The 56,350-nt window shown below is 73.3% G+C and carries 53 protein-coding genes; 28 read left to right on the plus strand and 25 right to left on the minus strand.

The features are described from left to right. Nucleotides 1–417: 417 nt before the first annotated feature. From AB0I60_RS34135 to AB0I60_RS34150, 4 genes are read right to left on the minus strand one after another with little or no spacing between them, the layout of a single operon-like run. Nucleotides 418–2,448 carry a S9 family peptidase gene (locus AB0I60_RS34135; protein ID WP_360737478.1) on the minus strand — a complete coding sequence of 677 codons (2,031 nt, stop codon included), beginning with the start codon at nt 2,446–2,448 and terminating at the stop codon, nt 418–420. After that, complete coding sequence (gene galE, locus AB0I60_RS34140; protein WP_360737481.1) at nt 2,445–3,413, minus strand: UDP-glucose 4-epimerase GalE; 969 nt, start codon at nt 3,411–3,413, stop codon at nt 2,445–2,447. The genes AB0I60_RS34135 and galE overlap by 4 nt, the downstream gene beginning before the upstream one ends. A gap of 26 nt (nt 3,414–3,439) precedes the next feature. Continuing rightward, nucleotides 3,440–4,597, minus strand: a complete 1,158-nt coding sequence (gene galK / locus AB0I60_RS34145; protein WP_360737483.1) for a galactokinase — start codon at nt 4,595–4,597, stop codon at nt 3,440–3,442. Further along, nucleotides 4,594–5,286, minus strand: coding sequence for a metal-dependent transcriptional regulator (locus AB0I60_RS34150; RefSeq protein ID WP_360737485.1), 693 nt, complete (start codon nt 5,284–5,286; stop codon nt 4,594–4,596). The genes galK and AB0I60_RS34150 overlap by 4 nt, the downstream gene beginning before the upstream one ends. Before the next feature lie 61 nt (nt 5,287–5,347). On the opposite strand from AB0I60_RS34150, the gene AB0I60_RS34155 reads away from it, so the two are divergent. Beyond that, nucleotides 5,348–6,196 (plus strand): sulfurtransferase, encoded by an 849-nt coding sequence (locus tag AB0I60_RS34155; protein WP_360737488.1) that lies wholly within the window; start codon nt 5,348–5,350, stop codon nt 6,194–6,196. A 95-nt stretch (nt 6,197–6,291) separates the two neighbouring features. Here AB0I60_RS34155 and AB0I60_RS34160 read toward each other — a convergent pair whose 3' ends face one another. Continuing rightward, a complete protein-coding gene (locus AB0I60_RS34160) occupies nt 6,292–6,912 on the minus strand; it encodes a hypothetical protein (RefSeq protein WP_360737491.1) in 621 nt (206 codons plus the stop codon). A gap of 454 nt (nt 6,913–7,366) precedes the next feature. Here AB0I60_RS34160 and AB0I60_RS34165 point away from each other — a divergent pair, with 454 nt between their 5' ends. From AB0I60_RS34165 to AB0I60_RS34215, 11 genes are all read left to right on the plus strand, one after another. Then, nucleotides 7,367–8,554: an acetoin utilization protein AcuC gene (locus AB0I60_RS34165; protein ID WP_360737493.1), complete on the plus strand. Its 1,188-nt coding sequence runs from the start codon at nt 7,367–7,369 to the stop codon at nt 8,552–8,554. A gap of 2 nt (nt 8,555–8,556) precedes the next feature. After that, complete coding sequence (locus AB0I60_RS34170; RefSeq protein ID WP_360737496.1) at nt 8,557–11,214, plus strand: GNAT family N-acetyltransferase; 2,658 nt, start codon at nt 8,557–8,559, stop codon at nt 11,212–11,214. Between the two features lie 148 nt (nt 11,215–11,362). Further along, entirely contained in the window at nt 11,363–12,184 is an 822-nt protein-coding gene (locus AB0I60_RS34175; protein WP_360737499.1) for a glutamate ABC transporter substrate-binding protein, read from the plus strand. Nucleotides 12,185–12,242: 58 nt separating this feature from the next. After that, nucleotides 12,243–13,019: a GntR family transcriptional regulator gene (locus AB0I60_RS34180; protein ID WP_360737502.1), complete on the plus strand. Its 777-nt coding sequence runs from the start codon at nt 12,243–12,245 to the stop codon at nt 13,017–13,019. A 143-nt stretch (nt 13,020–13,162) separates the two neighbouring features. Continuing rightward, nucleotides 13,163–14,281, plus strand: a complete 1,119-nt coding sequence (locus tag AB0I60_RS34185) for a TIGR03364 family FAD-dependent oxidoreductase (RefSeq protein ID WP_360737505.1) — start codon at nt 13,163–13,165, stop codon at nt 14,279–14,281. Then, nucleotides 14,278–14,925, plus strand: a complete 648-nt coding sequence (locus AB0I60_RS34190; RefSeq protein ID WP_360737507.1) for a phosphonatase-like hydrolase — start codon at nt 14,278–14,280, stop codon at nt 14,923–14,925. Before AB0I60_RS34185 ends, AB0I60_RS34190 begins: the two co-directional genes overlap by 4 nt. Nucleotides 14,926–14,930: 5 nt before the next feature. Beyond that, nucleotides 14,931–15,935 carry a 2-aminoethylphosphonate ABC transporter substrate-binding protein gene (locus AB0I60_RS34195; protein WP_360737509.1) on the plus strand — a complete coding sequence of 335 codons (1,005 nt, stop codon included), beginning with the start codon at nt 14,931–14,933 and terminating at the stop codon, nt 15,933–15,935. Next, on the plus strand, nt 15,932–17,023 hold the full coding sequence (locus AB0I60_RS34200) for an ABC transporter ATP-binding protein (RefSeq protein ID WP_360737512.1): 1,092 nt from the start codon (nt 15,932–15,934) through the stop codon (nt 17,021–17,023). The genes AB0I60_RS34195 and AB0I60_RS34200 overlap by 4 nt, the downstream gene beginning before the upstream one ends. After that, nucleotides 17,023–17,841, plus strand: coding sequence for a 2-aminoethylphosphonate ABC transporter permease subunit (locus AB0I60_RS34205; RefSeq protein WP_360737514.1), 819 nt, complete (start codon nt 17,023–17,025; stop codon nt 17,839–17,841). The genes AB0I60_RS34200 and AB0I60_RS34205 overlap by 1 nt, the downstream gene beginning before the upstream one ends. Next, entirely contained in the window at nt 17,819–18,616 is a 798-nt protein-coding gene (locus tag AB0I60_RS34210) for an ABC transporter permease subunit (protein ID WP_360737516.1), read from the plus strand. The genes AB0I60_RS34205 and AB0I60_RS34210 overlap by 23 nt, the downstream gene beginning before the upstream one ends. Before the next feature lie 122 nt (nt 18,617–18,738). Further along, nucleotides 18,739–19,065, plus strand: a complete 327-nt coding sequence (locus AB0I60_RS34215; RefSeq protein ID WP_360737518.1) for a hypothetical protein — start codon at nt 18,739–18,741, stop codon at nt 19,063–19,065. Between the two features lie 64 nt (nt 19,066–19,129). Here the strand turns inward: AB0I60_RS34215 and AB0I60_RS34220 are convergent, their stop codons facing one another. The 5 genes from AB0I60_RS34220 to AB0I60_RS34240 all read right to left on the minus strand — a co-directional run bounded on the left by AB0I60_RS34220 (nt 19,130) and on the right by AB0I60_RS34240 (nt 23,434). Continuing rightward, nucleotides 19,130–19,702, minus strand: a complete 573-nt coding sequence (locus tag AB0I60_RS34220; RefSeq protein ID WP_360737521.1) for a hypothetical protein — start codon at nt 19,700–19,702, stop codon at nt 19,130–19,132. Next, the gene (locus tag AB0I60_RS34225) at nt 19,702–20,301 is read right to left on the minus strand and encodes a hypothetical protein (RefSeq protein WP_360737523.1); all 600 of its coding nucleotides are present in this window, start codon (nt 20,299–20,301) and stop codon (nt 19,702–19,704) included. Before AB0I60_RS34225 ends, AB0I60_RS34220 begins: the two co-directional genes overlap by 1 nt. An 82-nt stretch (nt 20,302–20,383) precedes the next feature. Beyond that, nucleotides 20,384–21,538 (minus strand): RtcB family protein, encoded by a 1,155-nt coding sequence (locus AB0I60_RS34230; RefSeq protein ID WP_360737525.1) that lies wholly within the window; start codon nt 21,536–21,538, stop codon nt 20,384–20,386. A 130-nt stretch (nt 21,539–21,668) separates the two neighbouring features. Beyond that, nucleotides 21,669–22,472, minus strand: coding sequence for an ABC transporter permease (locus AB0I60_RS34235; protein WP_360737528.1), 804 nt, complete (start codon nt 22,470–22,472; stop codon nt 21,669–21,671). Next, the gene (locus AB0I60_RS34240) at nt 22,469–23,434 is read right to left on the minus strand and encodes an ATP-binding cassette domain-containing protein (RefSeq protein WP_360737530.1); all 966 of its coding nucleotides are present in this window, start codon (nt 23,432–23,434) and stop codon (nt 22,469–22,471) included. The genes AB0I60_RS34235 and AB0I60_RS34240 overlap by 4 nt, the downstream gene beginning before the upstream one ends. 180 nt (nt 23,435–23,614) lie before the next feature. On the opposite strand from AB0I60_RS34240, the gene AB0I60_RS34245 reads away from it, so the two are divergent. The 4 genes from AB0I60_RS34245 to AB0I60_RS34260 all read left to right on the plus strand — a co-directional run bounded on the left by AB0I60_RS34245 (nt 23,615) and on the right by AB0I60_RS34260 (nt 27,388). Next, a complete protein-coding gene (locus AB0I60_RS34245; RefSeq protein WP_360737649.1) occupies nt 23,615–24,031 on the plus strand; it encodes a GNAT family N-acetyltransferase in 417 nt (138 codons plus the stop codon). Nucleotides 24,032–24,694: 663 nt separating this feature from the next. Further along, nucleotides 24,695–25,549, plus strand: a complete 855-nt coding sequence (locus AB0I60_RS34250; protein ID WP_360737532.1) for a helix-turn-helix transcriptional regulator — start codon at nt 24,695–24,697, stop codon at nt 25,547–25,549. Then, entirely contained in the window at nt 25,546–25,728 is a 183-nt protein-coding gene (locus AB0I60_RS34255) for a DUF397 domain-containing protein (RefSeq protein WP_360737534.1), read from the plus strand. The genes AB0I60_RS34250 and AB0I60_RS34255 overlap by 4 nt, the downstream gene beginning before the upstream one ends. Before the next feature lie 682 nt (nt 25,729–26,410). Next, complete coding sequence (locus AB0I60_RS34260; protein WP_360737536.1) at nt 26,411–27,388, plus strand: TerC family protein; 978 nt, start codon at nt 26,411–26,413, stop codon at nt 27,386–27,388. 20 nt (nt 27,389–27,408) lie between these two features. On the opposite strand, the gene AB0I60_RS34265 is transcribed toward AB0I60_RS34260, so the two are convergent. Together AB0I60_RS34265 and AB0I60_RS34270 are read right to left on the minus strand one after the other, a co-directional pair. Continuing rightward, complete coding sequence (locus tag AB0I60_RS34265; RefSeq protein WP_360737539.1) at nt 27,409–28,137, minus strand: GntR family transcriptional regulator; 729 nt, start codon at nt 28,135–28,137, stop codon at nt 27,409–27,411. A gap of 215 nt (nt 28,138–28,352) precedes the next feature. Further along, nucleotides 28,353–29,150, minus strand: a complete 798-nt coding sequence (locus tag AB0I60_RS34270) for an IclR family transcriptional regulator (protein WP_360737541.1) — start codon at nt 29,148–29,150, stop codon at nt 28,353–28,355. A gap of 212 nt (nt 29,151–29,362) precedes the next feature. Between AB0I60_RS34270 and AB0I60_RS34275 the strand changes: the two genes are divergently transcribed. The 3 genes from AB0I60_RS34275 (at nt 29,363) to AB0I60_RS34285 (ending at nt 31,346) form a co-directional block, all read left to right on the plus strand. After that, on the plus strand, nt 29,363–29,851 hold the full coding sequence (locus tag AB0I60_RS34275; RefSeq protein ID WP_360737543.1) for a hypothetical protein: 489 nt from the start codon (nt 29,363–29,365) through the stop codon (nt 29,849–29,851). Nucleotides 29,852–29,977: 126 nt separating this feature from the next. After that, a complete protein-coding gene (locus AB0I60_RS34280; protein ID WP_360737546.1) occupies nt 29,978–30,487 on the plus strand; it encodes a hypothetical protein in 510 nt (169 codons plus the stop codon). A gap of 505 nt (nt 30,488–30,992) precedes the next feature. After that, on the plus strand, nt 30,993–31,346 hold the full coding sequence (locus AB0I60_RS34285) for a hypothetical protein (RefSeq protein ID WP_360737549.1): 354 nt from the start codon (nt 30,993–30,995) through the stop codon (nt 31,344–31,346). Between the two features lie 37 nt (nt 31,347–31,383). Here AB0I60_RS34285 and AB0I60_RS34290 read toward each other — a convergent pair whose 3' ends face one another. The 5 genes from AB0I60_RS34290 to AB0I60_RS34310 all read right to left on the minus strand — a co-directional run bounded on the left by AB0I60_RS34290 (nt 31,384) and on the right by AB0I60_RS34310 (nt 38,275). Further along, the gene (locus AB0I60_RS34290; RefSeq protein ID WP_360737552.1) at nt 31,384–33,051 is read right to left on the minus strand and encodes a fumarate hydratase; all 1,668 of its coding nucleotides are present in this window, start codon (nt 33,049–33,051) and stop codon (nt 31,384–31,386) included. A gap of 420 nt (nt 33,052–33,471) precedes the next feature. Next, the gene (locus AB0I60_RS34295; RefSeq protein ID WP_360737652.1) at nt 33,472–34,422 is read right to left on the minus strand and encodes a sigma-70 family RNA polymerase sigma factor; all 951 of its coding nucleotides are present in this window, start codon (nt 34,420–34,422) and stop codon (nt 33,472–33,474) included. A gap of 235 nt (nt 34,423–34,657) precedes the next feature. Then, nucleotides 34,658–35,083, minus strand: coding sequence for a D-aminoacyl-tRNA deacylase (dtd, locus tag AB0I60_RS34300; protein WP_360737555.1), 426 nt, complete (start codon nt 35,081–35,083; stop codon nt 34,658–34,660). Continuing rightward, nucleotides 35,080–36,564 carry a methyltransferase gene (locus tag AB0I60_RS34305; RefSeq protein WP_360737557.1) on the minus strand — a complete coding sequence of 495 codons (1,485 nt, stop codon included), beginning with the start codon at nt 36,562–36,564 and terminating at the stop codon, nt 35,080–35,082. The genes dtd and AB0I60_RS34305 overlap by 4 nt, the downstream gene beginning before the upstream one ends. A 202-nt stretch (nt 36,565–36,766) precedes the next feature. Beyond that, nucleotides 36,767–38,275, minus strand: coding sequence for a helix-turn-helix domain-containing protein (locus AB0I60_RS34310; protein WP_360737560.1), 1,509 nt, complete (start codon nt 38,273–38,275; stop codon nt 36,767–36,769). A gap of 151 nt (nt 38,276–38,426) precedes the next feature. Here AB0I60_RS34310 and AB0I60_RS34315 point away from each other — a divergent pair, with 151 nt between their 5' ends. Further along, the gene (locus AB0I60_RS34315) at nt 38,427–38,741 is read left to right on the plus strand and encodes a DUF3099 domain-containing protein (protein WP_360737562.1); all 315 of its coding nucleotides are present in this window, start codon (nt 38,427–38,429) and stop codon (nt 38,739–38,741) included. Nucleotides 38,742–38,864: 123 nt separating this feature from the next. On the opposite strand, the gene AB0I60_RS34320 is transcribed toward AB0I60_RS34315, so the two are convergent. After that, nucleotides 38,865–39,728, minus strand: coding sequence for a sugar kinase (locus tag AB0I60_RS34320; RefSeq protein ID WP_360737564.1), 864 nt, complete (start codon nt 39,726–39,728; stop codon nt 38,865–38,867). Then, on the minus strand, nt 39,725–40,630 hold the full coding sequence (locus AB0I60_RS34325) for a pseudouridine-5'-phosphate glycosidase (RefSeq protein ID WP_360737566.1): 906 nt from the start codon (nt 40,628–40,630) through the stop codon (nt 39,725–39,727). The genes AB0I60_RS34320 and AB0I60_RS34325 overlap by 4 nt, the downstream gene beginning before the upstream one ends. Before the next feature lie 31 nt (nt 40,631–40,661). Between AB0I60_RS34325 and AB0I60_RS34330 the strand changes: the two genes are divergently transcribed. Next, complete coding sequence (locus AB0I60_RS34330) at nt 40,662–40,913, plus strand: DUF3039 domain-containing protein (RefSeq protein WP_360737568.1); 252 nt, start codon at nt 40,662–40,664, stop codon at nt 40,911–40,913. 257 nt (nt 40,914–41,170) lie between these two features. On the opposite strand, the gene AB0I60_RS34335 is transcribed toward AB0I60_RS34330, so the two are convergent. Continuing rightward, nucleotides 41,171–42,373, minus strand: coding sequence for an erythromycin esterase family protein (locus AB0I60_RS34335; protein WP_360737570.1), 1,203 nt, complete (start codon nt 42,371–42,373; stop codon nt 41,171–41,173). A gap of 125 nt (nt 42,374–42,498) precedes the next feature. Between AB0I60_RS34335 and AB0I60_RS34340 the strand changes: the two genes are divergently transcribed. Continuing rightward, entirely contained in the window at nt 42,499–43,188 is a 690-nt protein-coding gene (locus AB0I60_RS34340; RefSeq protein ID WP_360737572.1) for a MerR family DNA-binding transcriptional regulator, read from the plus strand. A gap of 10 nt (nt 43,189–43,198) precedes the next feature. Here AB0I60_RS34340 and AB0I60_RS34345 read toward each other — a convergent pair whose 3' ends face one another. Next, entirely contained in the window at nt 43,199–44,275 is a 1,077-nt protein-coding gene (locus AB0I60_RS34345; RefSeq protein WP_360737575.1) for a YihY/virulence factor BrkB family protein, read from the minus strand. Nucleotides 44,276–44,609: 334 nt separating this feature from the next. Between AB0I60_RS34345 and AB0I60_RS34350 the strand changes: the two genes are divergently transcribed. The 5 genes from AB0I60_RS34350 (at nt 44,610) to AB0I60_RS34370 (ending at nt 51,172) form a co-directional block, all read left to right on the plus strand. Then, a complete protein-coding gene (locus AB0I60_RS34350; RefSeq protein WP_360737577.1) occupies nt 44,610–46,322 on the plus strand; it encodes a DEAD/DEAH box helicase in 1,713 nt (570 codons plus the stop codon). A 228-nt stretch (nt 46,323–46,550) separates the two neighbouring features. Continuing rightward, complete coding sequence (locus AB0I60_RS34355; protein WP_360737579.1) at nt 46,551–47,690, plus strand: substrate-binding domain-containing protein; 1,140 nt, start codon at nt 46,551–46,553, stop codon at nt 47,688–47,690. 104 nt (nt 47,691–47,794) lie between these two features. Further along, entirely contained in the window at nt 47,795–48,583 is a 789-nt protein-coding gene (locus AB0I60_RS34360) for an ATP-binding cassette domain-containing protein (RefSeq protein ID WP_360737581.1), read from the plus strand. Then, nucleotides 48,580–50,010, plus strand: a complete 1,431-nt coding sequence (locus AB0I60_RS34365; protein WP_360737584.1) for an ABC transporter permease — start codon at nt 48,580–48,582, stop codon at nt 50,008–50,010. The genes AB0I60_RS34360 and AB0I60_RS34365 overlap by 4 nt, the downstream gene beginning before the upstream one ends. A 1-nt stretch (nt 50,011) precedes the next feature. Beyond that, nucleotides 50,012–51,172 carry an ROK family protein gene (locus tag AB0I60_RS34370; RefSeq protein WP_360737586.1) on the plus strand — a complete coding sequence of 387 codons (1,161 nt, stop codon included), beginning with the start codon at nt 50,012–50,014 and terminating at the stop codon, nt 51,170–51,172. Between the two features lie 173 nt (nt 51,173–51,345). Here AB0I60_RS34370 and AB0I60_RS34375 read toward each other — a convergent pair whose 3' ends face one another. The 3 genes from AB0I60_RS34375 to ppgK all read right to left on the minus strand — a co-directional run bounded on the left by AB0I60_RS34375 (nt 51,346) and on the right by ppgK (nt 54,415). Then, nucleotides 51,346–51,525 carry a hypothetical protein gene (locus AB0I60_RS34375; protein ID WP_121011206.1) on the minus strand — a complete coding sequence of 60 codons (180 nt, stop codon included), beginning with the start codon at nt 51,523–51,525 and terminating at the stop codon, nt 51,346–51,348. Between the two features lie 554 nt (nt 51,526–52,079). Next, nucleotides 52,080–53,384, minus strand: a complete 1,305-nt coding sequence (locus AB0I60_RS34380) for an RNA polymerase sigma factor (RefSeq protein WP_360737589.1) — start codon at nt 53,382–53,384, stop codon at nt 52,080–52,082. Between the two features lie 263 nt (nt 53,385–53,647). Further along, complete coding sequence (gene ppgK / locus AB0I60_RS34385; RefSeq protein WP_360737591.1) at nt 53,648–54,415, minus strand: polyphosphate--glucose phosphotransferase; 768 nt, start codon at nt 54,413–54,415, stop codon at nt 53,648–53,650. Nucleotides 54,416–54,509: 94 nt separating this feature from the next. On the opposite strand from ppgK, the gene AB0I60_RS34390 reads away from it, so the two are divergent. Beyond that, nucleotides 54,510–55,307 carry an inositol monophosphatase family protein gene (locus tag AB0I60_RS34390; protein WP_360737593.1) on the plus strand — a complete coding sequence of 266 codons (798 nt, stop codon included), beginning with the start codon at nt 54,510–54,512 and terminating at the stop codon, nt 55,305–55,307. Nucleotides 55,308–55,466: 159 nt separating this feature from the next. Here the strand turns inward: AB0I60_RS34390 and cei are convergent, their stop codons facing one another. Then, the gene (gene cei / locus AB0I60_RS34395) at nt 55,467–56,183 is read right to left on the minus strand and encodes an envelope integrity protein Cei (RefSeq protein WP_360737596.1); all 717 of its coding nucleotides are present in this window, start codon (nt 56,181–56,183) and stop codon (nt 55,467–55,469) included. Between the last annotated feature and the right edge of the window lie 167 nt (nt 56,184–56,350).

A 56,350-nucleotide genomic window follows, 5' to 3' on the forward strand; every position in this document is an offset into this window, starting at 1 on the left:
CAGCCCCGCCAGGCATCGTGGGCGTTCACCCCGTACGGCGCCCAAGGCCGGTGCGCGTCGAGGAGCGGCGCGGGGTCCGGGACCCGCTGCGGACAGCGGTCGGCCGGTCGCGCGACGAAGATCCACCTGGCTGGCAGCGGCACGGGATCGCCGTGACCATCCCAGCGCCAGCGCCAGCGCCAGCGTCGGCGTCGGCGTCGGCGTCGGCGTCAGTGCCGCGACACCGCGCCCCTGATCTGCCGTGCCACGCCCGGCCCGGCCACGCGAGGCCCGGCCATGCCCGGCCCGGATCAGCCTGCCGGCCCACCAGCCCCGCCGGTCGTGCACCTCGTCGGTGTGTCGGCCGGGGCGTGGGGTCCGGTGGTCGGGTTCCCGTGTATGCGAACCCGACCACCGGGTCGCGGTGGTGCCCTGGAACTACAGCAGTTCCGGGCGCTGCCAGGGCTCGTCCAGGACGTGCTGCGCCAGGAAGGCGTAGATCGTCTCGTACCAGACCTTGGCGTTGCCGGGCGTCAGGATCCAGTGGTTCTCGGTCGGGAAGTACAGGAACTTCGCCTCCACGCCGTGGCGCACCAGGTCGAAGTACAGGCGCTGGCCCTCGCCGATCGGGACCCGGTAGTCCTTGTCGCCGTGGATCACGAGCATCGGCGTCTTGATGTCCGCTGCCCGCAGGTGCGGCGAGTTCGCCCGCACCTGCTCCTCGTCGCGCAGCGGGTCGCCCATCTCGCGGATCCAGTAGTACGAGTCATCCGTCGTCCCGGTGAACGCGTCCAGGTGCCACAGCGACGCGTGGGTCACGATCGCCCGGAAGCGGTCGGTCTGGGTGGCGATCCAGTTCGCCATGTACCCGCCGAACGAACCGCCCATGGCGGCCGTGCGGCCCTCGTCGATGTCGTCCCGGCGGACGGTGACGTCGGTGATCGCCATCAGGTCGGTGTACGGCTTCGCGCCCCAGCTGCCCCAGCCGGCGGCGATGAACTCGGGGCCGTAGCCGGTCGACAGGGCCGGGTCGGGCAGCAGCACCGCGTAGCCCTTGGCGGCCATCAGCCACGGGTTCCAGCGCCAGCTCCAGCCGCTCCAGCTCATCACCGGGCCGCCGTGCACCCACAGCAGCAGCGGCGCGGGCCGGTCGGCGGAGCACCCGGTGGGCAGGACCAGCCACGCGCGGACCGTGCGGCCGTCCTCGACCACGGTCTCGACCTCGGTCAGCGTGCCCGGCAGGGACTCGACCCGGCCGGGGGCGTCCAGGACGACCGCCTCCTGCTCCGGGGCGGCCAGGTCCAGGCGCACCGGCTGGGCGGGCTGGTCGACGGTGTTGCGCAGCGCGTAGACGTGCTCCGCCCCGACCTGCACGTCGGTGTACGAGCCGGACGCGGTGAGGCGGATCAGGTCGCCGGTGGCCAGGTCCAGCCGCCAGATCGGCTGGTGGCCGCGCAGCGAGCTGGTGAAGTACACCGCCGCGCCGTCCGGGCTGACCACCGGGTGCTCCGGCTCCTGCTGGAAGTCCGGCGCGAGTTCGGTGACCGTGCCGTCCAGGTCGATGCGGACCAGGGCGTTGCGCCACGGCCGCTCCGGCGTCGAGTCGAACCCGCGCACCGCGATCACCGCCGACGAGTCGGGCAGGAACGCGGGGCCGGCGAAGGAGTGGTGCTCCTGGTCGGCCAGCACGCGGCCGGGCGAGCCGTCCGCCGGGGTCAGGCGCAGCCGGACGCGGGCGCCGTAGGCGGCGCTCACGGCGACCCGCTCGGTGTGCACGACCCACCGGCCGTCCGGGCTGATCGCCGCCACGTCGTCCAGTCGCGCGTCGGCGTCCGGGGTGAGGTCGGTCAGGTCCTCGGCGGTGAACCCGTCGCCGGTCGGCGGCGGGGCGGTGAGCAGGCGCGGGTAGGTGGGGCCGAGGTCGACGTCCCAGTACCGCACCGGGTACGACTCGTAGAGGATGCCGGTCACGCCCGCGTCCTCGCGAGCCTTGCGGTGCTCCTCGTCGGACTCGCCGAAGTCCGCGGTCGGATGCGCGCCGGCTGTGAGCAGCAGCGTGCCCGACGTGGCCGCGACGTCGACGCGCTCCACGCCGCCGGCCGGGCGCAGCAGCTCGCGGGCCTCGCCGGCCTCGGGCAGCAGCCACAGCGCGGTCTTGTCCTTGGGCTTGCCGTCGACCGGCTTGGCCACCGGGTTCGGGCGCGACGACAGGAACAGCAGGTCGCCGTCCGGCGTGAACACCGGGTTCGACTCGCCCTTCGCGCCCCGGGTCAGCCGGCGGGCCGGGCGGTGACCCGCCGGGTCGACCTCCCACAGCGCGCCCTGCCACGCCTTGCCGTCCGGTGACAGCTCCGCCACGACCGTGACCAGGCGCTTGCCGTCCGGGGACAGCGCCAGCGACCCGAGCCGGGGCAGCGCCGAGAACGACGGGACGTCCGCGAAGTCGCCCGCCTGGATCGTGCCGCTCATCGGGCCTCCTGGGACCGGGACTGGGTGAACTCCCACGCGTCGCGCACGATGCCGGCCAGGTCGACCCGCTCCGGCTTCCAGCCGAGTTCGGTCCGGGCCCGCTCCGAGGACGCGACCAGCACCGCCGGGTCTCCCGGGCGGCGCGGCGACACCTCGGCCGGGACCGGGTGGCCGGTCACCTCGCGGCAGGCGTCGATCACCTGCTTGACCGAGAAGCCCAGGCCGTTGCCCAGGTTGTAGATCCGGTGCTCGCCGCCGGTCGCGTTCGCCAGCGCCTTGAGGTGCGCGTCGGCCAGGTCCACCACGTGGATGTAGTCGCGCACGCAGGTGCCGTCGTCGGTCGGGTAGTCGTCGCCGTACATGGCGATCTTCTCCCGCTTGCCCGACGCCACCTGGAGCACGAGGGGGATGAGGTGGGTCTCGACGGTGTGCCGCTCGCCGTACCGCCCGTACGCGCCGGCCACGTTGAAGTACCGCAGCGACACCGCCGCCAGGCCGTGGGCGGTCGCGTAGCCGGTGATGGCGTGGTCGATGGCGAGCTTCGTCGCGCCGTAGGTGTTCGTCGGCCGGGTCGGCGCGGTCTCCACGATCGGCACCTCGTCCGGCTCGCCGTAGGTCGCGGCGGTGGACGAGAAGACCAGGCGGGGCGTGCCGTGCTCGCGCATGGCGTCCAGCAGCCGCAGCGAGGTGACCACGTTGCCCTGCCAGTACTTCGCGGGTTCCTGCTGCGACTCGCCGACCAGCGACTTGGCCGCGAAGTGCAGCACGCCGTCGAACCCCTCGGCCAGCACCGAGCCGATCACGCCGTCGATGTCGTCCGCGATCAGCCGCGCGCCCTCGGGGACCGCGTCCGCGTGCCCGGTCGACAGGTCGTCGAGCACGACCACCTCGTGCCCCGACTCGACCAGTCGAGCCGCGCACACGCTGCCGACGTACCCCGCACCGCCCGTGACGAGCAGCTTCACCGTGTTCCCCGCTTCCTGTAGTGCCGTCAATGCTCCCGGCCCGCGCCCGCCGAGGGCACCGCCGGGAAGGTCCTCGGTGTCGGCCAATCGCGCCGCGCGTAGGCGGCGAGCACCTGCCGCACCACGGCGTCGTGCCGCTCGACGGGCACCAGCGCGATCGCCGAGCCGCCGAAACCGCCGCCGACCATCCGCGCGCCGAGCGCGCCGGCGGCCAGCGCCGACTCCACGGCGACGTCCAGTTCCGGCACCGACACGCGGTAGTCGTCGCGCAGGCTCGCGTGCGACGCCGTCAGCAGCGGGCCGAGGTCGGCCAGCGCGCCGGCGCGCAGCGCGTCGACCGCGCGCAGCACCCGCTCGTTCTCCGTCACCACGTGCCGCACCAGCGGTCGCAGGTCGTCGGGCAGGCGGGCGAGCGCGCCGTCCAGGTCTTCGGCGGCGACGTCGCGCAGCGCGGGCACGCCGAGCAGCGCCGAGGCGCGCTCGCAGCCTGCCCGGCGGGACGCGTAGCCGCCGTCGGTGTTCGAGTGGTGGGCCCTGGTGTCGACCACCAGCACTTCCAGGCCGTGCGCGGCGGCGTCGAACGGGACCTGCTCGGACTCGCCGGAGCGCACGTCCAGGAACAGCGCGTGGGCCTCGGTGCACAGCAGCGACGCGGTCTGGTCCAGCAGACCGGTCGGGGCACCGGCGAACTCGTTCTCCGCCCGCTGCACCCAGCGGGCGATCTCCGGCCGGTCCTCGGGGACGCCCGCGAGGCCCAGCAGCGCCAGGGCCACCGCGCACTCCAGGGCGTGCGACGACGACAGCCCGGCACCCGCCGGCACGTCGCCGGCGATCACCAGGTCCGCGCCGCCCGTCACGCCCCGGTCGCGCAGCACCCAGGCCACGCCGGCCGGGTAGGCCGCCCACCCGGTGACCCGGCCGGGTTCGAGGTCGGCGACGGCGACCGGAGCGGCGTGGCGCAGCACGCCGTCGTCGCCCATCGTCGACACGACCAGCTTGCCGTCGTCGCGCGGCGACGCGGCCACCGCCGTGCGGTGGGGGAGTGCGAAGGGCAGCACGAAACCGTCGTTGTAGTCGGTGTGCTCCCCGATCAAGTTCACCCGACCGGGTGCGGACCACACGCCCTGGGGCGCGGTTCCGCGCAACTCACCGAACGCGGCGGCGGCGCGCTGCCCCTGCGTCACCTGGCCTGCACCAGCACGGCGTGCGCCACCGACGGGTCGAGCGCCGCGCTGGTGCCGTTGCCGTGCACCTGCACGACCTTGGCCCCGCTCAGCGAGTCGACGTCGACGGTGCCGCCCGGTACCACGCCGGCGGCCTTCAGCTCGGCCATCAGCCCGGGGTCGAGCTGGACGTGCTCGGCGATCCGCCGCACCTCCACCCGCCCGCCACCGCGCCGGGCCACCTCGTCGACCCGGACCAGGTCGGCTTCGGCGGGCGGCGCGGGCTCCCCGTCGCCCAGCTTGTCCAAGCCGGGGATGGGGTTGCCGTAGGGGGAGGTGGTCGGGTTGCCGAGCAGCTTGACGAGCTTGCGCTCGACGGCCTCGCTCATGACGTGCTCCCAGCGGCACGCCTCGCTGTGCACCTGCTCCCACTCCAGGCCGATGATGTCGACCAGGAGCCGTTCGGCGAGCCGGTGCTTGCGCATGACCGCGATCGCCAGGCCGCGGCCCTCCTCGGTGAGCTCCAGGTGGCGGTCGTCGGCGACGACGACGAGGCCGTCGCGCTCCATCCGGCCCACGGTCTGGCTCACCGTGGGACCGCTCTGGCCCAACCGCTCGGCGATGCGGGCGCGCAACGGCACGACGCCCTCTTCTTCGAGCTCGTAGATGGTGCGGAGGTACATCTCCGTGGTGTCGATGAGGTCGTTCACACCCGCTCCCCTTCGTATGATGCCAATGCTAGTCGCCCGCTCACGGGTGCAGGATGGTGCGGTGCATCCCTTGATCAGCACCGAAGACCTGGCCGCCGCGCTCGCGGGCGCCTCTCCCCCGGTCGTGGTGGACGTCCGCTGGCGCCTGGGCGGACCCCCAGGACGTCAAGACTACGAGGTCGGTCACGTTCCAGGTGCTTTCTACCTCGACTTGGACCGAGACCTCTCCTCCGCACCGGGTGAAGGAGGGCGTCACCCGCTGCCGGAACCGGGTGACCTGGAGCGTGCGCTGCGCTCCGCAGGTGTCCGCGAACATCACCCGGTCGTGGCATACGACGGGGGTGACGGTTCGGTCGCCGCGCGGCTGTGGTGGCTGCTGCGCTGGGCCGGGCACGAGCAGGTCGCGGTGCTGGACGGCGGCTTCGCCGCGTGGGTCGCGGAGGGGCGTTTGGTGACCGCCGAGGAGCCGGAGACGGCCCCCGGCGACGTGCGGGTCGAGGCGGGTGGGATGCCGGTGCTTGACGCCGAGGGCGCCGCCGCGCTGGCCCGTGACGGGGTGTTGCTGGACGCGCGCGCCGCGCAGCGGTACCGGGGTGAGACCGAGCCGGTGGACCCGCGCGCCGGGCACGTCCCGGGCGCGCTCAACGCGCCGTCCGCCGAGCACGTGGACGGGTCGGGCCGGTGGCTGGGCCCGAACGCGCTGGCGGAGCGGTTCCGGGCCGTCGGGGTGCGCCCGGACGCGGCCGTGGGCGCGTACTGCGGGTCGGGGGTGACGGCGTCGTCCGTGGTGCTGGCGCTGGAGGTGGCCGGTGTCACGAGCGCGGAGCGGCCCGCCGCCCTGTACGCCGGTTCGTGGTCGCACTGGTGCGTCGACCCGTCCCGCGCGGTGGCCACCGGACCGAACCCGTGATGCGCGCGGCGTGACCGTTCGGACCGGACGGGTGATCACGAAAGGGGGACGCCGGTCTGTCGGACGTCCCCCTTTTCGGTGATTCGGAGGAGCGGTCAGGCGTTGGGGATCTTCTCGAACGCCTTGGTCGCCAGCTTGAGGGCCACGTCGCACGGGTCGAACGAGTCGATGGGCGTCACGCTGGCCAGGAACGCCGGCGTGATCTCCTTCGGGTCGTCGGTCAGCATGACGAGCACGGAGCAGTCGCCGCCGTTCTCCTTGACCTCGTACGCGGTGTTGCCGCCGACCTCGATCTCCTTGGCCTGGCCCTCGTACTCGGCGAAGGTGACCATGAACAGCACCACCGCGAAGGGCTCCTCGGTGCTCTGCACGCAGCCCTTCTCGCCGGCCTTCTTCGCGCCGATGGCACCGGCCACGTCCTCGGGGGTGAGGATGTCGCAGTCCTCGTAGCCCTCGGTCTTCTTCTTGGTGCCGATCTTGACCTTGCCGGCGGGCTTGGTGCCGGAGGTGGGCGAGCCGGTGCCGGTGGTCTCCTTCTTGCCGCTGGTCGGCGACTTGGTCGAGGACGGCTTGCCCGACGTGGTCTTCTCCGTGTTCGCGGCGGCCCCGGCGGCGGGCTTCGCGGAGCCGGTGACCGTGGTCGCGCACCCGGCGAGGCCGAGTGCCGTGGCCAAGGCCAGCACGGCCGTCAGGGAGGAGGCTCGTCGCAGGTGCATGTCTGTCTGACCCCGTTCCGACGAGCGGGGTTCCATCCTCGATGGCCGCAATCCTGGCCCGCCTCGTCCCGCCAGACTCTAAGTCCTGCCGGGAGGGACTCACCGGCGTGTCCACCAAGCTGTGATCACACCGCAGGTCAGAGCGCCGTGAAGTGACCACCGCCGCACGGCCCGACGGTGCCCAAACGCTTGCGCGCCGACCGGGGTGTGTCGGTGGACACCAGGCCCGCCCAGCGTCCGGACAGGACCGGAACCCGCCGCCCCGCCCCACCGCGCCCGGCGCCGCTCCTCCTGTCGCGCCGCTGCGCCGCGTCCCGCGCGCTCCTCCTGCCGAGTCGCGCCGCTGCCCGCCGCCGCACCCCTGCCCGCCGCACCCCTGTCGCGGCGTGATCTTGGTCGGGCCGGCGAGCGCGAGAACGCACCCGGCGGCGGGGTGTGGGTTAGGTTGCCGGGCATGGGTGCCGACGTGGGTGATCGAGCCGCTGTCGTCTGGGACGAGTCGTTCCTCTCCTACGACCTGGGCGGGGACCACCCGCTCAACCCGGTCCGGCTGGACCTCGCCGTCCGGTTGGCCACCGGGCTCGGCGTGCTGGACGGGGTCGACTTCGTCACGCCCGAGCCCGCCACCGACGCCGAGATCGAGCGCGTGCACGAGCCCTCGTACCTGTCCGCCGTGCAGGCCGCGCCGATGGCCGGCTGGGACGTCGGGCACGGGCTGGGCACGGCGGACAACCCCGTGTTCGCCCGGATGCACGAGGCGTCCGCGCTGGTCGTCGGCGGTTCGCTGGCCGCCGCGCGGAAGATCGCGTCCGGTGAGGCCAGGCGGGCGGTGAACATCGCGGGTGGGCTGCACCACGCGATGCGCGACCACGCCGCCGGGTTCTGCGTCTACAACGACTGCTCCGTCGCCATCTCCTGGCTGCTGGACAACGGGTTCGACCGGATCGCCTACATCGACTCCGACGTGCACCACGGCGACGGCGTGCAGGACTGCTTCTACGACGACCCGCGCGTGCTCACGGTCTCGCTGCACCAGAGCCCGCTGAGCCTGTGGCCGGGCACCGGTCGCGCGTCCGAGACGGGTGGTCGGGGCGCGGAGGGCACGGCGGTGAACGTCGCGCTGCCGCCGGGCACCTCCGACCCGGGGTGGCTGCGCGCCTTCCACGCGGTGGTCCCGGCGCTGCTGCGCTCGTTCCGGCCGCAGGTGCTGGTCACCCAGTGCGGCGCGGACACCCACCGCGAGGACCCGCTCGCGGACCTGGCGCTGACCGTGGACGGGCACCGCGAGATCTACCGGACGTTCCGCGCGCTCGCCGAGGAGGTGACCGGCGGGCGGTGGCTGGCGCTGGGCGGCGGCGGTTACGAACTGGTCCGGGTGGTACCCCGCTCGTGGACGCACCTGCTGGCGACCGTGCTGGACCGCGACCTCGACCCGGGCACGCGGCTGCCGGCGGACTGGGTGGCGCACGCGTCCGGTCTCGCGCCGGACCGGCCGCTGCCGGCGGGCATGTCCGACGACGCCGACGTCGCCTTCGAACCGTGGGGCGGTGACGCGCAGACCCCGCTGGACACCGCCGTGCGCGACACCCGGCGCGCGGTGTTCCCGCTGCACGGCCTGGACCCCGACGACCCGAGGGACTAGCGGTGGACCCCTACGACTACCCCCGGCACTGGGAGGCCGACGTCGTGCTCAGCGACGGCGGCACGGTCCACCTGCGGCCGATCACGCCCGACGACGCGGAGAAGCTGCTGGCGTTCCACGGCCGGCTGTCCGAGCGCACCCGCTACTTCCGCTACTTCGGCCCCTACCCCCGGATGCCGCAGCGGGACGTGGAGCGGTTCAGCACCGTCGACCACGCGGACCGGGTCGCGTTCACCGCGCTGCTGGGCGACGACATCGTCGCGGTGGGCCGCTACGACCGGCTGGGCGGCGGCGGCAGCGCCGAGGTGGCGTTCGTGGTGGAGGACGGGCACCAGGGCCGGGGTCTGGGCTCGATCCTGCTGGAGCACCTGGCGGCGGCGGCCCGCGAGCGCGGGCTGAGCCGGTTCACCGCCGAGGTGCTCGCGGAGAACGGCCAGATGGTGCGGGTGTTCCGGGACGCGGGCTACAGCGTGAGCCGCGCGTTCGAGGAGGGCGTGCTGCACCTGGAGTTCGACATCGACCCCACCGAGGAGTCGGTGGCGGTGGCGCGCGCCCGGGAGCAGGCGGCCGAGGCGCGCAGCGTGCACAACCTGCTCAACCCCCGGTCCGTGGCGGTGATCGGCGCGTCCACCGACCGGACGAAGATCGGCTACGCGGTGCTGACCAACCTGCTGGAGGGCGACTTCCACGGCCCGGTGTACCCGGTGAACGCCGAGCACCGGGCGGTGCGCGGGGTGCGCGCCTACCCGTCGGTCCTCGACATCCCCGACGACGTGGACCTGGCCGTGGTCGCGGTCCCGGCGGCGAGCGTGGACGAGGTGATGGACGCCTGCCTGGCCAAGGGCGTGAAGGCGCTCGTCGTGGTGACCTCCGGGTTCGGCGAGACCGGGCCGGACGGGTCGCTCGCGGAGCGCCGGCTGGCCGCCGAGGCGCGGGCGCACGGGATGCGGGTGGTGGGGCCGAACGCGCTGGGCGTGCTGAACACCGACCCGGCGGTGCGGTTGAACGCGACCCTCGCGCCGAAGCTGCCGGTGCGCGGGCGGACCGGGTTCTTCTGCCAGTCCGGCGCGCTGGGCACGGCGATCCTGGCGACGGCGGCGTCGCGCGGCCTGGGCCTGTCGACGTTCGTGTCGGCGGGCAACCGGGCTGACGTGTCGGGCAACGACCTGTTGCAGTACTGGGAGACCGACCCGGCGACCGACGTCGTCCTGCTGTACCTGGAGTCGTTCGGCAACCCGCGCAAGTTCGCCCGGCTGGCCCGGCGGCTGGGGCGCACCAAGCCGATCGTGGCGGTGAAGTCCGGGCGGCACGCGGTGACGCCCGCGCTGGCGGCGACCTCGGTGTCGGTGGACGAGTCGAGCGTGCAGGCGCTGTTCGAGCAGGCGGGCGTGATCCGGGTGGAGTCGCTGGCCCAGCTCTTCGACACCGCGCTGCTGCTGGCGCACCAGCCGCTGCCGGCCGGGCCCCGGGTCGCGGTCGTGGGCAACTCGACGGCGATCGGCCTGCTTGCCGCCGACACCGCGCTGGCGCAGGGCCTGGAGCTGGCGGGCGACCCGGTGGACGTCGGCGCGCAGGCCGACCCGGACGTGTTCGCCAAGGCCGTGCAGGACGCGTTGCGCAACCCCGACACCGACGCGCTCGTGGTGGTGTTCGTGCCGCCGCTGGCGGTGCCGGGCGCGGCGTTCGCGCGGGCGTTGCGGGACGTGGCGGGCACCAAGCCGATCGTGTCGACGTTCCTCGCCGTCGAGGGCGTCCCGGACGAACTGGCGGTGGCCGAACCGGACGGTGCGCCGGGGCGCGGTTCGGTGCCGTCCTACCCCAGCCCGGAGCGGGCCGTGCTCGCGCTGGCGCGGGCCACCCGCTACGCGCGCTGGAGGTCGGCCCCGCAGGGTCGTTTCACCAGGCCCGACGGCATCGACGTGGCCGCCGCGCACGAGCTGGTCGACTCGCTGCGGCTGGACGAGACCGGCGAGCGCCGGCTCGACGACGGAACGGCGGTGCGGCTGCTGGCCTGCTACGGCGTGGAGGTCGTGCCGTTCCGGGTGGTGTCGTCGGCGGACGACGCGGTGGCGGCGGCGACCGAACTGGGCCACCCGGTCGCGTTGAAGGCGACCGACGAGCGGCTGCGGCACCGCACCGACCTGGTGGGCGTGCGGCTGGACCTGGTCGGCGACGAAGCCGTGCGCGCGGCGTACGAGATGCTGGCCGAGGTGTCCGAGCAGCCCGACGTGTACGTGCAGCGCATGGCCCCCAAGGGCATTTCGTGCGTGGTGGGGCTCCAGGACGACCCGTCGTTCGGCACGCTGGTGTCGTTCGGCCTGTCCGGTGTGGTCAGCGACCTGTTGGGGGACCGCGCCTACCGGGCCGTCCCGCTCACCGAGACCGATGCGAAGGCGCTGGTGCGCGCGCCGAAGGCCGCGCCGCTGCTGGCGGGCTACCGGGGCGGCGAGTCCGCCGACCTGCCCGCGCTGGAGGACCTGGTGCTGCGGCTCGCCGCGCTCGCCGAGGACCTGCCGGAGGTGCGCGACCTCGCGCTGGAGCCGGTGCTGGCCAGCGCGGCGGGCGCGTACGTCAGCAACGCGAGGGTGACGCTGGGGCCGCCGCCGTCCAAGCACGACAGCGGTCCGCGCCGGTTGCGGTCACCGGGCGCACCGCGCTAGGCGCACTGCGTTAGCCGCCGCGTCCGGTCGTTGCGCAACCGTCATTCTTTATCGATTCCGTCGACCCTATTCTGCCGCCGGCTATGGACGTAAAACGTGGGTGCCGCTTACGTTTCCGGCATCTTTCGAGGACCCGAAAAGGGGAAGAATGGCATTGGCATCGCTGCGCGCCCTCGTGCCGGCTTTCGTCGCCGCGCTGGTCCTTGCCTCGTGCTCCTCCGCTGACGACCCGTCCGTCGAGGGGAGGGCGGGCGCGGAGAAGCTGGTGATCGCCGTCGGCTACGACCAGCCCGGCCTGGGCGTGCGCCGGCTGGACGGCGTGCACCGGGGCTTCGACGTCGACGTGGCCCGGTACGTGGCGCGGGAGCTGGGCGACGACGACCCCGACTTCATCGAGGCGACCCCGTCCCAGCGGGAGAAGCTGCTCACCGACGGCAAGGCCGACCTGGTGGTGTCCACCTACTCGATCACCGACAAGCGCAAGGAGGTGATCGACTTCGTCGGGCCGTACTTCGTGGCGGGCCAGGACCTGCTGGTCCGGCTGACCGACACCCGGATCGCCGGCCCCGAGTCGCTCACCGCCGGCATCAAGCTGTGCTCGGTGGAGAACACCACCTCGGCGCAGTACGTGAAGGACCAGTTCGCCCAAGCCGTGGAACTGGTGAATTACCCGAACTTCAGCGACTGCGTCACTGCTCTGCTCGCCGAGCAGGTCGACGCCATGACGACCGACGACGTGATCCTCGCCGGGTACGCCGCGCAGAACCCGGAGCTGCTGCGGGTCGTCGGGAAGCCGTTCAGCAAGGAGGAGTACGGGATCGGGATGCGGCGCGGCGACGCGTCCGGCAAGGCGAAGGTGACCGCCGCCGTCCAGAAGATGATCGACTCGGGCGAGTGGCGCAAGGCGCTGGAGCAGAACGTCGGCCAGTCGGGCTACCGGATCCCCGAACCGCCCAAGATCGTCCCGTGACGCACGACCCACCCCGATAGCGGTCTGACCGGCGGGTTCGAGGTCGTAGGCTCGCCCGGTGCCCGCTTCGCATTTCGTGCCCCAGTACCGCGCGGACGGACCGGTCCGCGCCGGTATCCCCGAGCACGGTCGGATCCCGCGCTACTACGCGGTCAAGACCGAGCTGCTCTGGCTCGTCGAGTCGCTGGGGGAGGGTACGGCGCTGCCCTCCGAGCGCGAGCTGGCCGAGCGCTTCTCGGTGTCGCGGGTGACCCTGCGCCAGGCGGTGGGCGAGCTGGTGCTGGAGGGCAAGCTCCAGCGCCGGCAGGGCAGCGGCACGTACGTCGCGCCGCCGAAGCTGGTGCAGCCGCTGTCCCTGGTGTCCTACACCGAGGGGATGCGGCGGCAGGGGGTGGACCCGGCGCGCAGCGTGATCACCGTCGAGCACCTGCCCGCCGACGACGTGCTGGCGCGCGACCTGCGGGTCGCGCGCGGCGACACGGTGATCCACCTGGAGCGGGTGCTGCTCGCCGACGACGAGCGGGTGGGGCTGGAGTCGACCTACCTGCCCTCGGCGCGGTTCCCGACCCTGCTGGAGGTGTTCGACCCGACCACCTCCCTCTACGCGTGCCTGACCGACCGGTTGGGCGTGGTCTTCGCCGAGGCGGAGGAGCGGGTGGAGACCGTGCTGGCCACGCCGCGCGAGGCGTTGCTGATCGGCACCAACCCGGCGCTGCCGATGCTGCTGCTGCACCGGGTGTCCTACGACGACGACGGCGTGCCGATCGAGCGGGTGCGCTCGCTGTACCGGGGCGACCGGTTCAGCTTCATGGCACGCCTCCGGGCGGACGTCTAGCCTCCCCCGTTCGGCTCAGCGGGACTTCGCGGTGAGCCCAGTCTCATAACGGGAAGGTAACCCATCTAGTCCACATCTTCAGTTCACCCGAGTGACGCCGAGGGGTCACGACCGGTTCGTCCCGGCCGCGCACCGTTCCCGCCGTGCGAGTGCTCATCGTTGGTGGAGGCGTGCTGGGGACCATGCACGCCTGGCAGGCCGTGGAACGCGGCCACGAAGTGGTCCACCTGGAACGGGAACCCGAGGCGCGGGGGGCCTCGGTGCGCAACTTCGGCCTGGTCTGGGTCGGCGGCCGGGCGGCGGGGGCGGAGCTGGACGCCGCGCTGCGCGCCCGGGAACTGTGGGAGCGGATCGGCGCGCGGGTGCCCGCGCTCGGGTTCCGGCCCAACGGCTCGCTGACCGTGCTGCGGACCCCGCTGGAACTGGCCGTGGCCGAGGAGACCCTCGCCCGGCCCGACGCGGGCGAGCGCGGCCTCCGGCTGCTCGACCCCGCCGAGGCGCGTGCGGTGAACCCGGCGCTGCGCGGCGACCTGCTCGGCGCGCTGTGGTGCGCGCGGGACGCCGCCGTCGAACCGCGCACCGCGCAGCCCGCGTTGCGCGCCGCCCTGGAGGCGACCGGCCGCTACACCTTCCTGCCCGGACACGAGGTGCGCTCCGCCGGGCAGGGCGTCGTGCGCGACGACCGGGGGGTGGAGCACCGGGGCGACGTGGTGGTGCTGTGCACCGGGGCGGCGCTCGGCGGGCTCGTCCGCGAGATCGCCGGCGACGTGCCGGTCCGGCGGGTCCGGTTGCAGATGATGCAGACCGAACCGCTGGACGAGCCGCTGACCACGTCCGTCGCGGACGGCGACAGCCTGCGCTACTACCCGGCCTACCGGGGCGCGGCGCTGGACGCGCTCAACGACGACCAGCCGCAGCCCGCGACCGCCCGTGACCACGCGATGCAACTGCTCGTGGTGCAGCGCCTCGACGGCGGCCTGACCATCGGCGACACCCACGAGTACGACGAGCCGTTCCCGTTCGACACCCAGGACGCGCCGTACGACCACCTGGCACAGGTTGCCGAGAGCGTGCTGGGCTGGCCGCTGCCGCGCATCGCCCGGCGCTGGGCCGGCGTGTACGCGCAGTGCGCCGACAAGTCCCGCGTCGTGCACCGCGACCAGGTCGAGCCCGGCGTGTGGCTCGTGACCGGCCCCGGGGGTCGGGGCATGACCTGCTCGCCCGCCATCGGCTTCGACACCGCAGAGGAGATCGGCCTGTGACCGCGTTGGTGGTACTCGACATGGCCGGCACGACCGTGCTGGACGACGGGCTCGTCGAGCGCGCCTTCCTGCGCGCGCTGCCGGACGCGACGCCCGCGATGGTGGAGCACGTCCGCGACACCATGGGCCAGTCCAAGATCGTGGTGTTCCGGGAGATGCTGCGCGACGAGACCGTCGCCCAGCGCGCCAACACCGCGTTCGAGGAGGCTTACGCCGCGCTCGTCGCCGAAGGGTGCTGCGCGCCCTTGCCCGGCGCGCACGAGGTGATCACGGGGCTGCGCGCGAAAGGCGTGAAGGTCGCGTTCAGCACCGGGTTCTCGCGCGCCACCCAGCACCTCATCCTGACCGCCCTCGGCTGGACCGACCTGGCCGACTTCACCACCACCCCGGCCGAGGCCGGGCGCGGCCGGCCCTACCCGGACATGGTGCTGGCCGCCGTGCTGGGCCTCGGCCTGGCCGACGTCCGCGACGTCGCGGTCGTCGGCGACACCCCGTCCGACGTCCTCGCCGGCCTGCGCTCCGGTGCCCGCGTGGTGGCGGGCGTGCTCACCGGTGCCGGTTCCCGCGCCGCGCTCGCCGACGCCGGCGCGACGCACGTCCTCGACTCGATCCGCGACCTCCCCGCCGTACTCGAAGGGCTGTAGAGACCATGCTGCGCAAGGTTCTGGCTGCCGGACTGCTGATGCTCACCGCCGCCTGCGGCGGCACGGCCGGCGGCAGCGCCCCGGACGACCGGACGGTGACCGTGTACACCGTCGACGGGCTGGCGAACTGGTACGGCAAGCGCGCCGAGGAGTTCAAGGCCAAGACCGGGATCACCGTCCAGCTCGTGGAGAGCGGCTCCGGCGAGGTGGTCACCCGCGCCGAGCGGGAGAAGGCCAACCCGCAGGCCGACGTCCTGGTGACGCTGCCGCCGTTCATCCAGCGCGCCGACCGGGCCGGGCTGCTCGCCGAGTACGCGCCCGCCGGCGCGGAGAAGGTCGAGGGCCGCACCGCCAAGCACACCCCGATCGTCAACAACTACCTCAACCTCATCTACAACCCGAAGCTCACCCAGCCCGCCCCGGCTTCGTGGCAGGACCTGCTCGACCCGCGCTTCAAGGGCAAGCTCCAGTACTCCACGCCCGGCCAGGCCGGTGACGGCACCGCCGTCCTGCTCCAGCTCAAGCACGTCTACGGCGACCAGGGCGCGCTGGACTACCTGGCCCGGCTGGAGGCCAACAACGTCGGGCCGTCGTCGTCCACCGGCAAGCTCCAGCCCAAGGTGTCCAAGGGCGAGATCCTGGTCGCCAACGGCGACCTGCAGATGAACCTCGCCTCGATCCGCGACGACAAGTCGGAGTTCGAGGTGTTCTTCCCCGCCGACGACCAGGGCGTGCGCTCCACGTTCGCCATCCCGTACCACGCCGGCCTCGCCGCCGGGGCCCCGCACGCCGACAACGGCCGCGAGTTCCTGGACTTCCTGCTGTCCACCGACGTGCAGAAGACCGTGGCGACCGACGCGCTGGGCCAGGCCACCCGCTCCGACGTGCCCGCCGAGGGCCGGATCTCCGAGCTGCTGCGCGACGTCCGGGTCTGGCAGCCGGACTGGACCGCCGTGGTCGCCACGCTCGACGCCGACGTCGCCGCGTACACCAAGGCGGTCGGGCGGTGACACCCGCCGTCGAGCTCCGCGACGTGTCCGTCCACTTCGGGCGGACCGTCGCGCTGCGCGGGCTGGACCTGGCGGTGGCGGCGGGGGAGACCCTGGCGCTGCTCGGGCCGTCCGGCTCGGGCAAGTCCACCGCGCTCAAGGCGGTGGCCGGGTTCCTGCGGCCCACCTCCGGCCGGGTGCTGCTGGGCGGCCGGGACGTCACCGACGAGCCGCCGAACAAGCGCGGGCTCGGTGTCGTCGTGCAGAGCTACGCGCTGTTCCCGCACATGAAGGTGGCCGACAACGTGGCCTTCGGGCTGCGCGCCCGGCGCACCCCGCGCCGCGCGGTCGCCGAGCGGGTGGAGGAGGTGCTCGCGCTGGTCGGCATGTCCGGCTTCCGCGACCGCTACCCGCGCCAGCTCTCCGGCGGCCAGCAGCAGCGGGTGGCCATCGCGCGGGCGCTGGCCATCCGGCCGCCGGTGCTGCTGCTGGACGAGCCGCTGTCGGCGCTGGACGCCGCGCTGCGGGAGGAGATGGTGGCCGAGCTGCTGCGGCTGCGCGCCGAGCTGCCCGACACGGCCGTCGTCTACGTGACCCACGACCAGGGCGAGGCGCTGGCGCTGGCCGACCGGATCGCGGTCATGCGGGACGCGCGGCTGGTCGAGGTCGGTGCGACGCCGCAGCTCTACCACCGCCCGGCGGAGTCGTTCACCGCCGCGTTCCTCGGCGCGTCGAACCTGCTGCCGGTCGAGGTCGTGGACCCGGGCACGGTGCGGTTGGGCGACGTCCGGCTGGCCGCGTCGTCGGAGGGGATGCCCGGGGGCGGGGCCGTGGCGCTGGGCGTGCTCCCGCACCGGGTCGCGGTGCGCTCGGTCGCCGAACCCGGAACGGCCGGTCCCGGAACGGCCGGCCCCGGGGGCGCGGGTGCCGGGACGCTGCCCGCCCGGCTGCTGGCCGTGCAGTGGCGCGGCACGGGGTACCGGCTGGACCTGGAACTGGACCTGGGGCACCGGCTGCGCGCCGAGGTGCCCGACGTGGCCGGGCTCTCCGTCGGGTCGCGGGTCGAGGTGTCCATCCCGGACGGTTGTCCGCTGGTGCGGGTGGCGTGATGCGGCGGATGCTCTGGGTGGTGCCGCCGGTCGCCGTGCTGGTGGTGTTCTTCGGCTACCCGCTGGCGCTGGTGCTGCACCAGTCGTTCGTCGCCGACGACGGGTCGGTCGGGTTGGCGAACTGGCACGACGTGCTGGTGTCGGCGGAGTTCCAGCGGGCGCTGGGCCGCACCGCGCTGCTCGCCGTCGCGGCGACCGCCGGGTGCCTGGTGCTGGGCGTGTTCCTGGCTCTGGTGCTCGCCTTCGCCCCGTTCCCCGGCGCGCGGGCGGTCTCCCGGCTGGTCGACGTCGTGCTTGCGTTCCCGTCGTTCCTGATCGCCCTGGCGTTCACGTTCCTCTACGGCAGCGCGGGCGTGCTCAACGCGGCGCTGGGCAGCGGGTCGGTGGACTTCCTGTACTCCCCGTGGGGAGTGCTGCTCGCCGAGATCACCTTCTACACGCCGTTCGTGATGCGGCCCGCGCTGGCCGCCTTCAGCCAGATCCCCGGCGCCCAGCTGGACGTCGCGGCGAGCCTGGGCGCGTCGCCGTGGCGCGTGCTGCGGCAGGTCGTGCTGCCCGACGCATTGCCCGCGCTCGCCTCCGGCGCGTGCCTGACCCTGCTGCTGTGCATGAACGAGTTCGGGATCGTGCTGTTCGTCGGGGCGAAGGACGTGATCACGTTGCCGATGCTGGTGTACACCAAGGCGATCGTGACCTTCGACTACCCGGCGGCGTGCGTGGTCGCCGTGGTGAACGTGGTGTTCTCCGGTGCGCTGTACGCGCTGCACCGCCGGGTCTTCGCGAAGGGAGCGGGCCGTGCTGCTGTGGACGCGGCGTAGCCGGGCGGTCGCCATCGCGTTGTTCGCGGTGCTGTTCACCGTCGTCGTGGTCGCGCCGCTGGCGATGATCGTGCTGGCGTCCACCGCCGGCTCGTGGAACGGGGTGCTGCCCTCCGAGCTGACCGGCGAGCACCTGGCCGAGGCGGTCACCGGGGACGCCGTGGCGAGCGCGGTGGTCAGCGCGCAGACGGCCGTCATCGCCGCGTTGACGGCCGTGGTGCTGGGGACGTGGCTCGCGCTGGGCGCGCACCGCGCTCCCCGCCCGGTGCGGCGCTTCCTGGACGCCGCCGCGCACCTGCCGCTGGCCGTGCCGTCGGTGGTGGTCGGGTTGGGGCTGCTGGTGGCGTTCAGCCGGCCGCCGTTGCTGCTCAACGGCACGCGGTGGATCGTGCTGGCGGCCCACCTGGTGATCCTGCTGCCGTTCACGTTCAGCGTGGTGTCGGCGGCGCAGCGGCGGGTGGACCCGCAGCTCGCTGCGGTCGCGGCCAGCCTGGGAGGGTCGCCGTGGCGGGTGCTGTGGCGGGTCCGGGTGCCGGTGCTGCTGCCCGCGATGTCGGCGTCCGCGTCGCTGGGGCTCGCGCTGTCCATGGGAGAGGTGGGCGCGACGATCATGCTCTACCCGCCGGACTGGCGGACGCTGCCGGTCAGCGTGTTCGCCCTGACCGACCGGGGACAGGTGTTCGCCGCGTCCGCGTCGACCGTGCTGCTGCTCGCGGTCACGCTGGCGGGCTTGGTGGCGTTGGGCGCGATCCGCTCGCGGGCTGCCGAACGTTAGCGAGTCGTGGCCGGATAACGCCCATTGGCAGGCGTCGGGGCACGCCTCGGCGGAGGTACCGTTGGTACCAGGGAAGTGAGTGCTCCTCACCCGCAACGGCGCGGGGGAAGCGGGGGGTTGCCGTGACGTTCAAAGAGGAGTTCCTGGCGGAACTCGAAGACTGCCTGCGCGGCTACGGCGCGGTGCCGGTGTGCGACCCCCGCGCGCTCGCGCGGTTCGTCGACTACGTGCGGCGGCTGCCCGAGGACGACCAGCGGCTGCGCTGCCTCGACGGCGTGGACCAGGGCTCGGGCTCGTTCTGGAACAACCCGGCCGTGTGGTGGGAGCAGGTGCCGAGGTTCGGGGTCGGCATCGAGGACTGCTCGGTGCTGCTGGACCGGATGCTGGACGAGGCCATCAGCGACGAGATCGACGTGCTGGAGATGGAGATCCGGGAGCTGCCCGGCTGAGCGGAACACCCGCTGTGCGTCCGGGTCGCCGGGCGCACAGCGGGGACTGCCCCGCTCCCGGCGCTCAGACCGAGAGCAGCCTGTCGAAGAACGTGCGGTAGCGCCGCAGCGCGACCCGCAGCTCCTCGGTGTCCGCGTGGCCTTCCTGCTTCCACTGCTCCTCCAGCGAGCGGCGGTGCTCGGCGAAGGTGTTCGCCAGGCTCCCGATCACCTGGGCCACCAGTTCGTCCGCGCGCTGCACGGCGTCCTGGGGGTCGTCGACGAAGTCGGTCTGGAGGGCCCGCCACCGGGTCTGGAGGTCGTCGGCCTCCGCGTCGCCGAACAGCGGCTCGTCGTCGGAGCGGGAGGATTGACCGGTCGCGGGCTCGGCGGCCGGCACGACCTCGGGGTCGCGGTCGAAACCGGTGTCGCCGGCGGGTTCTCTCCCGAAGTCCGCCTGCTCGTCGTAGGCGGCATCGCGGTCGACGGCCACGTCGTCGCCCACCCCGCCGTGCGCGGGCACGTCGTCGGTGCGCGGGGCGTCGTCCCCGAGCGCGTCCGGGTGGTGGTCGACGGGGGCGGCGTCCACGTGGTCGTCGGGGTGGTGACCCCGCTTCTCCGGCGGGACGAAGTCGTCGGTGGTCAGGCGTTCGGTCATCAGCGCGCCCCTTCCGTGCGGTCCCGGCGGTCGTCGCCCGCGTGGTCGCGGAGGTCGCCGTCGCGGTCCGCGCCGTTGGTCAACAGGTCCTCGAACAAAGTGCGGTAGTGCACCATCGCGGTGCGGAGGTCTTCGGTGGAGGCCTCGCCCCGGTCGTGGCGCTCGGAGATGGTGTGCGCCTCGCGGTAGTTGTCCAGCGTGCGCGCGTGCTCCACGGACAGCAGCGACGCCTGGCGCTCGTACCCCTCGGTGGGGTAGCCGCGTTCGGCCATCAGGTCGGTGACCAAGCGGTCCGCTTGGGCGACCGCGCCCTCCGGCGCGTCCACGAACTGCTCCTGGATGCGCGACCAGTTGCGCGCGTAGGTGTCCCGGGTCCCGGGGGCCAGCGGGCGCAGTTCGAGCCGGGAGTGCTCGCGCTCGCGCTCCACGAGGGCGCGCTCGGCGGCCATCCGGTTCTCGCTCTGCGCGAGGGTCCGGTCGTACTCCGGACCGAACCTCTCCTGCAACCGCTTGCGCTGCAAGAAGTGTCGCAGCAGCACGACCGCCGCCACGATGACCAGCACGACGACGATCACGCCGATGATGGTGCCGGTGGACATCAGTGCCTCCTTGGGCTTGGATGCCCACCGGGTTGCCGTCGTGGGGACGCGACAAACCTGTCACGCCCCGTGCCGCCGGTGACTACCCCTTGACGCAGACCACCTGCTTGAGCCGCGTCACGACCTCCACGAGATCGCTCTGCTGCGCGATGACGGCGTCGAGGTCCTTGTAGGCACCGGGGATCTCGTCCACCACGCCCGCGTCCTTGCGGCACTCGACGCCCGCCGTCTGCGCCGCCAGGTCCTCGGCCGTGAACGTCTTGCGCGCCTTGGTCCGCGACATCTTCCGGCCCGCCCCGTGCGACGCGGACTCGAACGAGTCCGGGTTGCCCAGGCCGCGCACGATGTACGAGCCGGTGCCCATCGAGCCGGGGATGATCCCCAGTTCGCCCTTGCGGGCCCGGATCGCGCCCTTGCGGGTCACCAGGACGTCCTCGCCGAAGTGGTGCTCCTCCGACACGTAGTTGTGGTGCGCGCTGATCGGCTCGTCGAACGACACCTGCGGGAACGCGCGCCGCAGCACGTCGCACACCAGGCCGAGCATGGTGGCCCGGTTGCGCCGCGCGTACTCCTGCGCCCAGTACAGGTCGTGCCGGTAGGCGGCCATCTCCGGCGTGCCCGCCAGGAACACCGCCAGGTCGGGGTCGGGCAGGACCTCGTTGTGCGCCAACGTCCGCGCGACCGCGATGTGGTGCTGCGCGAGCACGTTGCCGACGCCCCGCGACCCCGAGTGCAGCATCGCCCAGACCCGGTCGTCGGTGTCCAGGCACACCTCCAGGAAGTGGTTGCCACCGCCCAGCGTGCCCACCTGGCGCAGCGCCTTGCCCTGATCCAGGGTCGGGGTGAGGCGGTCGAAGGCGTCCCAGAACGCGTCCCGCCCGACCACCGGCTCCTGGTGCATGGCGAAGCCGACCGGCACCGCCGCCTCCAGCGCCGAGCGCAGCGGCCCGAGCGTGGCGGGGAGGTCGTTGGCGGACAACGAGGTCCGCACCGCCGTCATGCCGCACCCGATGTCGACGCCGACCGCCGCCGGCGACACCGCGTCCTTGAGCGCGATGACCGACCCGACCGTCGCGCCGAGGCCGTAGTGCACGTCCGGCATGACGGCCACGTGCTTGACCGCCCACGGCAGCGAGGCGATGTTGCGCAACTGCCGCAGGGCCTGTTCCTCCACCTCGGCCGGGTCGGCCCAGAGGCGGATGTCGACGTGCGCGCCGGAGATCGTCGTGGCGGTCATGTCGCCAGCGTAGGCAAGCCGTTCCCGTGCGGCGATCGGGTTTCCCCCTTGTGGGGAAAACCGGGCCGACGCCGTCGGCCCGGTTTTCCACGGCCGGCTCCGGTGCCTGCCGTCGATTCCCCGCCGACCGCTACCGGCTGACCGCTTTCCGGTACTGGCGGGTCGCCAGCGGGACGAACACGGCGAGGAAGACCACCACCCAGATCAGCGTCGTCAGCACGGGGTGCCGCATCGGCCACACGTCCGCCGGCGGGAGGGCCGGGTTCGTGTTCCCGAACAGTTCGCGGGCCGCCGCCGTCACCGCCGACACCGGGTTCCACTCGGCGAACGTCTTGAGCACGCCCGGCAGCCTGCTCTCCTGCACGAAGGTGTTGGCGATGAACGTCAGCGGGAAGATGACGACGAAGCTGGCGTTGTTGAACACCTCCGGGCTGCGCACCATCAGCCCCACGATGGCCATGCCCCACGACAGCGCGTAGGCGAACAGCAGCAGGAGCGCGAACCCGGCCAGCGCCTCCAGGAACGAGGTGTGCACGCGCCAGCCGACCACCAGGCCGGTCAGCGACATCACCACCACGACGATCACGTTGTTGAGCAGGTCCGACGTGGTGCGCCCGATCAGCACCGCCGACCGGGCCATCGGCAGCGACCGGAACCGGTCGATCACGCCCTTCTGCATGTCGTCGGCCAGGCCGCTGCCGGTGATCGTCGCGCCGAACACCACGGTCTGGGCGAAGATGCCCGCCATCAGGAACTCGCGGTAGTCCATGCCGGGGATGTCGATCGACCCGCCGAAGACGTAGGCGAACAGCAGCACGAACATGATCGGCTGCAAGGTCGAGAACAGCAGCAGGTCCGGCACCCGCTTGATCTTGATGAGGTTGCGCTTGGCGACGACCGCGCCGTCGGCCAGCGCCTGCGTGACGGTGCTCATGAACCCTGCTCCTCCTGGTCGTCCTCGGTCGCGTGCCCGGTCAGCGTGAGGAACACGTCGTCCAGCGTCGGCCTGCGCAGGCCGACGTCGAGCACCTTCACCGACTCCGCGTCCAGCCGGCGGATGCCCTCCACCAGCACCTCGGAGCCGCCGGACACCGGCACGGTCAGCCGGTGCGCGCGCTCGTCGACGGTGAACTCGCCGATGGCCAGCGGCGCCAGCGCGGCGCGCGCCGTGGCCACGTCCTGCGCGGTGCCCACGGTCAGCTCCAGCCGCTCGCCGCCGACCTGGGCCTTCAGCTCGTCGGAGGTGCCCAGCGCGATGACCCGGCCGTGGTCGATGACCGCGATCCGGTCGGCCAGCCGGTCGGCCTCCTCCAGGTACTGGGTGGTCAGCAGCAGCGTGGTGCCGCCCGCCACCAGCTCGCCGATGACGTCCCACATGCCGAGCCTGCTGCGCGGGTCCAGGCCGGTGGTCGGCTCGTCCAGGAACAGCACGTCCGGCTCGGCCACCAGCGCGCCGGCGAGGTCGAGCCGCCGCCGCATCCCGCCGGAGTAGCCCTTCACCGGCCGGTCGCCCGCCTCCACCAGGTCGAACCGGTCGAGCAGCTCGCGCGCCCGCTGCCGGCTGGGCGCGCGGCCCAGGTGGTAGAGCCGGCCGACCATGTCGAGGTTCTCGAACCCGGTCAGGTTCTCGTCCACCGCCGCGTACTGGCCGGACAGGCCGATCCGGCGGCGCAGCTCCTTCGCCTGGCGCACGACGTCGAGGCCGAGGACCGTCGCCCGCCCCGCGTCGTGCTCCAGCAGCGTGGTGAGCACGCGCACGGTCGTCGTCTTGCCCGCGCCGTTGGGGCCTAGCAGCCCCATGACGGTGCCCTCGGGCACCGTGAGGTCCAGCCCGTCCAGGGCGACGACCGACCCGTAGCGCTTGACCAGCCCTTCGGCCGAGATTGCGTCTGCCATGCGGGCCATCATGGACCCGCGCACCGACAATTTCGCCGCGGATTTCACCCTGTCGGCCCAACGCTGGGCCGGATCGGCTGCTTTTCGTGACCGTCCGAGGCCCCGGCGGGTCGCCCGGCCGGCCCAGTGCGGCGGGAAAAGTTGCGCTCGGCGCGGAAGCGGTGTGCGCTGCGTGGCGTGATGATCCGCCGCGCCTCCACCTCGGACCTGCCGTCCCTGCTGCCGCTGCTCCGCGAGTTCTACGAGGTGGACGGGCACCACTACGACGAGGCGGTGCTGACCTCCGCCCTCGGCCCGCTGCTCGCCGACGACTCGGTGGGCCAGGTGTGGCTGTTCGACACCGGGTACGCCGTGCTCACGTGGGGCTGGTCGCTGGAGTCCGGCGGCCGGGACGCGCTGCTGGACGAGTTCTTCGTGCGCAACCGGGGCGGCGGCGTCGGCGGGCGGGTCATCGAGGAGCTGGCCGAGGTGAGCCGGGCGGCCGGCGCGCGGCGGATGGTGCTGGAGACCGAGGCGCCCAACGACGCGGCCCGGCGGTTCTACCGGCGGCACGGGTTCGAGCCCGAGGCGTCCACCTGGATGATGCGCGACCTCTGACCCGGTCGGTGGTCGGGTGCGGGGTTCGGGATCCCGCAGTGCGTCGCACCGCCGGTCCGGTGCCCCGCACGCCGCGCCGACGTCCCCACCGGTCGCAGCGCCGCCCGGCGGGCACGGCGGACAGCAGCGGATCTCGGCCGGCGGCACCGGGCGGGCGGCTGCGGACGGCGTCCGCGCGGCCTGCCGGCGCGTGCCCGCGACCCGGCTCGCCGGCGGCGGTGAGATCCGGATCACTGCGACCGGCCGACCCGGCGCGGAACCACCCGGTCGGGTCGTCCCGTGCGCCGTTCCTCCGCTGCGACCCCCTACCCGGTGCGGGCTGTTCGGTCCCTTGACGCCGGCGGGTCGTGCGGCGGGTGTGGTGGGGTGGGTCCGCCGCGCGGGCGGCGGAAAAGCCCCTTGATGTTCGGCAGCGGACCTGCGAGATGTACTTGCCGCCGGCTGTCGCGCGGAAGGGGGTGGAGATCGCGGCCGTTCCGGGCCGGTGGGGCTGTGCTGCGTGGCGTGCGCCGCGGGCCGCCCGACCCGCGACCGCTCAACCCCACCGGCGGGGTTCATGTTAATGGGTGCGTATGCACCTCAAAACGCACGGACGAGTGAACTGAAATCGGCGTGCGCGCCGACTAGGGTGTTCGCAGTTCTTTTCAGCGAGGAGCGATCCGAATGGCAGCCGTCCAAACCCGACGCAAGCGCAAGCTCGGTCAGTTCCTCAACGGGCTGCGCAAGCGCGCCGGCAAGACCGAGGTCGACTACCACGCGCTGACCCGCAAGACCCAGTCGACGCTGTCGCGGATGGAGAACGGCTACATCAGTCCGAGTTGGACCGAGCTCGGCGCGCTGCTCGGGCTGTACGGCGCGACGGACGCCGAGCGGCGCGAGGCGGAAGCACTGTGGGAGGACGCGAAGCAGGACAGCACCCGGTTGGCCAACGCCGCCGCGTACACCCCCGAGGCGCGGACGTACGCCCGTCAGGAGGCGGACGCGACGGAAGTGCGCACCATCGAGATGATCGTGATCCCCGGCCTGCTCCAGACCGCCGCGTACGCCTCCGCGGTGCGCTTGGCGGGACAGCGTTTCCTGGACCCGTCAGTGCCGGTGGACCAGGCGGTGGCGGCTCTGGCGAGCCGTCAGCGCCGACTGCCCGGACTCCGCCTGCACGCGGTGATCGACGAAGCCGCGCTGCACCGGGTCGTCGGTGGGCCCGACGTCATGTTCGCGCAGCTGTCGCACCTGCTGGAGATGTCCCGGCAGCCCGACATCACCATCCAGGTCATCCCGTTCGGCGCGGGTGCCTACGGGACCATGTCGGGCGGCGGCGCGACCGCGCTGAGGTTCGACGACGGCGATCCCTCCTCCGTGTACCTGGAGTACGCCGGCGGAGGAAAGTGGGTGGACAATCCGGCCGATGTCGAGAAGTACCTGCTTCACTTCGAGGACATGGCAGCGCAGGTCGCCCTGTCGCCCAAGGAGTCGGCTGCGCTGATCAGGAAACTGGCAACCGCACTGAAGGAAACATGAACACGAAGAAGACGTGGCGTAGAAGCACTTTTTCAGGCGCGGGGAACAACTGCGTGGAGCTGGCCGTCGGTCGTGCGGCCACCGATGTCCGTGACAGCAAGCACCCCGGCCCCGAGTTGACCTTCGCGGACCGTCCATTCCGGGCGTTCCTCACCTCCCTCCGCCGAACCTCCCAGTAACCCGACCGGCCGTCCGCCCCCGGTTGCGCGGTCACCGTGCCGCCGTGGGCGGCGGCCACGGCGCGCACAGTGGACGGACCCGCCTCCCGACCCCGAGCCGGCCGCCGCGTGGCCGTGCTCGACAGCGTTGTCGGGAAGGGTGCGCGCCGACGGCACCGGGTGGCCGCCGACGACCGGGCCGAGGCCCCGCAGGGCCTCGGCACCCCGTCGGCGGCCCCGGCCGCCGCACCCCGTGCGAGGCGTCCGCGCCGGCCCGGCGTTCGCACGCGACAGACCCTCGCATCAAGTACCTCCCGACGACGATCCACAGAGGACCGCAGCCGTCGCGCCCATCCGGGCGTCCACAGTGGACGAGTTCACCTGCGCGCAACCCGGCCGGGTACCGGGGGCACCGGACCCGGACCACCGGTCGGCCTGCCGCACGGGCTGTCCGGCGGACCACGGCGCCGTCGACCGGCTTCCGCTCCTGCCCGCGCACGTCTCCCCGACGCGGGCCAGGTTCGGCGTTGGTCCATCCGGCCCAACGCGGTCCGCAGGTTTCGCGCGGCCCACCAAGGCACCTGTGGTTGCATGGGCGCATCGCTCCGCACCGGTTGGAGCGCGTGCGTGCGCGCTACCGCCGGCACCGCGTCGAGCACGCGCGGCAGCGGTCAGCGCGCCGGGGACTAGCGGAGGGGCAGTGATGCAGCTACCCACCTGGGTGTGGTTGGCGACGGTGGGCGGGATCGCGCTGGTGATCACGCTCGACTTCTACCTGGTCGCGCGCAACCCGCGCGACCCGTCGTTCCGCGAGTCGCTCGTGTCGGTCTCGGTCTACGTCGGGCTGGCCGTGCTGTTCGGGCTGGGCGTGACGGTGTTCGCCGGACCGGACTTCGGCGGGCAGTTCTTCGCCGGGTGGATCACCGAGTACTCGCTCAGCGTCGACAACCTGTTCGTGTTCCTGCTCATCATGAGCCGGTTCGCGGTGCCGAAGCAGTACCGGCAGAAGGTGCTGATCGTCGGTGTGGTGATCGCCCTGGTGCTGCGCGCGGTGTTCATCGCGGTCGGCGCGGAGGCCATCTCGCGGTTCGACTGGCTGTTCTACGTGTTCGGCGCGTTCCTGGTGTTCACGGCGTGGAAGCTGCTGCGCCAGGACGAGCCGGAGGAGCCCGAGTTCAAGGAGAACGCGGCGCTGCGCGCGGTCAAGCGGGTGGTGCGCACGGCCCCGGCCTACGACGGCGCGCGGCTGACCACGGTGCTGGACGGGCGTCGGGTGGTGACGCCGATGCTGATCGTGATGGTCGCGGTCGGCACCACGGACCTGCTGTTCGCGGTCGACTCGATCCCGGCGATCTTCGGCCTGACCCGGGAGACCTACCTGGTGCTGACCGCCAACGCGTTCGCGCTGATGGGGCTGCGGCAGCTGTTCTTCCTGATCGGCGGGCTGCTGGACCGGCTGGTGCACCTGGCCAAGGGCCTCGCGGTGATCCTCGCGTTCATCGGGGTCAAGCTCGTGCTGGAGGCGCTGCACCACCACGGCGTCGACTGGGCGCCGGAGATCCCGATCCTGCTGTCGCTCGGCGTCATCCTGGTGGTGCTGCTGGTCACGACCGCCGCCAGCCTGATGACGTCGGCGCGGATGCGGTCGGAGGTCGCCGACTCCGACGGCCCCGACACCTGACGCCGGCAGACCGGCGGGGGTCAGTGGTCGCCGACGTCCCGGTACGCCTGGCGGGTGCGCTCGGTGTGCAGGGCCATGACCTGTCCGGCGGTGTCCGGGTCGTGGGCCGCGATGGCCTCGATCAGCTCGGCGTGCTCGGTCCACGCCTGCCGGCCCCGGACCAGCGACACCGGGGCGTAGTACCAGCGGACGCGGCGGTCGACGGTGGCGATCAGGTCGGCCAGCACCGCGTTGCCGGACAGGCCGGCGATGAACGCGTGCAGGGCCGCGTTCGCCGTGACCACGCCCTCCACGTCGTCGGCGGCCAGCGCCCGGACGCCGACCTCCTGGAGCCGTTCCAGCTCGGCCACGTCCTCGGCGGTCGCGCGCTCGGCGGCGAGCTTCGCCGAGTGGGCCTCCAGCACGCCGCGCACGCTGAGCAGCTGGTCGGCCTCCTCGTCGGAGGGGGTGTGCACGTACGCGCCCTGCGCCGGCCGGAGGTCGACCCAGCCCTCCGTCTGGAGGCGCTGCAGCGCCTCGCGGACCGGCTGCCTGCTCACCCCGAGGTGCTCCGCCAGGTCGATCTCCACCAGGTGCTGCCCCGGCTGGAGGGTCCGGTTCACGATCAGGTCCAGCAGCGCCTCGTAGACGGCCTGCCGCAGCGGGGCCGGCCGGGTGACCCGGCGGGCCGCTGCGCCGCCGAGGGAGTCGCGGGCGGTGCGGCGGGCAGCGGCACCCGCGCCGACTGGCGGTGACGGGGGCTGGCTCACTGGCCCTCCTTCGGCGAACGGACCGGCCGGGCCCGACCCGTGCGGTCGGTCCGGGTTGGGCCGACCCCGCCCCAGCGTCTCCCAGGTCCGGGCGCACCGCATCAAATGCGCCCGACCGACGACCGGCCGGGACCCGGCCGGGGCGTCCGGCGCGACCGTCCCCAGTGGACGGAACAGTCGCCGCGCCCCCCGGTGATCACGACGTGCCGGGCCGGTCAGCGGCCGAACTGGCGGAGCAGCTCGGTGACCGTGCGCGCGCCGCGCAGCAGGGCCTCCACGATGCGGCGCTCGTGCTCCGGGTCGAGCCGGCCCAGCGGGACGGAGCAGCTCATCGCGTCCAGCACCGGGGACCGGTGGGGCAGGGCCACCGCGAAGCAGCCCAGGCCGGGCGTGTTCTCCTCGCGCTCCCGCGCGTAGCCCGCCGCGCGGACCACGGCCAGCTGGGCGTGCAGCGCGGCCCGGTCCACGACCGTGCCCGGGGTCAGCGCGGCGAGCCGGGTGGGCAGGATCGCGTCCACCTCGGCCGGCCCGCGCGCGGCGAGCAGCGCCTTGCCCGACGACGTCGCGTGCGCGGGCAGCCTGCGGCCGACCCGGGAGACCACGCGCAGGTGGTGCTCGGACTCCCGGACGGCCAGGTGGACGACGTCCGAGCCGTCCAGCCGGGCCAGGTGGACCGTCTCGCCGACCTCGTGGTGGACCTGCTCCAGCACCCGGACCGCCACCTGGACCACCGGGTCGTGGTCGAGGTAGGCGGTGCCGACCAGCAACGCCCGCACGCCGATGCCGTAGGTGCCGCGCGAGGGGTCCAACTCGACCCAGCCCCGGGCCAGGAGCGTGCGCAGCAGCATGGACAGGCTCGACTTCGGGTAGCTCAGCTCGCGGTGCAGCTGGGTCAGCGTCAGCGGGCGGTCCGACGCGGACAGCGCTTCGAGCAGCTCCACCGTCCGGTCCGCCGACTTGACCGCGCTCGACCTGGCGGCGTTCGGCCGGGCGGGTGACGCGGGTCCGGTCACCTGTGCCTCCCACGGAGGTCGTCCGGCGACGCGCTCGGAGTCGACCTCGGGGCGATTCTGGCAGCCCGGCCGGCGGGGTGGGGCCGGTCGAGCGGTGCCGGCTCCTCGCAGGTGCTCGCGCGGCGGCCGTGCGGGGGAACGCCGCTCACCTGATCGGGTAACTGTGAAAAGGGCGGGGCAACCCGGCACCCGCGTCGTTCCGTCCTGTTCACATGAGAAGCCTGGGAACCGCGATCGGTGCCGGCGCGCTGCTGCTCACGCTCGTCGGCTGCGCATCGACTCAGCCCGCGCTCGACGCGGGCAACGGCGGCGGTCCGACGCTGACCACGTCGCCGTCCAGCCCACCCTCCTCGTCGGCGGAGGACCCGGAGTTCCAGAGCCCGGTGCCGCCCGGCGGCAAGGAGGTGCCGAAGGCGAAGCTCGACGCCACGGCCGTGCCCGAGGGGACACCCCGGACGGTGTGGACCGAGGGCGACGGCAGCACCTTGGGCCTGATCGGGCAGGAGGGCGGCTGCGGCAAGGCGAGCGTGGAGATCGCCGAGCAGTCCGCGCAAGCGGTCAAGGTGGTCCTCGTGGAGACCACGCCGAAGGACGCGGAGGTCTGCACCATGGACATCCGCTACCCGCCGCTGACCACCAAGCTGGACGCCCCGCTGGGCGAACGCCCGGTGGTGCTCACCATGCGGCAGGACCAGAAGTAACCTCCCCGGAAAACGCGACGCCCGGCCGCCCTCCCTGGCCGGGCGTCGCCCCGTGCGACCCCCTTGACGGCCGGCCCGGGTCCGGTCCTGTGCAACCCGCCGGGCCGGAAGTACCGTCCTGGGGCTATGCGGAACGTCCAGCTCGCGGTGGCCTTGGCGGCGCTCGTCCTGACCGGCTGCGCCGGCGGCGGCGATGCGGGAGGGCCACCGGGCACGGCCTCGTCGCCGCCCTCGACAACGTTGTCGACCTCGCCGAGCACCACCGGTCCCGGCGTCCCCGGCGGTACTCCGCCGCCCCAGTCCAGCGCCCCGCCGCTGCCCGGCGCGGCGAGCCGGGTCCCCGCCGAGCGGCTGGACGCGAGCGCCCTGTCCGACGCCTACCGGCGCGAGGCGTGGGTGTCCCCGGACGGGCGCACGCTCCAGGTCTTCAGCCTCGCCGGCGGCTGCAAGCGAGCGTCCGCCGAGGTGGTCGCGCAGGGCGCCGACCACGTGCAGGTGGCGCTGGTGACCACCTACTACCCGCCCAAGGACGGGGTGTGCACGGAGGAGTTGGTCAGCGTGCCGGTCGACGTCGAGCTGACCGCCCCGCTGGGCGCGCGGCGGCTGGTGCTGGAAGCCCGGGAACAGACCGCGTAGCCCTGTTCTAGCCTCGGCCAATGCCGATGCCGCCAGAGCTGCGCGAGAGCCTCGCCGACCCGGGATTCTGGGCCATGTACTCCTTCGAGTCCGACGACGAGTACTTCGACGAGGACGAGCACGTCGTCACGTTCCCGGTCGGCGGCGGGCACGCCCTGGACCTGTCGGTCGGCGACGGCTGCTTCGACCTCGGCGTGCGCTCGCCGGGTGACGACGAACCGGTGAGCATCGCCTGGGACGACGAGGCCCACCCGCACCCGCACGTGCTGCGCCGGGACGAACTGGACCTGGTGTGCCGGGCCGCCGCGCTGCTCGACCCCGACCTGCGCCACCCCGGCCCCGGCGTCGCGCTGCTGTCCCGCTTCCTGGTGCTCACCGACGACGTGGACGCGGCCCGCGCCGACCTGCGCGCGGCGCACGCGAGCCTGCTCGACCCCGGCACCGGGGACTTCCGCCCGGACCCGGACGAGCACGGCCCGGTCGACTTCCGGGGCCAGGGCGTGGTGTGGAGCCGGGACGAGGACGGCGACCACCGCGTCGACCAGGACGGGGACGCCGAGGTGACCTCTACAGCACCCGCACGTCCGACGAGGGGTCCGAGTTCCCGCACGACCGGTGGCGCGCGCTGCTCGACCACGCCCGGCGCACCCTGGCCGTCGACCCGGCCTGGACCGCCGCCGTGCCCCGGGACGCGAGCCCGGAGGGCACCGCACGGGCCCTGGCCGCCGCCGGCTGCGACCACCCGACCCTGCTGCGCGCGCTCACCGAACCGGTGCACCCCGCCGAGACGGCCTGGGTGCTGGAACTGCTCACCGGCCGGCCGCGCGACCTGCTGGCAGACGGCACCCGACCGGCGTGAACACCACCGGGGCCCCGGCGCGGGGCCCCGGTGGCCGCTACTTGCGGAAGCTGATCTGGAGGGTCGGCGCGGAGGTCTCGGCGAAGAAGTCGTTGCCCTTGTCGTCCACCACGACGAACGCCGGGAAGTCCTCCACCTCGATCCGCCACACCGCTTCCATGCCCAGTTCCGGGTATTCCAGCACCTCGACCTTGCGGATGCAGTCCTGCGCCAGCCGGGCCGCCGGGCCGCCGATCGAGCCCAGGTAGAAGCCGCCGTGCGTGCGGCAGGCGGCGGTGACCTGCGCCGACCGGTTGCCCTTGGCGAGCATCACCATCGAGCCGCCGGCCGCCTGGAACTGCTCCACGTAGGAGTCCATCCGGCCGGCCGTGGTCGGGCCGAAGGAGCCCGACGCGTACCCCTCGGGCGTCTTGGCCGGGCCGGCGTAGTACACCGGGTGGTCCTTGAGGTACTGCGGCATCTCGCCGCCCGCGTCGAGCAGGTCCTTGATCTTGGCGTGCGCGATGTCGCGGGCCACCACCAGCGGACCGGTCAGCGACACCCGGGTCTTGACGGGCAGTTCCGACAGCGCCCGGCGGATCTCGACCATCGGCCGGGTCAGGTCGATCCGGACCACCTCGTCGGACAGGTCCTCGCCCTCCACGTCGGGCAGGAACTGCGCGGGGTCGCGCTCCAACTGCTCCAGGAACACGCCCTCGGGCGTGATCTTCGCCTTGGCCTGGCGGTCCGCCGAGCACGACACGGCGATGCCGACCGGGCAGGACGCGCCGTGCCGGGGCAGCCGGATCACGCGCACGTCGTGGCAGAAGTACTTGCCGCCGAACTGCGCGCCGATGCCGAAGTTCCGGGTCAGCTCCAGCACCTGCCGCTCCAGGTCGACGTCCCGGAAGGCGTGGCCCAGCGGCGACCCCTCGGTGGGCAGGTCGTCCAGGTAGCGGGCGGAGGCGAGCTTGGCGACCTTGAGGTTCTGCTCGGCCGACAGCCCGCCCACGACCACGGCCAGGTGGTACGGCGGGCACGCGGCCGTGCCCAGCGAGCGCAGCTTCTCGTCCAGGAACCGGGCCAGCCGCGCCGGGTTCAGCAGCGCCTTGGTCTCCTGGTACAGGAACGTCTTGTTGGCCGACCCGCCGCCCTTGGCCATGAACAGGAACTCGTACTTCGGTTCCGTGCCGGGCGCGGCGAACAGCTCGACCTGCGCGGGCAGGTTGCTGCCGGTGTTCTTCTCGTCCCAGAAGGTGACCGGGGCCATCTGCGAGTACCGGAGGTTGAGCTCCTGGTACGCCTCGAAGATGCCGCGCGAGAGGGCTTCCTCGTCCGCGCCGCCGGTCAGCACCGACTCGGTGCGCTTGCCCATCACGATCGCGGTGCCGGTGTCCTGGCACATCGGCAGGACGCCGCCGGCCGAGATGCAGGCGTTGCGCAGCAGGTCCGTGGCGACGAACCGGTCGTTGCCGCTGGCCTCGGGGTCGTCCACGATCGCGCGCAGCTGGGCGAGGTGCGACGGGCGGAGCAGGTGCTGGATGTCCCGGATGGCCTCCTTGGCCAGCAGGGTGAGCACCGAGGGCTCGATCTGGAGGAACCGGCGTCCGGCGGCCTCCACCACGGACACGCCCTCCGGCGTGACCAGGCGGTACTCCGTGCGGGTGTCCTTGGCCAGCGGCAGGACGTCGGTGTGCTGGAACGTGGTGGTGGGCACTGCGGGCACGTCGCGGGCTCCCTTGCGCGCTTCGGGTTCCGCCGAACCTATACCGCGCGCCCCGCTCCGGTACCGCCGCGCCGGTGTGATTCGCGTCGTGCCGGCCGGAATGCCACCGCACCGATATCCCCGCGCGCCCGCACTCGCCGGAGAGCGCATTCGGGGCGGGGCACCGGCCGTTCTCCGGCGGGCAGCACGGCCGCCGGCATCGCGGCCCGCTGCGGAACCGCCCGCAACCGGAGCCGGAAACGCGGAAGGCCGGGCCGGCCCCCGACCGCCCCGACCTTCCTCAGCGTGCGACGACCTCCGCGGAATGGGGCGGAGGCGTCGCAAGGCTCGTGGTAACACGCGACCGTGCCGTGACTGGCGTCACAAGTCAACCCGGCCGAACGGGTGACAAGCCCGTTCGACCACCCGGTGGGCCCGGGATCAGCTCGCGTAGGCCCGCAACTTCGCCGCCCGCTCACCCTGCCGCAGCTTGGACATGACCTCGCGCTCGATCTGGCGCACCCGCTCGCGGGAGAGCCCGAACTGCTTGCCGATCTGGTCCAGGGTGCGCGGCTGCCCGTCCTCCAGGCCGTAGCGCAGCCGGATCACGGCCTGTTCGCGCTGCTCCAGCGTGGCCAGCACGCGGCGCAGGTCGTCCTGGAGCAGGCCGGAGATGACGGCGCTCTCCGCGTCGGTCGCGTCCGAGTCCTCGATGAAGTCGCCCAGCGGGGCGTCCTCCTCGGCGCCGACCGGCATGTCCAGGCTCACCGGGTCGCGCGCGTGGTCGAGCAGGTCCGAGACCTTCTCCGGGGTCAACCCGGACTCCCTGGCCAGCTCGTCGGTGGTCGCCTCGCGGCCAAGCTGCTGGTGCAGGTCGCGCTTGATCCGCGCGAGCTTGTTCACCTGCTCCACGAGGTGGACGGGCAGGCGGATGGTGCGGCCCTGGTCCGCCATTCCCCGGGTGATCGCCTGGCGGATCCACCACGTCGCATAGGTGGAGAACTTGAAACCCTTGGTGTAGTCGAACTTCTCGACCGCGCGGATCAGACCCAGGTTCCCTTCCTGGATGAGGTCCAACAGCGGCATTCCACGGCCGGTGTACCGCTTTGCGAGCGAAACGACCAAGCGCAGATTCGCTTCGAGGAGGTGGTTCTTTGCCACGTGGCCGTCGCGCACCAGGGCGCGCAGTTCCTCGCGGCGCGTCGGGGACGATCCGGTACCCGTCTCCAGCACGTGCTGCGCGAAGACCCCCGCCTCGATCCGCTTGGCGAGTTCCACTTCCTGGGCCGCGGTGAGCAGCGCTGTCTTGCCGATGCCGTTCAGGTAGACCCGAACCAGGTCGGCGGCCGGTCCCTGGGCGTCGAGGTCCAACTCGGCGCTCGTGGTGGTCATGTCGTTCCCGACCTCGCGGTCGAGGACCTTCGGGACGGTCATGGAACTCCCTCCCCCTTCGCGGGCTGGCAGTGCGGTCACGCGCCCCGCGCTGCGCTGCGCGGCGTTGCCATTCGGTCGCTGTCACTGGGGGAAACGTCCACCGGAGCTAAATGGTTCCCGTGTCCCCGATCTGGAGACGTCACTGCCGTCACAGCGGTTGCGCCGCGAATCCTGAGGATTGCCTGAGAAGGACCTAGAGTTCCACCAACACGGTGAACGGACCGTCGTTGGCACTGCGCACGGACATCATCGCGCCGAACCTCCCGGTTTCCACGCGAGCGCCTCTCCCGCGCAGTTCCCGGACCACCGCTCCGACCAACGGTTCGGCGTGCTCAGGTCGGGCGGCGGCCGTCCACGATGGACGCCGCCCCTTCCGCGTCTCGCCGTAGAGTGTGAACTGGCTCACCACCAGAAGGGGTGCTCCGGTCGTGGCGCACGACTGCTCGTCCCGCAGCACGCGCAACTCGTGCAGCTTCCGGGCCATCAGCGGGGCCTTGTCCGCCGTGTCGTCCACGTGGACGCCCAGCAGCACCAGCAGACCGGGCTCCGCGATCGCGCCGACCCGCTCACCGTCCACAGTCACCTCGGCCTCGGTGACGCGCGCCACGACCGCCCTCACACCGGCACGACCATGCCGTGCCGGACCAGCTCGCGGACCACCGGCAGCGCGGCGCGGCCGAGCGCGTCGGCGTCCACGTCCTGCGCGTAGGCGAGCAGCGCCACCAGGTCCTCCAGCGCCAGCGCGCCCCGGAAGCCGGCCAGCAACCGGGCCGCGACCTCGTCCAGCTCGTGCTGCCAGCCGGGCCCGTCGGTGCGGTGCAGCCGCCGCACGACCGCGTCCCACCCGTCCTCGGCCGGGGCGGAGACCTCCTCCAGGACAACGGTCTCCGGCACCGCGAACCGGGTCCGCAGCAGCGCGTCGTCGGAGTGCGCGCGCAGCCACGCGACCCGGTCCAGCCACGCCGAGGACTCCGGCCCCAGCGGGTCGTCGTAGGCGTGCCGCAGGTCCTCGCACACCACCTCGGGGTGCGCCACATCGGTGCGGCGCAAGGTGACGAAGCCGAACCCGACGCCCTCCACGCCGTTCTGGGCGAACCAGTCCAGCCACGCACCGGCCTTCGCCCGGCCCTCGGGGGAGCGCGGGTCGACGCCCGCGTCGCGCAGCCACGTGCCGACGTAGAGCGCCGGGTCGGCCACGTCCCGCTGCACGAACCACGCGTCCACGTTCTTCGGCAGCCACCCGGAGACCCGGTCCGCCCAGTCCTCGCCCCGCCGGTGCACCCAGGAGGCCAGCAGTTGGCCGACGCCGCCCTCGTTCAGGAACGCCGGGAGCTGCCGGACGACCAGCGCGCTCGCGTCGTCGCCGCCCAGGCCGGAATCGCGGTAGACGTAGTCCACCCGGGGCGGGCCCACCACGAACGGCGGGTTGCACACGACCTGGTCGAACGTCCGGTTGCGCAGCGGCGCGAACCACTCGCCCCGCCGCAGCTCCACGTCGACCTCGTTGAGCCGGAACGTGGCCTGCGCCAGCCGCAGCGCGCGCTCGGACAGGTCGGTCGCGGTGATCCGCTCCGCGTGGCGGGACGCGTGCAGCGCCTGCACCCCGCACCCGGTGCCCAGGTCGAGCAGCGCGCCCACCGGCCGCCGCGAGGTGGCCCGCGCCAGGCTGATCGACGCGTGGCCGACCCCCAGCACGTGGTCCGCCGGCACCGGCCCGCCGCGCAGGTCGGCGTCGAGGTCGGCGACCACCCACCACGAGCCCGTGTCGTCACCGTGGGGCCGCACGTCCAGCGCGGCCCGCAACCGGTCGCCGTCCGGTGCCAGCAGCCCGGCCCCGACCGCGTCCGCCACGTCGAGGTCGCCGAGCGCACCGGCCACCGCGCCGGGCTCCTCGGCGTCACCGAGCAGGAACAGCCGGATCAACGTGCCGAGCCCGCCCGCGTCCCGGCTGGCCCGCCGCGCGGCCTCCGGTTCACCGCGCCCCAGCGCGGCGTGCGCCTGCGGCCCGAGGACGTCCACGACCCCGTCGGCGTCGTACCGGGCGTTCAGGAATGCCCCGCGCAGCCGCGCGGTCAGCTCAGTGGAGAGATCAGGAAGCACCGCCGAATCCTCCCGCGCCCCCGATCCCCCTGCCGCCCGACCCCTACCGCCCACCCGCCCCACTCGCCCGCCGCCTGCCCGGCTGCCCGGCTGCCGCTTGCTCGCCACCGCTCGCCCCACCGGCCCGCCCGTCAGCCCGCCGGTCGGACTCGCCACCGGGTCGACTGCGCGGCTCCCGTGCCCGGCTGCCGCTCGTGCGCGGTCAGTCGTGGTAGCGGCCGACGGCGAGGGCGATCGCCATGGCCAGCCGCTGGTCCGGGTCGTCCAGCGGCAGGGTCGTCACCTCGGCCATCTTCTGCATCCGGTACCGCAGCGTGTTCGGGTGCACCGACAGCGCCCGCGCCGCCTCCCGGGCGTCGCCCTGCGCCGCCAGCCACGCCCGCAGCGTCGTCGCGTACTGGGTGCCGAACTCCCGGTCGTGGCGCACCAGGTCGGCCACCGGTCCGCGCGCGGGCAGCCGGCCCGTCTCCGCCACCGTCGCCAACCGCCGGAGCAGCACCTTCGCCCACGCCGCGTCGTAGACCACCGACTCGCCGGCGGACAGCGCCAGGCACTCGTCGGCCTCGTTGCGCGAGGCGGGGAGCTGCCCGGCGTCGGCCCGCCCGCCGATCCCGGCCTCGACCAGCGCTTCGGCGGGCATCTCGCGGATCAGCGCGCGCACCCACTCCAGCGCGTTCGACGGGTCCTCCCCGCAGGGCAGCACGGTGTAGAGCACGTTGCCGAACAACGCGCTGCGGCCCGGCCGCGACCAGCCGAAACCCGCCGTGGCGCGCTCGAACGCGAGCAGCGCCGCGCCGTGCTCACCGTCGCCCGCGTGCGCCTGGACGGCGATCACCCGCAGGTCCGTCGCGGGCAGCCCGAGCCGGGTCAGGTGCGCGGGCACCCCCTCCTCCAGGGCGGTGATCACCAGGTCTGCCTCGGCCTGCCGCTCCAGGTCGGCGCTCGCCCGCGCCCGCAGCAGGTGCAGCGCGGCCGTGCGCGCACCGTCCTGGAGCGCCGCGTGCCGGTCGGTGTCGACGTCGGTGTCGACCTCCACCCACACCGACCCGAGCAGCTCCCGCCCCGCCCGGACCGCGACCACCAGCCGCCCGCCGAGCTGCTCGGTGAGCTTGGGGACGAACATCGGCTCATCGGAGCGGGCGAGGTGGGTGAACACGCCGTACCGGTCCAGCGCCTGCCGCGCCGAGTCGGGCACCCGGCGGCCCAGGATCGTCTGCACCCGGACCTGGTCCACGTCCTGCTGCCGGTAGGAGTAGGCGAGCACGCGGGACTGCTGGTCCTCGATGGTGACCGGCCCGCCGACCACCGCCGCGATCGCGTCGGCCACCGCGAACAGGTCGCCCGACCCCTTGCGCTGACCGCCCAGCACGACGGTCTGCGCCACGTTGGCGAGCTGGCCCCACGGCACGGACGGGTCCACCAGCAGCACCGCCGCGCCGGACCGCTTGGCGGCGGCGACCACCCGTTCGTCCAGCGGCGGGGCCCCGTGCAGGACGACGGCGGCGGCGTTGGTGGAGGACACCAGCCGGGCGGCGGCGGCGGGGGAGGGCACGCCCAGGCCCAGCAGCACGTCGTCCGGGGACGCGGCGTTGGGCTCGGTCGGGTCGTGCAGCGCGACACCGCGCAGCTCCACGTCACGCCCTCGCGGCGCGCAGCTCAGGTGCGTGCCCAGGCTGCCGAGCACGTCCACGAGGCGATCAAGGGCCACCACGGACGGATCGTACGGTCACCGGGCCGCCGATGCGGCGGATACCGCAATCGGCCCCCGTTCCGACACCCCCGCGCGGGTGTCGACCGTCACCTGTTGCGAATCCCTCACCCGGCAGGTGTCGCGGAAAACCGGGGAGTGGGACGATGGAGGCATGGTGGACCACGAGCGCGACGGCACACCGGTGCTCATCACCGATGCGGCTCTGTCCTACGAAGAACAGGTCGCCGCGCGCAAGCGCAAGTACGCGATCATGATGGGCGCGCGGATCCCGTGCCTGATCCTCGCAATGGTCTTCTACCAGACGTGGTGGTTGGCGCTGGCCTTCATCGTGCTGTCGGTGCCGCTGCCGTGGATGGCGGTGCTCATCGCGAACGACCGCCCGCCCCGCAAGGCGGAGCAGGCGAGCCGCTACGTCAAGGAGCACCGCGCCCTGGAAACCGGCACCCGCCAGGTCATCGAGGGCTAGCCCCCGCGTCACCCGGCCCGCGACACCCGCCGGCGTCACCCGGCCGGCGCGACCGAGGCACCGGCGGCCGGGATCTCGCCGCCGGGCACGCCGGTCGTCACCGCAGAGCGCGCCGGCCCACCTTCACGGCTGCGCGCCCACGGCGGAGACCGCGCGGGCCGCTGCCGCCACCCCTCCCGCCAGGGCGTCCAGCCGGGAGCCCCCGGCCAGCCGCGCGGCCAGCAGGCCGGCGTCGAACGCGTCCCCGGCCCCGGTCGAGTCCACGCAGGTGACCGGCAGGGCGTCGACCGACACGACCCCGTCCCGGTCGACCCAGCTCGCCCCGGCCGCGCCGGAGGTCACCGCCACCGCGCCCACCACGTCCAGCAGCGCGGCGGCCGACGCGGGCTCGGCGGAGCCGGTCAACGCGACCAGCTCCTCCGCGTTGGGCAGCAGCAGGTCCACCCCGCGCACGTCGTCCAGGAACCCGTCGTGGATCAGCGCGGCCGACTGCGGGTCGACCGACGTGGTCAGCCCGGCCCCCCGCGCCGCCCGCAGCACGGCCAGGCCGGCGGGCCGCGAGGTCGCGTCCAGCAGCACGTAGCCCGACAGGTGCAGGTGACGCGCGCCGGCCAGGATCGCCGGGTCCAGGTCGGCGGGGGAGAACCGCGCGTTGGCGCCCCGGTCGGGCAGCATCGTCCGCTGGCCGGTGTCGTCCACCAGGACGACCACGCAGCAGGTCGCCGCCTCCGGGTCGACGGCGAACGCGCACCGCACGCCCGCAGCGGTCAGCTCGGCGTGCACCTGGCGGCCGGCCGAGTCCGCGCCCACCCGCGCCACCAGCGTCGGCGTCGCACCGCAGGCGGCCAGCCACACCGCCGTGTTCGCGCCGGCACCGCCGGGCTCGATGGTCACCGAGGCCCGCGAGTCGCCGCCGTGCACGATCGGACCGGAGTGCCGGGCGACCACGTCCAGCCCGGCGTCCCCGACCACGACGATCCCGGTCACCCGCACAGCTCCACGGCGACCTGGGAGGCCAGCAGGGCGTTCGACACCACCAGCGCTTCGTTGGCGTCGAGGCTGACCCCACCGCTCGCGGTGTGGAAGTGCTCCAGCAGCGCGGGCGTCACGTCCTTGCCCTGCACGTCCCGGGTGGCCGCCAGGCCCTCGGCCAGCAGCCGGTCGTGCAGGTCGAGGTCCATCTCGAACTCGGCCGGGATCGGGTTGGCCAGCAGCACGCCGGACGTGCCCGGCACGGAACCCCGGTGCGCGGCCACGACCGCCGCCGCCTGCGCCGCCGTGTCGACCCGCCACGGCACGCCGTACCCGGACGACCGCCGGTAGAACGCCGGGAACGACGAGGTGCCGAACCCGAGCACCGGCACGGACCGGGTCTCCAGCAGTTCCAGCGTGGCCCCGATGTCCAGGATCGACTTCACCCCGGAGCACACCACCAGCACCGGCGTGGTGGCCAGCACGTCGAGGTCGGCGGACACGTCCCAGGTCTCCCGCGCGCCCCGGTGCACGCCGCCGAGGCCGCCGGTGGCGAACACGCCGACGCCCGCCGCGTGCGCGAGCGCAGCCGTGGACGCCACGGTCGTCGCGCCGTCCACGCCCAGCGCGAACGCCGCGCCGAGGTCCCGGCGGGACAGCTTCACCAGGGCGTTGGCCGGGTCGCACACGCGGTCCAGCTCGGCGTCGGACAGCCCGACCTTGGCCACACCGCCCAGCACGGCGACCGTCGCGGGCACCGCCCCCGCGCCCCGGACGACCTCCTCCAGCCGCGCGGCGACCTCCCGGTTGCGGCCGGGCGGCAGCCCGTGGGACAGGATCGTGGACTCCAGCGCGACCACGGGCCGGTTCCCGGCCAGGGCGTCGCGCACCTCCTCGGTGATGCTCGGCGTACTCACGAGGGGCCATCATCCCAGGTAAGCTGAGGGGGTGAGCACGCAGACTCTCCCTGACGTCGAGACCCGGCCCGAGGGCACGGACCACACCGGGGACGACACCCCGAAGATGTTCCACTACGTGCGCAAGGCCAAGATCGCGGAGAGCGCGGTCATGGGCACGCACGTGGTGGCGCTGTGCGGCGAGGTCTTCCCGGTGACGAAGTCGCCGAAGCCCGGCTCGCCGGTGTGCCCGGAGTGCAAGAAGATCTTCGACGGCCTGCCCAAGGGCAACAGCGGTCAGTGAGCAGCACCCCCGTGCCCCGGCGCCACTTCCAGGCAGCCGGGGCACACCCGTGCGCGCACGAAGCTGCACCGGCACCGCGTGACGCTCACGAGGTGATCAGAGCGACGCGCCCACGCACCGGCCCTGCGTGACGCCGGCGCGCGCAAGGTGGCCGGCCGGTGCGCGACACCAGCGCGCACAGGACCGCCCAGCCCCGCGCGGCCCCGCTCACCGGGTGCCCGGGACCGGAGCGCCCTCCGACCGGGCCGCGCCGGCGGTCACGCGCCCGCGCCGGCCGTGACGGTGCGCAGGTACAGCACCTCGTCGGCTTGGCCGAGGATGCCGTCCTCCAGCGGGAAGTAGTTGAACCCGGGTTCGCGCGGCGCGCAGCCCAGCGCCCGCAGGCCGGCCGCGTCCAGCAGGTGGCCGCCTTCCGGCAACGCGCGCAGGACGCCTTCGACGGTGCCCGGGTCCGGCTCGCCGATGTCGCGGTGGTCGGCGCGGCCCAGCGCGCTCACCACGACCCGGTAGTCGCCGCCGAGCCGGTCGGCGAGGTGCGCCCCGGCGGGGTGCCAGCGCAGCGCGGTCGTCCCGAACGCCATCTCCGCCGCCCCGGTCCGCACGTGCTGGTTGTGCGCGAACACCAGCGTCCGGCCCCGTTCGGCCAGCGCCTCGACGTTCTCGGCCATCATCGCGTCGCGGATCGCGGCCAGGCGCTGCCAGCGGTCGTCGGTGTCGCGCGCCATGGCCGCGTGGTAGGCGAGCACCCCGGCGGCCGTGCGCCCGGCGAGCAGCGCGTCCGCGAGGCCGGCGGTGCCCGCGCGCCGCAGGTGCGGCAGCTCGCAGGTCACGGCCCACCGCAGGTCGTCCACGAGCCCGCGCAGCTCGTGCACCCGGGGCTCGGACCCGACCGACCGGGCGGGTTCCATGGCGGCGGCCGGTTCCTCCCAGCGCGCGTCGTCCCCGAGCAGCCGGTCCAGGAGCGCCCACGGCACCGGCTCGGACCCGCCGACGTGGGCGCGCGTGAAGTCGTGCAGCCGGCGCAGGGCCGCGCGGGGGCTGGGTGCGCCGGCCATCTCGACCGGGGCGTCGAAGCCCGCGAACCGCAGCCGCCGGTCGGCCGGCCGGTCCCGGTTGCGCTCGCGCATCCAGCGCACCAACTCCCGGTCGGCGGCCGACTTGACGAAGTCGTGGGTGAACCCGGAGGCGATGACCTCGTCCTCGTCGCCGGCGCCGCCCGCGACGTAGTCGTCGACCAGCAGGCCGTGCCACGCGCTGGTCTCCAGGGCGATGGTGGTGAAGCCGGCCGCGTCCACCAGGGCTTCGAACAGGGCGTTGCGGACGAGGGGGAACTCCTCCTCGCCGTGCATGGGCTCGCCGAGCGCGAGCACGCGGGGCGGTGCCTGGGCGATCCGGCCGGCGACGGCGGCACCGAGCGCGCGGCGGTCCTCGGAACTGGTCAGCGGGACGGGCGTGGTCATGCGGGGTCCTTCCACCGGTCTGCGGGAACGCGATGACCAGCTCAACCGTATCGTTGATGATGCGGTTGAACCCTGGTCGTGAACCACCAGGGAGAACCGGTGGAAAACCTCAACACGGAGGGCAGATGCGCCCGATCGACCTGGCCCGCCGGCACTGCCTGTCGACCCAGGCGGTGCGCAACTACGAGGACGCCGGCCTGCTGCCGCCGGCCGAGCGCACCGCCTCGGGCCACCGGCGCTACGCGCAGCCGCACGTGCTCGCCCTGGCCGCCTTCCTGGCCCTGGTGCCCGCCCACTCCCACGCCACCGCGTCGGCCGTCATGGTCGCGGTCAACTCCGGCCGGCTCGACGACGCGCTGGACCTGATCGACCGCAGCCACGCCGGGCAGGTCGCCGCCCGCGCCATCGTGGACTCGGTCGAGGGCAGCCTTCGGGACATCACGGTCCAGCGGTGGACCGGGCCGCCGGTGGCGATCGGGCCGCTCGCCCACCAGCTCGGCCTGCGGCCCGCCACCCTGCGCCGCTGGGAGGACGACGGCCTCCTGCGACCGGGCCGCGACCGGGCGGGCCACCGCGTCTACGCCGCCGACGACGTCCGCGACGCGCACCTGGTCGGCCAGCTCCGGCGGGCGGGGCACCGGGTCGCCGACATCCGGCTGCTGCTCGACGAGCTGCGCGGCACGAGCGACCCGGCCCAGGTCACCCGGGCGCTGGCGGACCGCCGCCGCGCCCTCGACGCCCGCTCGCGCGCGATGCTGACCGCAGCCGCCGCGCTGGACCGCTACCTCGGGGCCCGCGCCGACCCGCCGGCGTGAGCACCGGGGGTCAGGGCGCGCGGTCGACCGGCAGGGGCGTCGTGCGGTCGATCTCCGGCACCGGGGGAGCGGGGTCCTCGTCCCGGGGCGCGGTCGCCGCGTCGTCCTCGGTCCACGCCGCCCGGCCGGTGTCGGTGCGGATGCGCTCGGCGGCCCGCTCCAGCTCCAGCCGCCGCCACCGCCGCCGCTGCCGGCGGGTCATCCGGGCCGGCCACATGTCCTGGATGGCGGCGTTGAAGTAGGCCCCGATGGTGATCGCCAGCCCGATGAAGAACGCGAACAGCAGGAACGCGATCGGCGTGGCGAGCGCCCCGTAGGTGTAGCCGGTCGTGGTGATCCACTGGATGTAGAGCCGCAGCCCGATGGACGAGAGCAGGAACACCGCCATCGCCAGCACCGCGCCCGGCAGCAGCCGGTGCCAGGGCAGCTTGTTGGGCAGCGAGAGCTTGTACAGGGTCGCCAGCGCCAGCACCAGCAGGACGCCGATGCCCGGGTAGTAGAACGCGCCGAGCCAGAACTCCACGGTCGGCCGCCACCCGGTGGGGAAGACCAGCAGCAGCAGGTCGGGGCCCAGCGCCAGCACGGGCAGGCCGACGATCAGCAGGACCAGGCTGACCACGTACAGCAGCAGCGCGAAGATCCGCTGCCACACCTCGTTGCGCACGCCGTACTGGTCGTGCGCGGCGGTGATGGCGTCCACGAAGCTCGACATGGCCGACGACCCGGCCCACAGCGAGATCAGGAAGCCGACCGAGACTATCTCGCCCTTGCCGGTGGTCAGGATCTGGTCGACGGTCGGCGCGATCACGCCGTTGACGACGTCCTGGCTGAAGATCGTCCGGCAGAACGAGATGATCCGGTCCTTGACCGCCGAGACGACCTCAGGCCCCAGCCAGTCGCCGAGGTAGCCCATCGACCCGAGCAGCCCGAGCAGCAGCGGCGGGAACGACAGGGTCTGCCAGAACGCGGCTTCCGCGGCCTCGGAGAAGATGCTGCGCTCCCACGCCTTCTCCAGCGTGCGCGCCAAGAGCCGCAGTGGCCCCTTCTTGGGCGTGCTGCGTGCCGTCTCGTCGTCAAGCGAAGCCATCGCACCTCCAGCATGGTGCATCCCTGCGGATTTCGCGGCATCGACCCGGTGGGTGTCGCCGTCCGCCACCACCCGCATACCTCCGGGCAACGCCCCGCACACCTGCGCGCCACCCGGGTCCGCCCGGCGCCGACACGACCGCTGAGCCCAACCCCACACCCGCCCCGCGACCAGCGGGAACCCCGCCGCCCGACCACCGACCCCCGCCACGACCCCGGCCGGCGGGTCCGCAGCGGGTAGGCTGTCCCTGCCCTCGACGGTCGTCACCCCGAGGGCATTCGCATGTCGCCCGTGACGCGCCGGGGGACCACGAGCAGCGCCGGAGGGAACCAGGTTGTCGCAACCGCAGGTCGCCACGACCCGCCCGCTGCGCGCCTGGCAGCGGCGGGCCCTGACCAAGTACCTCGCGGCCAAGCCGAAGGACTTCCTGGCGGTGGCCACGCCCGGCGCGGGCAAGACCACGTTCGGCCTGCGGGTCGCCGCCGAGCTGCTCGCCGACCGCACGGTGGAGACCGTCACGATCGTGACGCCCACCGAGCACCTCAAGCACCAGTGGGCGAAGGCGGCGGCCGAAGCCGGCATCGCGATCGACTCGAACTTCCGCAACACCAACGCCGTCACCTCGCGCGACTTCCACGGCGTCGCCCTCACCTACGCCCAGGTGGCCGCGCACCCGATGCTGCACCGGGTGCGCACCGAGCAGCGCAAGACGCTCGTGCTGCTCGACGAGGTGCACCACGGCGGTGACGCGAAGTCGTGGGGCGACGCGATCCGCGAGGCGTTCACGCCCGCCGTGCGCCGGCTGAGCCTGACCGGGACGCCGTTCCGCAGCGACGACTCGCAGATCCCGTTCATCAACTACGAGCCCGGCCCGGACGGCCTCCAGCGCAGCAGGGCGGACCACTCCTACGCCTACTCCGACGCGCTCAAGGACGGCGTCGTCCGCCCGGTGATCTTCCTGGCCTACTCGGGCGAGGCGAGCTGGCGCACCAGCGCGGGCGAGGAGTTCTCCGCCCGGCTCGGCGAACCGCTGACCCAGGAGCAGACCGCGCGGGCGTGGCGGGTCGCGCTGGACCCGACCGGCGAGTGGGTGCCGTCCGTGCTCAAGGCGGCCGACCTGCGGCTGACCCAGCTCCGCAACGGCGGCATCCCGGACGCGGGCGGCCTGGTGATCGCCACCGACCAGACCGTGGCCAAGGCGTACGCGGAGATCCTGCACCGGGTCACCGGCCACACCGCGACGCTCGTGCTGTCCGACGACCCCAAGGCGTCCGGCCGCATCGCCGAGTTCTCCCAGACCTCCGAGCGCTGGATGATCGCGGTCCGGATGGTGTCCGAGGGCGTGGACGTGCCGCGCCTCGCGGTCGGCGTCTACGCGACCAGCTCGTCCACCCCGCTGTTCTTCGCGCAGGCCATCGGCCGGTTCGTGCGCGCGCGGGCCAAGGGCGAGACGGCCAGCGTGTTCCTGCCCAGCGTGCCCGTGCTGCTCGGCCTGGCCAGCGAGCTGGAGCAGCAGCGCGACCACGTGCTGGGCAAGCCGCACCGGGAGAAGGACGGCTGGGACGACGAGCTGCTGGCCCAGGCCAACCAGGTGCAGGACGAGCCGGGCGAGGAGGAGCGGGCGTTCACCGCCCTCGGCGCCTCGGCCGAGCTGGACCAGGTGATCTACGACGGCTCGTCGTTCGGCACGGCGGCGTTCGCGGGCAGCGACGAGGAGCAGGAGTACCTGGGCCTGCCCGGCCTGCTGGAGCCCGACCAGGTCCGCGCGCTGCTGCGGCAGCGGCAGGAGAAGCAGCTCGTGGAAGCGGGCAAGAAGGCGGCCCCGGTCGCGCCGCCCCCGCAGCAGGCCCGCCCGGTCGGTGTGCAGGAGCGCCTGGCGACGCTGCGCAAGGAGCTGAACACGCTCGTCGCCATGCACCACCACCGCACCAAGAAGCCGCACGGCAAGATCCACAACCAGTTGCGCGAGTACTGCGGCGGCCCGCCCACCGCGATGGCCAGCATCGAGCAGCTCGAAGAGCGGATCGCCACCCTGCGCTCCTGGTAGCCGCTCGCCGGCCATCACCTGAACGTCTTTCACGTTCACCCGTTCGTCGGAACGCCGTCCACCGGCCGTGATCGCCTGGGCCGTTCGGCTCAACACCTCTTGCTCCGGGTTATCCGTCTGTTAGCTCATCGTTCCGTCTTGATCGCTCCAGTGTGCTTCCGGTCACCTCGTCACCGGGCATACGTTGTGCGCCACAACATTCTCCGCGTAGCTCGGAAGGGATGGCGGATGCGCAGCAGGAGCCTCGCCCTCATCGCCGTCGGCACCGGCCTGGCCGTGGCCGTGACCGCGTGCGGTGCCAACACATCCGGCGGTGGCAGCACCCCGGGCAGCACCACCACCCCCGGTGGTCCGGACGGCGGCGCGCAGGTCGGCGTCATCCTCCCCGAGACCGCCACCTCCGCCCGCTGGGAGAGCTTCGACAAGCCCATCCTGGAGAAGGCGCTGCGGGCCGAGGGCCTCGACCCCGACATCCAGAACGCCCAGGGCGACGTGCAGAAGTTCTCCACCCTGGCCGACGGCATGATCAACGCCGGCGTCAAGGTGCTGATCATCGCCGCGCCCAACAGCGAGGTCGGCGCGTCGGTCGCCCGGAAGGCCGAGTCCCAGGGCATCCAGGTCATCGACTACGACCGGCTCAACCTGGGCGGCAGCTCCCAGTACTACGTCTCGTTCGACAACGTCAAGGTCGGCGCGCTCCAGGGCCAGGGCCTGGTCGAGGGCCTGGCGAAGCTCGCGCCCGGCAAGAAGCCCGCCGAGGTCATCGAGATCGAGGGCGCACCCACCGACAACAACGCCACCCTGTTCTCCCAGGGCCAGCGCGAGGTGCTCCAGCCCCGGTACGACTCGGGCGACCTCGCGCTGGTCCAGTCGCAGCCGATCGAGGGCTGGGACAACCAGAAGGGCGGCACCACCTTCGAGCAGATCCTCACCGGCAACGGCCAGCGGGTGGACGGCGTGGTCGCCGCCAACGACGGCCTCGCCGGCGCGGTGATCACCGTGCTCAAGAAGTTCGGCCTCAACGGCAAGGTCCCGGTCACCGGCCAGGACGCCACGCCGGAGGGCCTCCAGGCGGTCCTGCGCGGCGACCAGTACATGACGGTGTTCAAGCCGATCACCGAGGAGGCCGGAGCCACCGCCAAGCTGGCCGCCGCCCTCGCCAGGAACGACACCGCCGCCGCCGACGCCCTGGCCACCGCCACCAGCGAGGACCCCAAGGGCAACCGCAAGGTGAAGTCGGTCCTCCTGACCGCCCAGCCGATCACCAGGGACAACGTCAAGGTCGTCGTGGACGCCGGCTTCGTCAAGGCGTCGGAGATCTGCGTCGCCGACACCCGGGCAGCCTGCGCCGAACTCGGCATCAAGTGACCGCGCGCCGGCGTGGGGGTTCGGCGGACGCACCCCCGCGCCGGCACACCTCTCCGCACTGCCGCTACGCCCGCCACCCCGGGCGCAACCGGAGGAACCACCCCATGACCGACCCGATCCTGCAACTCCGCGGTCTCACCAAGAGCTTCGGTCCCGTGCGCGTCCTGCACGACGTCGACTTCACCGTGCAGGCCGGCGAGGTGACCGCGCTGGTCGGCGACAACGGCGCCGGCAAGTCGACCTTGGTCAAGTGCATCGCGGGCATCCACCCCGCCGACTCCGGCGAAGTGCGGTTCGACGGCAGACCGGTGCGCATCGGCGGTCCCCGCGACGCCGCCGACCTGGGCATCGAGGTCGTCTACCAGGACCTGGCGCTGTGCGACAACCTCGACGTCGTCGAGAACATGTTCCTCGGCCGGGAACGCGGCCGGTACGGCCTGCTGGACGAGGCGGACATGGAGCAGGCCGCGCGCCGGACGTTGAGCTCGCTGTCGGTCCGCACGGTGCAGTCGGTGCGCACCCGGGTCGCGTCGCTGTCCGGCGGTCAGCGGCAGACCGTGGCGATCGCCAAGGCCGTGCTGTGGAACAGCCGGGTGGTGCTGCTGGACGAGCCGACCGCCGCGCTGGGCGTCGCGCAGACCCGCCAGGTGCTCGACCTCGTGCGCCGGCTCGCGGAGCAGGGCCTCGGCGTGGTGCTGATCAGCCACAACATGAACGACGTGTTCCAGGTCGCGGACCGCGTCGCGTGCCTCTACCTGGGCCGGATGGCGGCCGAGGTGCAGACCGGGGACGTGACGCACGGCCAGGTGGTCGAGCTGATCACCTCGGGCCGCTCCGGCGACCTCGGCATCGCCCGCCCCGAGCCCACGACGACCTCCGGGACCACGGCATGACCCACACCGCCGGCGACACGCCCCCGCGCAGCACCCCGCCGGGCGCGCTCTCCGACTTCGGCATCGACACCACCTCCCGGTCCACCGACGAGGCGCTGCGCGACTACTGGGCCCGCGTGCGCGGCGGCGACCTCGGCCCGCTGCCCGCCCTGCTCGGCCTGGTCGCGCTGCTCGTGGTGTTCAGCCTGCTGTCCGACACGTTCCTGACCCTGGGCAACCTCGCCAACCTGCTCGCGCAGGGGGCGAGCATCACGATCATCGCCATGGGCCTGGTGTTCGTGCTGCTGCTGGGCGAGATCGACCTGTCGGCCGGCACCGCGTCCGGCGTGACCGCGTCGGTGATGGCGCTGCACCTGGTCAAGGGCGGCAACCTGCTCGGCGGCATGGGCGACACCGTGTTCTTCGCCTTCTGCGGCGCGCTGCTGCTCGCGGTCGTGCTGGCCTGCGTGATGCGGATCTGGCCGGGTGCGGTGCTCTCCGCCGTCGCGCTGGTGATCGCGCTGGTCGGCGTGCCGCCGAACCCGTGGGTGGAGATGCTGCTCGCGGTCTGCGTCGGCACCGCGATCGGCTGCCTCACGGGTTTCCTGGTGGCCACCGTGGGCATCCCGTCGTTCGTGGTGACGCTGGCGCTGTTCCTCGCGTGGGGAGGCGTGATCCTCCAGCTCATCGGCCAGGGCGGCACCCTGGGCCTGAAGGACGAGGTGCTGTTCGCCGTCGCCAACGGCAACCTGTCCACAGCCGGGTCGTGGATGCTCTTCGCGCTGGCAGCGGGCGGTTATGCTGCCGTCGTGCTCGGCAGGCATTTCTCCAGGTTGCGCAGGGGCCTGGTCGCTTCCCCCACCCCGTTGGTGCTGACGAAGGTCGGCGCGGTCGTCGCGTTGGCCGCCGTCGGGACCGGCCTGCTGACCCTCGACCGCTCGAAGTCCGAGCTGGTGGTGATCGCCGGCGTGCCGTACGTGGTGCCGGTCGTGCTGGTCCTGCTGGTGATCGGCACGTTCGTGCTGGAGCGCACGCGCTACGGCCGGCACGTGTACGCGGTGGGCGGCAACAAGGAGGCGGCCCGCCGCGCGGGCATCGACGTCCCCCGCATCCGGATGAGCGTGTTCGTGATCTGCTCGTCGGCCGCCGCGGTCGGCGCGATCGTCTACTCGTCGAAGGTGGGGTCGGTCGACCCGAACGCCGGCGGCGACAACACGCTGCTGCTGTCCGTGGGTGCGGCCGTGATCGGCGGCACGTCCCTGTTCGGCGGCAAGGGCCGGCTGCGCGACGCGGTGATCGGCGCTGCCGTGCTCGCCACCATCAACAACGGCATGGGCCTGCTCAAGCAGCCCGCCGCCGTGGTCTACGTCGTCACCGGCCTGGTGCTGCTGCTGGCGGCCGGCATCGACGCGCTGTCCCGTCGCCGGGCGGCGGTGGCACCGCGCTGACGTGACGACACCCACCGCCGGCGCCCGACCGGACGAGGTCCGCCGGCACAACCGGACGGCCCTGCTGCGCCGCCTGCACGTGGACGGGCCGTCCACCCGGGCGTCGCTGGCGGCCGACCTGGGCCTGAACCGCAGCACGATCAAAGCCCTGGTGGACGGCCTGGCGGAGACCGGCGTGGTGGCCGAGCGGGTGCCCGCGCAGCGGTCCGGCGCGGGCCGCCCGTCGCTGCTGGTCCTGCCGCAGCCGCAGGCCGCCGTGGTGCTCGCCGTCGACGTCCGGGTGGAGCAGGTGGCGATGGCGTTCGTCGGCCTGGGCGGCGACATCCTGGGCCGCGACTCGTGGAACCTGCACCACCGGTCCCGCGACCCGGGCGAGGTGGTCACGCATGTCGCCGACTCGGCGAAGCTGCTGGCCGACGAGCTGGGCGTGGCGGCGCTGGGCGTCGGCGTGTCGGTGCCGGGCGTGGTGCGCCGGTCGGACGGCCTGGTGCACGAGGCCCCGAACCTGCACTGGACCGACGTGGAGCTGGGCCGGCGGCTCTCGGCGGTGCTCAAGGTGCCCGTCCAGGTCGGCAACGACGCGGAACTGGGCGCGCTGGCCGAGCACCTGCGCGGGGCCGCGCGCGGCTCGTCGGACGTCGTCTACATCTCCGCCGACGTCGGTGTCGGCGGTGGCGTGATCTCGTCCGGGATGCCGCTGCGCGGCACCGGCGGGTACGTGGGAGAGCTGGGGCACATGGTCGTGCGGCCGGGCGGGCGGCGCTGCTACTGCGGCTGCCACGGGTGCTGGGAGACCGAGGTGGGGGAGGCCGCGCTGTGCCGCGCGCTGGGCCTGCCCGAGGACGCGCCGCGCGGTGCCGTGGTGGCGGAGCTGCGCTCGTCGGAGGCCGTGGCGCACCGGCTGGGCGAGTTCACCGAGTGGCTGGCCACCGGCCTGGTGACCGTGGTCAACGTGCTGGGGCCGGAGCAGGTGGTGCTGGGCGACCTGTTCACCGCGCTGCCCGACCCGGTGGTGGAGACCGTGCGGCAGGTCGTGCGGCAGCGCAGCCTGGTCAGCCGCGCGGTGGGCGGCACCCGGATCGTCACCTCGCCGCTGGGCCGGGACGCGAAGCTCCTCGGGGCGGCGGAACTGGCCTTCGAACCCGTCCTGGGCGAGGTCTGAGCCCGTCCGGTAGCGGCCCGGACGCGCACCGCAACCGTTGGCACGTCCCGAAACCGGCAATCCCGTCGAGGCGCTGCCCGCCGGCACCGGTCCTGACATGCAGGGGGGCGGAGACCTCTCGGCCTCCGCCCCGGACGGCTAGGGTGCTCGCAGACCTCGCGGCCTGCTCGTGTTCAGCCCTGCTGCAGTTCGGCAGCGAGTTCGCGCAGCTTGGTGCTGTGCTCCCGGGCGTGGTGCCCGCAGAACAGCAGCTCGCCCCCGGAGGGGAGCACGGCGCGCACCTGGGCAGCAGCCCCGCAGCGGTCGCAGCGGTCGGCAGCGGTCAACTCGGGGCGGGTGAGCGTGGTAGTCATGGAAATCTCCCTCCGTCCCGGCACCGGGGATTCGGTGCCCTCACACCTAGCTGCGACCACCCCGCAACTGGCTGGTGCGTCGTGTTCGCTGGCTCCACTCTTGCAGACGCACGGGCTTAAGTCAGTGTTCCCGTACCCGTGGCGACCCGCGTCACTGGAGATTTACCCACGTCCTCGCCGCCCGAACCCGCGACTTCCACCGGATCGCCCGCCTCAAGCTCACGTTCCGCTGTCATGCCAACGCTTTCAGACCTGCGGATTCGGGGCGGGAACGGGTCGCGCTGCTCCGAACGGTGGGTCCCCGCTAGGCCGAACTGTGATCGGTAACACTTTGGTCAGCCCAGAGCGAACACGGCCCGGCATTCCATCATCCGGACGCATAACGTCCAGTTCACCGGCCCGTCACCTCACACCGTCCTCACGCGACGGACGCGGGCGACCACCCGACGCGACCGCCGCGCCACTCGACACCGCGTCGATTCGCGCCCACCGGACACCCCCGGAACGCCGGACGCCGGCACCCCCGAGGGGGCGCCGGCGTCCGGGCTCGTGGCTCAGTCCAGGTAGTCGCGCAGCACCTGGGACCGCGACGGGTGCCGCAGCTTCGACATGGTCTTCGACTCGATCTGGCGGATGCGCTCGCGCGTCACGCCGTAGACCTGGCCGATCTCGTCCAGCGTGCGCGGCTGGCCGTCGGTCAGGCCGAAGCGCAGCCGGACCACGCCCGCCTCGCGCTCGGACAGCGTCGCCAGCACCGACTGCAACTGGTCCTGGAGGAGCGTGAACGACACCGCGTCCACCGCCACCACGGCCTCGGAGTCCTCGATGAAGTCACCGAGCTGGCTGTCGCCCTCGTCGCCGATCGTCTGGTCCAGCGAGATGGGCTCACGCGCGTACTGCTGGATCTCCAGCACCTTCTCCGGCGTGATGTCCATCTCCTTGGCCAGCTCCTCCGGCGTGGGCTCGCGGCCCAGGTCCTGGAGCAGCTCGCGCTGGATGCGGCCGAGCTTGTTGATGACCTCGACCATGTGCACCGGGATGCGGATGGTGCGGGCCTGGTCGGCCATGGCGCGGGTGATCGCCTGGCGGATCCACCACGTCGCGTACGTGGAGAACTTGTAGCCCTTGGTGTAGTCGAACTTCTCCACCGCGCGGATCAGACCCAGGTTGCCCTCCTGGATCAGGTCCAGGAACGCCATGCCCCGGCCGGTGTAGCGCTTGGCCAGCGACACGACCAGGCGGAGGTTCGCCTCCAGCAGGTGGTTCTTGGCGCGCTCGCCGTCGCGCACGATCCAGCGCAGGTCGCGGCGGAGCTGCGGGGTGAGCTTCTCGCTCTCCTCCTCGGCCCGGCGCACCCGCTCGGCGGCGTAGAGGCCGGCCTCGATGCGCTTGGCGAGCTCGACCTCCTCCTCCGCGTTGAGCAGGGCGACCTTGCCGATCTGCTTGAGGTAGGCGCGGACCGAGTCGGCGGACGCGGTCAGCTCGGCGTCCTTGCGCGCCTGCCGCAGCGCCTCGGACTCCTCCTCGTCCCAGACGAAGTCGCCCTCGCCGGGCTTGGCCTCCTCCTCGGCGGGCTCCTCCTCGACCGGCTCGTCGATCAGCTCGACCTCGTCGACCAGGTCCTCGTCGCCGGGGGCGCCCTCGATGTCCTCGGGCTCCTCGCCGTCCTTCTTCACCTTCGCCGGGGCCCCGGCGGTGGCGGCCTTGGCGCCCGTCTTGCGCGGGGCCCGCGTGGCCGTCTTGCCCGCCGCGGCGGTCTTCGCCGCCGGCTTCTTGGCCGGGGCCTTCCTCGCCGAGGGGGCCTTGGGCGTCTCCTCGGCGTCAGCCTGAGCTGCCTGAGTAGTCTTCGCGGCTGCCACGTACGCCCTTTCGCGACTGTCGATCAAGGCAAACCGAAGGGCGCGAACCTCGGTCGCCTGAGTACGGGGGAGAGCCCGCCGGATCGTTCGTCAGCGGGGCACCGTTCCATTGTAACGACGTGACTCGCGTGCCGATGCGCATCACCCGCATCAGATGCGCATCGACAGGCGTTCTCGCAGCTAGGAGCCCCGCGAAAATCGGGGGTTCGCGCGGTGCCCCGGCGGGGTCGCGGAGCGTGCCGCCGCCGGTTGCGCCGATCGTGTCACGGTCGGTGGCGCAGGCCGTGCGTCGCCGCCACGGCCGCGCCGACGATGCCCGCGTCGTTCTTCAGCGCCGCCGCCACCACCTCGGTGCGCACCTCCAGCAGCGGCAGCCACTTCTCCGCCTTCTTGCTGACCCCGCCGCCCGCGATGACGAGGTCCGGCCAGATCAGGTCCTCCAGCACGCCGAGGTAGCGGGACACCCTCGGCGCCCACTCCGCCCAGCTCAGGCCCTTGTCCTCCTTCACCGAGGCTGCCGCGCGCTTCTCCGCGTCGTGCCCGTCCACCTCCAGGTGGCCGAACTCGGTGTTGGGCACCAGGTCGCCGTCCAGGAACAGCGCGCTGCCGATGCCGGTGCCGAAGGTCAGCAGCACCACCAGCCCGTCCCGGCCCTTCCCGGAGCCGAACCGCATCTCGGCGATGCCGGCGGCGTCCGCGTCGTTGAGCACCACGACGTCCTCCACCGGCCGACCGAGCCGCCGGGCGAACAGGGCGGCGGCGTCCGTGCCGATCCAGCCCTTGTCCACGTTCGCGGCCGTGCACGCGACCCCGTGCTTGATCACGCACGGCAGGGTGACGCCCAGCGGGCCGTCCCAGCCGAACTTCTCCACGATCTCGGCGACCACCTCGGCGACCGCGTCCGGCGTCGACGGCTGTGGCGTGGGGATGCGCAGGCGCTCGCCGTCCAGCGCCCCCGCCTCCAGGTCCACCAGTCCGCCCTTGATGCCCGAGCCGCCGATGTCCACGCCGAACCCGCGGGTCATGCCCATCCCGGTGGTCCTTCCTGCTCGATTCAGTGACCGTGGCCGGAGACACTAGCCTGCGAATCCCCGATAGTCCCGCGTGAGTGACCCTGGAGGAACCTTGCAGTCCGATCCGCGTGCCCTGGTCGACATCGCGGTGCTGGTGGGCCGGGAGGCGGGCGACCTCGTCCGGACGACGCGGTCCGCCGCGGTCTCCGAGGTCGACACGAAGAGCACCGTCACCGACGTGGTGACCGCCGCGGACCGGGCCTCCGAGCAGCTCGTGCGCAAGCGCTTGGCGGAGCTGCGCCCCGGCGAGCCGGTGATCGGCGAGGAGGAGGGCGGCGACGCGGTCGAGGGCCTCACCTGGGTGGTCGACCCGATCGACGGCACGGTCAACTACCTCTACGGCATCCCCCACTACGCGGTCTCCATCGCCGCGCAGGTCGACGGCGTCTCGGTGGCGGCGGCCGTGGTGGAACCGGCGAGCGGCCGGGTCTGGACGGCGGCGACCGGCGCGGGCGCGTGGCTCGACGGCCGCCGGCTCGCGGTGTCCCCGGCGACCGACCTGCGGGTGTCGCTGCTCGGGTACGGGTTCGCCTACCGGGCCGACCGCCGCGCGCGCCAGGCGCGGACGTGGGCGGGCATGGCGCACCTGCTGCGCGACATCCGGCGGACCGGCGCGGCGGCTTTGGACCTGTGCGCCGTGGCGGCGGGACAACTGGACGCCTATGCGGAGCACGGCCTGGGGCGCTGGGACTGGGCGGCGGGCGCGCTGCTGGCTCGGGAGGCGGGTGCGGTCGTGCGCCTGCCTGGCGAGGCGCCGGAACTCGGCGCGGACGCCGTGTTCACCGCCGCGCCGGGCATCGCGGACGCCCTGTTCGAGACGCTCGTGGAACACGGCTTCGGCGAGGTCTGAACCGCCGAACTTCACCCGGACCTACTAGCCCGGACGGGTGGTTCACGCCGGTGGCCGGCACGCCGCGCCGGCCGCGCCCGTCCCACCTGCTGCCCGCACCGCGTCGACCGACGCCGGGCGACGGGTCCCCGGGCCGCTCGCCCCGGGTGGAGGCGGAGGTCAGCAGTGCACGTCGCGCGCGGCCTGGAGGTTGTCGGCGTTCACCGACGGCGTGCTGGGCTCGGAGACCTGCCCGCCCTGCCGGTCGGGCTGCTGCTCGGCCCACGCGGCGAGCTGGTCGAGCACCTTGCGCGCGTCGTGGTTCGGCTTGACCTCGCTGAACTTCTTGCCGACCGCCACGTCCACGGTCGCGTCCTGCCGGTCGTCGCGGACCAGTTCGAGGCACGGCTCGATCAGGCTCAGCGTGCGCGCCGCGCCCGCGCCCGGGGCGCCGAAGCGGATCTGGCCCCGGCAGGTCATGTCCTGCGCCGGGTAGAGCGGGTCGTTGCCGGGCTCGCCGGCCTGCTTGAGGCCCAGCTCGGCGAGCGTCGTGGCGACGAACTTCGCCTGGTTGCGCTGAGTGCTCGCGTTGAAGACGCGGAACTGGACGCTGCCCGCCGGCACCGGCTCGGTGCGGTCCAGGGCGTCGTGCCCGAGCACCGCGCCCATCACGGGCGGTGCGGCAGGCGGTGCGCCACCCGCCGGCGCGGCCGTCGTGGACGGGGCGCTGCCGGGGGTGTTGCACCTGATCGCGGCGTCGACGTCCCCGGCGTCGGCCAGCACCCGGTTCCACACCACGACCGACGTCACCGCGAGCAGTGCGAACAGCACCAGCGCCGGCACCGGCCGCCGCCTCCGGTACCGCGTCGACCCGCCACTCCCCGAACCGGGTCCCACGTCCGCCGACCTCCCCTGGCGTAGTGCTGTTGTGATCAGGCTAGGCCGCGCCCCCTGATTCCGCGTCCCGGGGCCGGCCGTTGCGGGCCGCAATCACCCGGTAGCGGACGGTCGCGCACCGCCGCTGCGCGGTCACGTGGACGCCTCCGGGCCTCGGGCCCCGCCTG

It is taken from the genome of Actinosynnema sp. NPDC050436 (genome assembly GCF_040655415.1).
In the GTDB taxonomy this organism is placed as follows: domain Bacteria; phylum Actinomycetota; class Actinomycetes; order Mycobacteriales; family Pseudonocardiaceae; genus Actinosynnema.

Excerpts from the sequence above, each read along its gene's own strand:
- AB0I60_RS34160 (WP_360737491.1), bottom strand. The coding sequence starts at position 6,912 with ATGCACCTGCGACGAGCCTCCTCCCTGACGGCCGTGCTGGCCTTGGCC.
- AB0I60_RS34245 (WP_360737649.1), top strand. The coding sequence starts at position 23,615 with ATGATCCGCCGCGCCTCCACCTCGGACCTGCCGTCCCTGCTGCCGCTG.
- AB0I60_RS34375 (WP_121011206.1), bottom strand. The coding sequence starts at position 51,525 with ATGACTACCACGCTCACCCGCCCCGAGTTGACCGCTGCCGACCGCTGC.
- AB0I60_RS34360 (WP_360737581.1), top strand. The coding sequence starts at position 47,795 with ATGACCGACCCGATCCTGCAACTCCGCGGTCTCACCAAGAGCTTCGGT.
- AB0I60_RS34230 (WP_360737525.1), bottom strand. The coding sequence starts at position 21,538 with ATGACCGCCACGACGATCTCCGGCGCGCACGTCGACATCCGCCTCTGG.
- AB0I60_RS34355 (WP_360737579.1), top strand. The coding sequence starts at position 46,551 with ATGCGCAGCAGGAGCCTCGCCCTCATCGCCGTCGGCACCGGCCTGGCC.
- AB0I60_RS34225 (WP_360737523.1), bottom strand. The coding sequence starts at position 20,301 with ATGTCCACCGGCACCATCATCGGCGTGATCGTCGTCGTGCTGGTCATC.
- AB0I60_RS34275 (WP_360737543.1), top strand. The coding sequence starts at position 29,363 with ATGAGAAGCCTGGGAACCGCGATCGGTGCCGGCGCGCTGCTGCTCACG.
- AB0I60_RS34250 (WP_360737532.1), top strand. The coding sequence starts at position 24,695 with ATGGCAGCCGTCCAAACCCGACGCAAGCGCAAGCTCGGTCAGTTCCTC.
- AB0I60_RS34235 (WP_360737528.1), bottom strand. The coding sequence starts at position 22,472 with ATGAGCACCGTCACGCAGGCGCTGGCCGACGGCGCGGTCGTCGCCAAG.
- AB0I60_RS34135 (WP_360737478.1), bottom strand. The coding sequence starts at position 2,448 with ATGAGCGGCACGATCCAGGCGGGCGACTTCGCGGACGTCCCGTCGTTC.
- ppgK (WP_360737591.1), bottom strand. The coding sequence starts at position 54,415 with ATGGGCATGACCCGCGGGTTCGGCGTGGACATCGGCGGCTCGGGCATC.
- AB0I60_RS34165 (WP_360737493.1), top strand. The coding sequence starts at position 7,367 with ATGGGTGCCGACGTGGGTGATCGAGCCGCTGTCGTCTGGGACGAGTCG.
- AB0I60_RS34220 (WP_360737521.1), bottom strand. The coding sequence starts at position 19,702 with ATGACCGAACGCCTGACCACCGACGACTTCGTCCCGCCGGAGAAGCGG.
- AB0I60_RS34205 (WP_360737514.1), top strand. The coding sequence starts at position 17,023 with ATGCGGCGGATGCTCTGGGTGGTGCCGCCGGTCGCCGTGCTGGTGGTG.
- AB0I60_RS34280 (WP_360737546.1), top strand. The coding sequence starts at position 29,978 with ATGCGGAACGTCCAGCTCGCGGTGGCCTTGGCGGCGCTCGTCCTGACC.
- AB0I60_RS34240 (WP_360737530.1), bottom strand. The coding sequence starts at position 23,434 with ATGGCAGACGCAATCTCGGCCGAAGGGCTGGTCAAGCGCTACGGGTCG.
- AB0I60_RS34195 (WP_360737509.1), top strand. The coding sequence starts at position 14,931 with ATGCTGCGCAAGGTTCTGGCTGCCGGACTGCTGATGCTCACCGCCGCC.
- AB0I60_RS34175 (WP_360737499.1), top strand. The coding sequence starts at position 11,363 with ATGGCATTGGCATCGCTGCGCGCCCTCGTGCCGGCTTTCGTCGCCGCG.
- AB0I60_RS34340 (WP_360737572.1), top strand. The coding sequence starts at position 42,499 with ATGCGCCCGATCGACCTGGCCCGCCGGCACTGCCTGTCGACCCAGGCG.
- AB0I60_RS34365 (WP_360737584.1), top strand. The coding sequence starts at position 48,580 with ATGACCCACACCGCCGGCGACACGCCCCCGCGCAGCACCCCGCCGGGC.
- AB0I60_RS34295 (WP_360737652.1), bottom strand. The coding sequence starts at position 34,422 with ATGACCACCACGAGCGCCGAGTTGGACCTCGACGCCCAGGGACCGGCC.
- AB0I60_RS34260 (WP_360737536.1), top strand. The coding sequence starts at position 26,411 with ATGCAGCTACCCACCTGGGTGTGGTTGGCGACGGTGGGCGGGATCGCG.
- AB0I60_RS34315 (WP_360737562.1), top strand. The coding sequence starts at position 38,427 with ATGGTGGACCACGAGCGCGACGGCACACCGGTGCTCATCACCGATGCG.
- AB0I60_RS34345 (WP_360737575.1), bottom strand. The coding sequence starts at position 44,275 with ATGGCTTCGCTTGACGACGAGACGGCACGCAGCACGCCCAAGAAGGGG.
- AB0I60_RS34335 (WP_360737570.1), bottom strand. The coding sequence starts at position 42,373 with ATGACCACGCCCGTCCCGCTGACCAGTTCCGAGGACCGCCGCGCGCTC.
- AB0I60_RS34255 (WP_360737534.1), top strand. The coding sequence starts at position 25,546 with ATGAACACGAAGAAGACGTGGCGTAGAAGCACTTTTTCAGGCGCGGGG.